The sequence below is a fragment of the Undibacterium sp. Ji49W genome, from assembly GCF_049340205.1.
Lineage (GTDB): Bacteria > Pseudomonadota > Gammaproteobacteria > Burkholderiales > Burkholderiaceae_D > Undibacterium.
The window spans coordinates 345,611-403,281 of the sequence record NZ_JBMPOW010000001.1 but is presented as its reverse complement, the minus strand read 5'-3'; the positions used below and the strand labels follow the sequence as shown (position 1 = coordinate 403,281).

Here is a 57,671-nt window from a genome sequence, read left to right as displayed (position 1 = left end):
ATTGAAGAATTGCAGATTTGATTTGTACTTTAAGCCTTAAAGCAAGACCTCTCAACACAGAGGCACGGAGACACAGAGGGGCACAGAGAAAAACAAGAATATCTTCACTTCCCCGACTACCATTTAATCTCTGTTTACCCTTGCCATCATGGCCAGCGGTTTTTGCCAGATCTGGCTGGCGAGATTTTAACTGTCCGAAGAACGTATCAGCATAGGATGCGTCTCATCCACGCAGTTGCCGTTCCAGTAAGCGTGTTCGAATGGTGTGATGGTGTCGAGGCGTTTTGCCAGAGCCCGGTCTGAAGCCGTGCTTTCGTCTATTTTGACGAAAATAGTATCAAAGGTATTGCTTTTTTTATTGTCCATACTCAGGGATACAAAACGTGTACCCCCGGCGTAACCGCCAAAAGCATTCCTGCCATCTACGATGCCGCATATCGAAATTTCGGTATTGCCGTCACTATTTGTTCTTTGTAAAACAAAAGAAGAACGAATCACCATGGAATCTGGATCTTTCATCATGCTCTTGAGTTGTTTGGTGGTGTTGTCTTCCGCCCAGCCAGCTGGCCCTACCATTTTATTGCGCGCATAGATAATTGCTACCAGTGCCAAAGGCACTGCAATGACGACAAGAATGATCCATTTTATAATTTTCATTATCTTCCGCTGTCCGGTTTGATGATTGAGTGACGTGTCGGCGCATTTTATTACTTCTTTGCCTACGAAGCTAACGTTGTAGGCAAATTATGGTTGACACAATATACAAACATTTAAACCAAATGTGACCATCGATGGGCATGTAAATATAGACGCATAAGCATGTACGCCTAAGGGTGGGCGTCTATGGGTAGATGATACGAGTGCATACATGCCTGTCAGCGCAACTGAACAGTCCAGGAAGCTGGGTAATGAAAGGGGAGTAACTAAGGCACTGTATAGGGGCACTAAGTCAGTTCAGCCAGTATTGCATCAATCTTCATTTTGGCATCGCGAATAACAGCCAGCTTGGCTTCAGTTTCGCCATTCGCCATGAAGGGTCCGCTGAATTGCTGGGTCATTTCCAAGCCATCTGCGCCATACTTTTGTACCTCGCCACTGGCTGACCAATGGCCATCAGGGCGTGGGAATGCAATCACAAAAATATCATAATTCTTGTAACGCATGGTTGGCATTCGCTCTATGGTAGTTTGAAACCTGCTGTTCATGTTACCTCCTCTGGCAATTGCTGCTGAGGCCTGTCCAGATTTTCAGTAACGAAAAACTGCCTGGACCCTGATGCCTCTGTGTGCAGCACCACGCAGACGCACAGCGCTTTTTTCGCTGGTGCGGTATTCCATCCACAGTTGATCATTGTCGGTTGGAGAATAGCGGAGACCAAACCTGGACAAGGCACCCGCCTTTTCCTGCTTATCTGATTGATTGGCAGGCTGGTTGTAATATTCTTTCGTGACACGTGCATACATACCCTGCCCGTTGCTACTTTGCGTACTGGCTGCGTTGTCAGCAAGCTGCGTGTCGGAAGGCAAAGGCGTTGCTGACGATTCACTCGAATCAGGCCGAGCAGATACAGTTTTGGTTTCGGTTTTTGCAGCTACCATCCTGTCATTGCTTGGCATATTCAGTTTGGTATATGTGCTTACAGGTGGTGCTGAAGAATGACCAGGCTGCGTGTCGATTTTCCCTGCACCAGTGGTCTCTTTGATTTCCTGTGCACAGGCATATTGTGCAACCATTAACAGGCTGCAAATGATCAGGGCTATATGATGGGCGTTCATGATCATCTCATCAGGAAAAACGAAGCAGCGAATCACAGTTGGCACTCCATACACAGTGCGTAATGCGGTATAGCGTATGCATAACCTTCCCCTCAGACAATCAAGTGCTTGTTAATTTTCCATCAGGTTCATATGCCCTGGCAATGTGGAGCAGGAACTGCCTTGACAGTGCGCAAGGCAAGAATCAAGCATTATTGTGCCGGTGCTTTCTTGATACTGATGATTATCATGATCTTACCCACACAGGATTGATTTATCTGTGTCTAAGCAATTCTTCCGAATTTGTTCTTTGATTCTACTTAATTCTAATATCTATTAACGTCATACAATGTTATTTCTGTATAGAAACAACGCCAAATCCACCTTGGATTTGTTACCCTTTGTGTCCTGTATCAATTCTGTTGTTTTGCACACAGTCGATTACATTGCATCCTTAATTTGTTTATATCTTTTCGTCTATTTTTTTAACTTCTTCCTCGCCTTGCCCTGGCTTTGCATCCGTGTTTGCATGATAGACGTGCACCTTAAAGAATTAAATCGGACTAAGACGATAGTTACGTAAGACTATGCTGACGAAGTTGCTAAAATGCAGTCCAAATCATGTTGCCAGACAAGCATGTGGCTGCCAGACTGATGCCCATCTTTAAACACAATTCAAACAACACCGGAGCCCATGCATGTCGCGCACTGAACGTCTGCTACAACTGATGCAAATTCTGCGCAGACATCGCTATCCCATCAGTGGTGCAGTGCTGTCGCAAGAACTGGGTATCAGTCTGCGCAGCCTGTATCGCGATATCGCCACCTTGCAAAACCAGGGGGCAAAAATTGCCGGTGAAGCTGGCCTGGGTTATGTCTTGCAGCCCGGCTTCACCTTGCCACCACTGATGTTTACAGAAGAGGAAATCGCGGCGATTGCCCTGGGGTCACGCTGGGTGGCACGACAGGCTGACCATAAACTGGCGCTGGCGGCGCGCGATGCACTGGCAAAAATTGCATCCGTCCTGCCAGCAGAAGCCAGGCAGGAACTGGAAACCAGTGGCTTGCTGATCGGCCCCAGTAGCAGCAACGCAGGCAATGATGAACAATTGCGCCAGGTGCGTCTGGCCATACGCAAACAACATAAACTCGTGCTGGAATACCAGGACGAAACCGGCAAAGCCAGCGAACGCACTATCTGGCCCTGTGCCCTGGCTTTCTTTGACAGCTTGCGCGTCATCGTCGCCTGGTGTGAGTTACGCAATGACTTCAGGCATTTTCGCACTGACCGCATACAGAGCTTGCAGGTAGCAGACCAGACTTATCCACGGTCACGCCAGGCTTTGCTGAAGGAGTGGCGAGTACAGCAGGGAATCAGGCCCGAACGTTAGACTACAAACTGAAAGGCAATTTTTTACAGACTCGCATAGTTTCCGCTCTGACTACTTTCAGTTTTATAATGAGACTTATCAATTGATTTAGCCCACACATTACAAGCAAGAATAATAAGATGAAAGCCAAGACGGACATCATCGCAGACGCATCCAGGTCCGCCAGCAAAGAACAGCGCCGTTTACAGATGGCCGATATTGCCCGTCTGGCCGGCGTATCCACCTCCACGGTATCCCGTGCACTAAGTGGCAGCAGCCTGGTCAATGATGAAACCCGTCAGCGCATTGCCGAACTGGCGCGTTCACTCAAATACTCCATCAATATTGATGCACGTAACCTGCGGCTGAAGCAGACCCGCACCATCGCCGTGGTTGTCCCCTTTGATTCGGAAACCCGCCAGCATCTGTCCGACCCTTTCTTTCTTGGCATACTGGGCAGTCTGGCTGATGCATTGACAGACCGTGGCTTCGACATGCTGTTGTCGCGGATAGATGCAGAACATCTGGACAATGCGGCCCAGATTTTTGATACAGGACGGGTATTGGGCGTGATTTTGATCGGCCAGTGGCGTCACCATGATCAACTGAACCAGTTGGCAGCACGTCACGTGCCCATCGTGGTCTGGGGCGCACAGTTGCCACAGCAATTGTATGTGACGGTAGGTAGCGACAATGTCACCGGTGGCCAGAAGGCGACCGAACATCTGATACAAAGCGGCCGCAAGCGCATTGCTTTTTTCGGTGACACACAATTACCCGAAGTGGCGCAACGCTATGAAGGCTATTGCAAGGCACTGGCGCAATACCGGATACCGCTGGATGACAAGCTGGTGGTACCTGCATCTTTCATAGAAGAAGGCGGCAAACTGGCCGTGGCAGAACTATGCAGCCGTAAAGTGTCTTTCGATGCCCTGTTTGCCTGTAGTGATTTGCTTGCCATGACCAGCATCAACAGCCTGCGCGACTATACTTATCGGGTGCCGGATGACGTGGCCGTAGTGGGCTATGACGATATCGAACTGGCGCGCTACTTCCACCCGCCCCTGAGCACTATACGCCAGCCCATGACACAAGCCGGTCTGGCTCTGGTAGATGCATTGCTGAAGCTGATCGAAGACGGGGACAGTAAAGCACAGTTGCTGCCAACCGAGTTGATGGTAAGAGCCAGCAGCGTTTAAATAACAAGCATTGCCTCGTACCTGGTTAGTTTTTCGGCCGAGCCCCCGGGGTGCAACGCCCGCGATCCTGCGGCAGCGGGCTTACACTGTGATCGCTTCCACCAGCATTTCATCCACCACCCAGTTCTGCAGCCAGGCGCCAATGTTGTTTTCTATCTCAGGATTGCTTTCAGCAGCACGTTCGCAGACATCGGCAAAGCGCTGACCCTGACCCAGTTGCCGCAGGGCTTCAGCCTCTTCCATGGTCAGCGATCTGAAATGCGACTGCAATTGCTTACGCCACACCACCCAGGTAAGCGCCTGCTCTGTATGAACCGGCTCTGGCGGAGTATGGTCTTCATTTAATGCCAGCCAGATGGCAACACTATTACTGTGCATGGCAATGAATTGCAATGAGCTGCTGGTACGAAGACCCACGGTTTCCCAATCACTGATATTAGCGATATCCGTCAGCTTGAGGATGGCATGATCAGGGGCATCAAAAGCGCAACCCAGTGCCCATTCAAACTGTGCCAGTTCAGCCACTTGCGGATGCTCGACAAACTGCTGACGCAACAAAGCGGCAAACTGTTCGCCAAACCAGCGCAGATTGCGATAAGTCGAAGGATGCGCATCAATGTAGGTAGCACAAGCCTGATAAAACAGCGCATCGCCCAGATAGCCATGGGTTTTACTATAGGCTTCTGACAAGGCATCACGAAGGCGCAGGCGATATGCCTGGTAATAAATATCCAGACGGGCATCATGCCCCAGGCCAGGAGTAACAGCCAGGTGCACATGCATGCTGGCCGCATCACGCTGGCCCAGAATAAATTCCTGGAAAGCCGTTTGCAGGGTTTGGATGTCGGCGCTATGGTTCATGATGCGGTTTCTTATGCAGCGCCGGCGACAGGCATTCTGTCAGCGCAAACAGCGGCGCAGATGCTGCGCGCCTGGTCCAGTTCAGCCACCAGTTCTGCCAGTGGCGGGATATTGTCGTCGCGCTCTATCATGCTGGGAACCGCGCCAAAGCGATGTATCGCTTGCGCATACAAATTCCACACGGGATCGGCTACCGGCTGATCATGCGTATCGACAATATGCGTACCATGATCGCTATGCCCGGCCAGATGTATCTGTTGCACACGATGTACCGGGATGCCGCACAAATAATCACCTGCATCAAAACCATGGTTGATGCTGCTGACGTAAATATTGTTCACGTCCAGCAAGATCATGCTGTCTGCCTGTTCGGCAATGGCTGCCACAAATTCCCATTCCGGCATGCTGTCGCTACTGTATTGCAGGTAGCTGGATACATTTTCCAGTACCAGCCTGCACCCCAGTACATCCTGCACGCGGCGCACATTATTCACCACCAGAGCGATAGTTTCTTCGTTGTACGGCAAGGGGAACAGATCATGCATGTTCTTGCCATGTACGCCGGTCCAGCAAATATGATCGGACACCCAAAGCGGTTCTACCCGGCGCATCAGATTCTTCAGGTCACGCAGGTATTCAGCGCTTGGACCTTGCGGGGTACCTATCGACATCGACACGCTATGCATCACCACAGGGTAATCAGCGCGAACGGCATCAAGCATGGCCAGAGGTTTTCCACCTGGCACCATATAATTTTCAGACAGGATTTCAAACCAGTCCACCGCTGGCTTGTCTGCCAGAATGGGCAGGTAGTGATCAGTACGCAGCCCCAGACCAAAGCCGGCAAAAGCAGTCGCACTGGCGGTTGTGGTTGATGTCGTCATGGAGTATCTACAGGTAAAACAGGGAAAGACAATGCGCTGATCAGGTGATCAACGCATTGCGCATTAGGTGAATGCGATCAGGATTTATTTGTCCAGATCAATGATCTTGCCGCCTTTGGCCAGGCACTGGCCTGCTGTCGTACCAACAAAACCATGGCCCTTGCAGGAATTTTGGCCCTTGCAGGCGTTTTCTGCTGTTTTGCAATCGCTGGTACCTTTGCAGCTATTGATGCCAGAGCAATGAATCTTGTCACCTGCACTGACTGTACTGGTAGCAGCAATAGCGTAGCCAGATAAAGCCATAGCAGCGGCAGCAGCGATCAGGGCACCGGTTTGGATAGATTTTTTCATGGTTGTTCTCCGTAAATTTAAGTAATTGAAACAAGTAATTGAAAGTGACTACATCAGGATTAAAGTCCTTCACTTGCCTGGCAAGCCAGCATCAACAAGCAGAACTCCAACATCAGTCGGGCCAATTTCAGATTACTTACACTTCCGGAGAAAATAATTTCAGTTTTTTTATTTCATCAATAGGTCACTGTCATGTGTCGACATTGACTGTCGGCACTTCACCTGATATCCGTCTTTGCCAATCTCTCCCGGCACAAGGCCGCGGCCAGCTCTGCCTGAATCACCATGCAGATCAAATGACGTTCTTCATTGACTTTGGAGTCCAGAGACACCAGCTTTCCTGGCATGCAGGTCTACACACAGCCAGCGACAAATACCAATACATTGCAACATCATGCAAGGCCGGAACGTCAGCCTGACTTGTTGTCAATTGATTTGCCAGTGTTGAAATGATTTAAATTGCAACCGATTGCACAAACCTTTATGTATTTGAAGTATTCCTACAAAGGATAGCGAGAGAAACTCTGATATATCAATTGTGCAATGCAATAATTTCCACTAAAAAGACCCTTTTCGTTGCTACGAAAATACACCACGTCAGCAGAAAAACTCATGAATAATAGACAGCTTCTTCTACAAATATTTGAACATTTTTGCATAGGGCGCAATGCTTTGCGCTGGCAAGGCACGTGTCTGCCTGCTGGATACTTTAAATTTTCCCCTCAAGAAACATTGCAGCATTTTATTGCATCGCATCTTTGCAATCGATTGCAAAGAATTTCCATTTGTCTGATAATTCTCTTCACCTGCACTACAAAAGATCTTCAACAGCGTTTGCCTTGGCAAACCAGGGATCGCAAAAAAGCGCCATAGAGTACGACGGCTGATATCGACCCAAATCGACCCAAATCGGCCCGAACGTCCAAAGAGCGCGGCGAAAATTGTTGGAGGTCTTTTGCAACGACACAGCCCCGTGCCAACCAGCGTGGTGCTGATCATCGGGCAGTAAAGAGACATGGCATGTATGGCGCAATGCTGTACAGCCTCACAAAAATGATGAAAGCGGAGACAGCAATGAAATCATCACCTATCAAATTGACGCGTATGGCCAGCGTCATTTCCCTGGCAGTACTGCAAATGAATAGCGTGTGGGCGCAAGATGCGACGCCTGTACAGGACAAGGAAAAAAATTCCCTGAACCTGAATTCCGTCATCGTGACGGGCACACCAACAGGCACATCGAAGATGAAGGCCAGTGTATCCATCAGTACCCTGGATGCAGACCAGATCGCGCAATCAGCACCGACCAATGCGGCAGAAATCTTGCGTGCCATTCCCGGTGTACGCTCTGAATCCTCCGGTGGCGAAGGCAATGCCAATCTTACAGTGCGCGGTGTACCTATCTCTGCCGGTGGTGCACGTTATGTACAATTCCAGGAAGATGGTTTGCCGCTGCTGCAATTCGGTGACATCGCCTTTGTCACGCCAGACATGTATCTGCGTGCCGACGGCAGTCTCAGTCATCTGGAGGTAGTGCGTGGTGGCACGGCATCCACCATGGCGACCAATTCGCCAGGCGGCATCATCAACTTCATCAGCAAGAACGGCAAGGAAACCGGCGGCAGCATAGGCATCAGCAAAGGTGTCGATTTTAGCCAGACCCGCTTTGACTTTGATTACGGCGCAGCCTTGTCAAACAAGACGCGCTTCTTTATTGCCGGTTTTTACCGCAATGGCGATAGCTCACGCCCTGCCGGTGTCACTGCTGAAGATGGCGGACAACTGCGCGCAAATATTACGCAAGAACTGGATAATGGCTACCTGCGTCTTAGCATCAAACATCTGGATGACAAGACACCGATGAATATGCCGGTACCAGTACGTACCGTGAATGGCAGTATCTCTGAATTGCCTGGCATAGACCCGCGTACTGCCAGTTTTTATTCGCCTTACTGGACATCCGACATTGTTCTGGACAAAAACAACAATAAAATCTCGACCAATGTGAATGATGGCCTGCATGTCGTCAACAATGCCTTTGGCGCCGAAGCATCTCTGAAAATTGCCGATGGCTGGACGCTGGATGAAAAATTCCGCAAGTCCACCAATACCGGCCGCTTCATTTCCATCTTCCCGGCTGACGCCGGTGTCAGCGGCAAGGCCGCAATCAATATGAGCTATGCCACCGGCCCCAACGCCGGCAAGGCATACACTGGCACAGCATTCACTGCCACCGTATTCAATACTTCGATTGATGACCTGGGCAGTACTGTCAATGACATCAAATTGTCCAAGGTATTTGAAACAGGCAGCGGTAAATTCGCTACCACCTTGGGCTGGTATTCGTCCCTGCAAAATCTGGGGGTGACATGGAACTTCAATCAATACCTGATGCAGGCCAGCGGTGACAAACCTGCTCTGCTCAATTCAAATGGCACCATCGCTGGCTCGCCTGGTTTGCTGGCACAGGGCACCGACGTATTTGGCGGCTGCTGCAACCGCAACATCGACGCACAATATAAAACCAATGCCGCCTACGCCAACCTGGGCTGGGAAAGTGGCAACTGGAATCTGGATGGCAGCCTGCGTTATGACAAGCAAGATGCCAGCGGTACCTTCAATCAGGCCGTCAACCAAAGATACCTTGCCGCCAATACCAAATTCATCAACTATGGCGTCAACCATACGTCTTACTCTGCCGGTGCCAATTATCGCGTAACCAAAGATATTGCGGTGTTCGCCCGTATCAGTGAAGGTATCGCCTTCAATGCCGATCGCATCATGTTTGGCAATCCGCTGGACGGCACGACACCAATCAGTACGAATATCGTCAAGCAGACCGAGGCAGGCGTGAAATGGAAAGCAGGTGACTTCAGCAGCTTTGTGACCCTGTTCCAGGCCAAAACCGCCGAATCAAATTTTGAAGCGACAACCCAAAAATTCACTGCCAATAACTATGATGCCAAGGGTGTAGAGATTGAATCCAGTTTCCGCTACGATGCCTTCCGCGTGACTGGCGGCCTGACCTATACCAATGCCAGCATCACTGCTGCCAATGACAAGACGGTCATCGGCAAGACCCCACGCCGCCAGGCCAGCTACACCTACCAGATAGCCCCAACCTACACCATGGGCAATGCAGTCTTCGGTGCCAGTCTGATAGGTACCAGCAAGTCTTACGGGGATGATGCCAATACCCTGATATTGCCTGCCTTCAACGTCCTGAACGCCTTTGTCAACTACAGCATCAACGATCAGATCCAGTTGTCGCTGAGCGTCAATAACCTGACGAATAACATAGGCTACACCGAAGTGGAAGGCGACGGCCATGCGGCAAGGTCCATCAATGGCAGAAGCATCAGAGCATCGTTGAAATATAGTTTTTAGTAGCTACGACGGAGCACGGCTCCATACGTAGAAAAAGCGAGAAGGCAGCATAGCAAACAGTATCAGCTTGGGTTGAGAATTGAAAAAACGCAATCGCACAATCGTACTGGAGTACGACTACGCATTTGTAAAAAAACAATCCACTCAAAATCACGCTGCGCAATAGCTCCGTTCACACTTGCAGAATAGTTTTACTCCCTGGTAGCACTTGGGCTCCCTTTACATCCCCAACATGTAAAGGGAGCCATTTTCTCCTCTCCTGTTTTTCTAAGGTTCAGCCCGTATCATGTCCGTGCCATTCACTACCGATCGTTTTTTAACAAGTCTGCTTGCTGGCATGTCATCCGGGCCGTCGTCTGGCTTAGCGTCTGACTTAGCGCCTGGCATGCGTGAACGCATCAGTAACAGGTTTCAGCAGCACTTCCCTGTTTTGCATCAAGACCTGCATCACCTGTATGCCAACCGGTTCGCTGATGAACATGCGTTTGCGCTGTGGCTGATGGACTTGCTTTCCATAACAGGCAGCAGCATTGCCCAGCGCCCCGCCAGTTTGCTGGAACTGGATCAGCAAAGAAGCGAAGACACCCAATGGTTCACCAAAGAAAACATGCTTGGTTACTGCTGTTACGTCGACCGTTTTGCCGGTGACCTGAAAGGAGTACAACAGCGTATTCCGCACTTGCAGGAACTGGGCGTAACTTATCTGCATCTGTTGCCATTCCTGAAGGCCCGTGCAGGTGAAAATGACGGTGGTTTTGCGGTAGCCGATTTTGATGCAGTAGAACCGCGTTTAGGCACCATGCAGGACCTGGAACAGACTTGCAATGCCTTACGACAGGCCGGTATCAGTCTGTGCTCAGACTTTATCCTTAACCATGTGGCCGATGATCACCCGTGGGCTGTTGCAGCAAAAAATGGGGACGCCCGCTATCGCGATTATTTTTACCATTACCCCAATCGCAATAAACCTGATGCATTTGAAAAAAACCTGGGCCAGGTATTCCCTCAGGTCGCACCGGGTAATTTCAGTTACGTATCCGACATGCAGGCATGGGTATGGACTACTTTTTATCCCTATCAATGGGATCTCAACTACCGTAACCCGGCCGTGTTTGCCGATATGGCTGCCGCCCTGTTGCGCCTGGCTAATCGCGGAGTAGAAGCCTTTCGCCTGGATTCGACTGCATTTCTGTGGAAACGTGCCGGCACCAAATGTATGAACCAGCCAGAAGCACACCAGATATTGCAAGCCTTGCGCAGCCTGGTAGATATCGCAGCACCTGGTGTGCTACTGAAAGCCGAAGCCATTGTTGAAACCGCTGAATTGCCAGCCTATCTGGGTAGCAATAATGAAGCGCAAGCGACACGTGAATGCCACCTCGCCTATCACAGCAGCCTGATGGCCGCATCCTGGGTCGCATTGGCAGAACAGGATACCAGCCTGATACGCCATGTGGTCGCCGCCACACCAGCTCTGCCAGCACAAAGCAGCTGGCTGACTTATGTGCGCTGCCATGATGATATAGGCTGGAATGTATTGCGACCAGAAGCCAGTCTGGAAGCAGAAGACGTACAGCAAAGACTGGCAAGAGTATCGCGCTTTTATAGCGGCGATAACAGTTACGCGCGTGGCCAGAGTTTCCAGGCCAGCGATGCCAATGCCGTACATGGAACAGTTGGCATGGCATCGGCATTAGCCGGCTTTTCCAGCGCACAAAGCATAGAAGAAAAATATCTGGCCCGGCAACGCCTTGTGTTGTTGTACGGCCTCAGTTTTTGCTTCGGTGGCATGCCGCTGATTTATATGGGGGACGAACTGGCGCAGGCAAATGATGAAGCCTATCAGCACATCGCCGCTCAGGCAGCAGACAGTCGCTGGTTGCACCGGCCGGTCTGGGATGAAAATCTGTACCAGCAGCGCCATGACAGCCTCAGCCATACCGGCGCGGTATTCAATGCCATCTGTCATATGCTACAAGTACGCAAGCAATTACCACAACTGGCTGCAACAGCACCACGTCAGTTGCTGACACAGGCATCCCCTGCCGTGCTGGCCTTCATGCGTGGTTCGGCGGTGCAACCTTTGCTGTATCTGGCAAATTTTTCAGAAAACAGCGTCACTATTGATATCAGTGAACTACTGGCAGGCTATGATATTCCTGCGCAGGCATGGGTAAATCAACTGGACCGGCTGGATGCTGGCGCGACAGTCACCTTGACGGCCTATGCGCAATTGTGGCTGACGCAAAAGAATAATTCAGGAGCACAGGCATGACAAACAAACCCATCGTCATCTTTGGCGAAACCCTGATCGACGATTTTCCAGATCAGCCTGTCATTGGTGGTGCACCTTTCAATGTCGCCCGCACGCTGGGTTATTTTGATTGCGACCCGCTGATGATTTCACGCGTGGGTGATGATGCAACGGCAGCACTGATACGCGCCGACATGCAACGCTTCAAACTGCTGACATCAGGCTTGCAGACTGACCTGCAACATCCTACGGGCCGCGTCAAAGTCACCCAGGAAGATAGCAGCGACAAGACCAGGCATCATTTTGAAATTTTGAGTAACCAGGCTTACGACTATATTGACGCACAGATGGCGACCCAGGCCATGCAAGCAGGCTGTCCATTGCACAATCAGGGCATCTTCTATTTTGGCACCCTGGCACAAAGAAACCCGACGTCGCGTGCTGCGCTTTACAAGCTGCTGCAACAAACCAGCGCCATCAAATACCTGGACCTGAATTTGCGTGCCATGCAATACAGTCTGGCGAGCATAGAACAGTCACTGGAATATGCTGACATAGTCAAGCTGAATGAAGAAGAATTACAGATACTGGCAGAAATTTATCTGAACCAGATCAAACCGGATGCGCCTCATCAGTCTATTGAGGCCGAACTGGAAGAACATGCAACAGCACTCATCAAGCTGTTCGGGTTGCAAGCCGTACTCACCACCTTGGGTGAACGTGGTTATGTGTATGTAGACAAGGCCGGTCATTGCCTGCGTAGTGCAGCAGAACCCATCAAGGTTCAGGTCGCCGATACCGTTGGCGCTGGCGACGCTTTTTCTGCCATTTTCCTGCTGGGAATGCAGCGCAACTGGCCACTGGCCATCACCTTGCAACGTGCCCATGAATTTGCGGCAGCCATTTGTAGCGTACGTGGTGCGGTGGCCAGTGATCTGGGATTTTACGCGCAATGGCAACAACGCTGGGATACAGAAACCACAGCCATCAACAATCCCGGCGGAGTCAGCAAATGAATTCAGGCGCCTCAGGCATACAGCAAAGCACAGGCAAACCACGCCTGTCATTCTGGCAAATCATCAACATGAACTTTGGCTTTTTTGGCATACAGTTCAGTTTTGGTCTGCAACAAAGCAGTATGAGCCCCATTTATGCCTATCTGGGCGCAGATGAAGCCAGCCTGCCTTACTTATGGCTGGCCGGACCAGTCACCGGCTTGCTGGTACAACCACTGATCGGTGCCATGAGTGACCGTACCGTCAGCCGCTGGGGGCGACGCACGCCCTATTTTTTGATCGGTGCCATCCTCTGCAGTCTGGGTCTTTTACTGATGCCCTTCAGCCCTACGCTATGGATGGCGGCAGGTTTGTTGTGGATACTTGATGCTGCCAACAATGTGACCATGGAACCCTATCGCGCCTTTGTCAGCGACAAGCTGGATTCCAGCCAGCACTCAGTCGGCTTCCTGACGCAAAGTGCTTTCACCGGTCTGGGGCAAACTCTGGCTTACCTGACGCCATCGATACTGGTCGTCGCTGGCATGAACAGCAATAGTGTCAACAGCCACCATATTCCGCATATCGTCATTGCAGCGTTTATTATCGGTGCCATATTTTCGATTGCATCCATCTTATGGACCTTGAAAACCTCACCAGAAATTTCTTTGACGCCAGATCAACTGACGCAGATCAAAAAACAAGCCACAGGCTGGCGTGCCACCCTGGCTGAAATAGGACAAGCCATCAAGGAAATGCCACCCACCATGCGGCAACTGGCCCTGGTTAAACTGTTCCAGTGGTATGCGATGTTTTGCTACTGGCAATACATCATGCTGTCGCTGGGCCGTACCATATTTGGCACCAGTGACCCCAGTTCAGCGGGCTTCCGGGATGCAGGATTATTGAATGGGCAGATAGGTGCATTCTATAACTTCGTCGCCTTCATCGCTGCCTTTGCCCTGGTACCGTTCACCCGCCGCTTTGGCCCCAAGATCAGCCATGCAGTCTGCCTGACGCTGGCCGGCCTGTGCATGATCAGCATACCAGCAATCCATAACCCATCGCTGCTGTTTATCCCCATGCTGGGTGTGGGCCTGGCCTGGGCCAGCATCATGGGCAATCCTTATATCATGCTGGCGGGCAGCATACCGGCAGAGCGCACTGGCGTATACATGGGTATCTTCAATATGTTTATTGTCATTCCCATGATCATACAAATCTTTACGCTGCCGCTGTACTATCACGCCTGGCTGGGTGGTAACCCTGAAAACGTCATACGACTGGCTGGTGTTCTGCTGATTTGTGCAGCAATGGCCGTGAGCATCGTCAAACTGTCAACGAAGCCACTATCCAATACGGATTAAACCAGACCAGGATTACCAGTTACACCTATCAATCGTGGTGTATTCAGCTTGCGCGGGCTGATTTTTTTGTGGGTGCGCAGCCATCGTGCCACGACATCCCATACTGGTTCACCTTTGGCTCCTTCGGCCACTGGTGCCCAGCCTGCTACCTTATAGACTTTGCTGTCAACCAGAGGCTGGCCGTTCAGGCGCATGTCCTGTATGCGCTTGCCCATGGCAGCAGCCGGTTCTATGGCATAAGTCAGGCCACCAACGCGCACCATGTCACCACCTTGCTGGTAATATGGATCCGGATTGAAGAGATTATCGGCCACATCTTCCAGCACGGTCTTGATGGCAGTACCCGTCATTTCTGTCATGGTGGTATATGAATAGGTGGTGGCGGTCTGATCCATCACATGTTCCATGGTGATGGCGCTGTCTGGCAATAGCGATGTGCCCCAGCGAAAGCCAGGGGAAAACGCGATTTCTGCGCCCTTGACTTCCATCAGTGCATCGACGATCAATTGATCGAAACTGCCATTGAAATTGCCACGACGGTACAAAGTGCCCTCCGTCACTGCCAGTTTTTCACCCAGCTTTGCCGCATAGGGTGCACGTACTTTTTGTATCAGCGCCTGCATCTCAGCATCCGCTGGCAGGAAGTTGGCAAACACTGGCAACAAGCGATACTGAAAGCCCTGTATGCGCCCTTCTTTCACATCAAAATCCAATACCCCAAGGAACTTGCTATTGCTACCCGCATTCGTCACCAGGGTCTTGCCACCACCGTTTTCAACGACGACAGGTGCGGGCATGCCATCATGGGTATGTCCGCCCAGGATGGCGTCGATACCACGCACACGCGAGGCCATCTTCAAATCCACATCCATGCCGTTATGCGACAAAACCACGACAACTTTTGCTCCCTTGGCACGTGCTGCATCAACGGTCTTTTGCATGTTTTCTTCCTGTATGCCAAAGCTCCATTCCGGGACCATATAGCGCGGGTTGGCGATGGGGGTATACGGAAAGGCTTGCCCAATGATGGCAACCGGCACCCCATTCATCTCTTTCATGACAAAAGCCTCAAACACTGGATCGCCAAAGTCAGTGGTCTGGATATTTTGCGCAACAAAATCAAGCTTGCCCTTGAAATCATTCTCGACAATATGCTTGACGCGCTTATCGCCCAGAGTCATTTCCCAGTGCGCCGTCATGACATTCACACCCATCTGCAAACAGGCATCCACCATATCCTGCCCCTGCGTCCACAATGCCGTCGCCGACCCCTGCCAGGTATCACCGCCATCGAGCAAGAGTGCGCCAGGACGATTACCCTTGATGCGCTTGATCAATGTGGTCAAATGCGCAAAACCACCGACTTTGCCATAGGTCGCCGCTGCCTGCTCAAAGTTCAGACAGCTAAACGCATGTGCCTCAGGTGTATTGGCTTTGATACCGAACTGTTTCAGCAAATGTTCACCCACCAGATGCGGGCTCTTGCCAAATGCCGTGCCTATGCCCAGATTGACGCTGGGTTCACGAAAATACAGCGGCAACAACTGTGCATGACAATCAGTAAAGTGCATGAGATGAACATTGCCAAAACGCGGCAGGTCATACAGTTTGTCCGCAGCAGGATTGGCCAGCGCCGCATGCGCATCAATCTGCATGCCACCCGCTGCGGCGATGGCCATTACCTGTAAAAAATCACGACGATTCAGACCCATGATGTTTTGCTTTCTGTTTTAGGTGTATAGCTTTGATGCAGGCGTTATCCCAACAGACTACTGTTGGGATTAACGTTGCTTTTGTTCTTGAAGTTGCTGTTGCTTTTGAAGTTGCTGTTGCTTTTGAAGTTGCTGTTGCTTTTGAAGTTGCTGTTGCTTTTGACGTTAATCCGCTTGGGCCCTGTGTCCCTAAAGAGAGACACATCGCCTTGCAAGGCGATGTCGTTACGCAGGCGGATTGCATGCAATCCGAATTCCCTGCTACACCGATGTAATTTGTGCGTCACAAAAAATGGAAAAAGAAGATCCGATGTCTGAGCGAAGCGAGTTGCGGATCTTCCCATTTTTTGTGATGCACAAATTATGCTGAAGCGCAGCGCAAGCACCCGTAGGGCGAGTCTGCGGTCGCCTTTCTTTGATTCCTTTCTTTGGCGAAGCAAAGAAAGAAATTCGGCCGCCGGGCCGAAACCCGGCCTGTATCCACGGAGGTTAATCGTTTTAATTAACACACGGTGGGCAACGAACGCCACTGGGCTCCAGCCTTCGCTGGAGCGACGAAATTATGACTACAGTTGATCGACAGAATCCCATCCCCATCCCAACTTTCTCCTTGAATGGGAAGGAGCGCCCCTCTACTTATTCACCGGCGACTCAACATCCAGCAACAAAGCCATCACATCCTTCAACTGCGCCTCAGTCAACACCCCGTTATGCCCAAAACGCGGCATCTTGGAACAGGCGTTATAAGCTTGCGCATTATAAATTTTGCCCCAGGTATATTTCACTATATCTGAACTGGTACCGCGCAGTTTTCCGTATTGGTATAACGATGGCCCGATATTACCGAAAGAAATTTCAGTCTTGCTCATCTGATGGCAGGCATAGCAATTACCGCCATTCACAGAACCCACGGCATCGGACGATTGCATGCCACGGCCATTCTGGGCGATTTTTTCACCGTTCTTCCAGTCGCCCATATACTGGCCATCTGCCGGATATTTAACGGCAGCCAGTTGCGCCTGTTCCAGTTTTTTTGCTGGTTTGGGTTTCAAACCCTGTGGATTGGCACTGCATAATGCCTGGGCTTCATCCTGCTGCACCATGCGTTCCATGGTGGCTGGGCCCTTGGCTTTGAAGTCAGCCTTCATCATGTCCAGGGCAGCCTTGGCATAATCGGGTTCGGCAGCAAGAACCTGTGTCGTGCAACAGGTGGCGACCAGCAAGACACTGACGTGGTGCAAGCGTAAAATTTTCATGCGTATCCCCTTGGCGTCTAGCGTTTTAAGGCAGGTGCATTCATGACCGCGCCATCGGCAGACTTTGCCAGAAACATGGTCAATGCAGTAATGGTGTCTGAAGCATAGTCAGGCACGGGGAAGCGTTGCTGGCGGAAGCAATCATTCAACCTGTGCTGCATGCTGCGGACTTCGCCTTGCGAAACGCGGTAAGCAGGCCAGGTAGAATAAGCGGCCTGAGCATTGGTCTTGTTATTCAGGTTCGGCAAGTCTTGCAGGCGTATGCGCTGCCCATCACTAGAATGGCAGGATGCACAGGAAAAATCATGCGAGCCGGCCCGGTAATAAAAAATCTTTTTACCAATTTCATAAGCCTGTTTTTCTGCTGGATGTTTGGTACTGATGGCCAGCTTCATGCCACGCGATTCTGCCGTCAGAAAAGCAACCAGCGCTTCGATGTCGGAAGGATTACCGGCAGAACCGAAGGGAGTCTTGCGGGCCTGCTCAGGCGTCAAGCCTTGCAGATTGATACGACAGTGCATGAGACGCTGCTCAAGATCCATGACCTTGTTGGTGTCCTTGAAATAGCGCGGCAATTCTGCATAGGCACCCTTGGTCACACCCGGCCCCTTACCCAGATCACATTGCTCCAGTGATTGCTGGTTTGGCCCCAGTTTTTTTTGCCAGAGTTCCTGGCCGCGCATTTCCCATAATTCTGCCGGGTTGCCATCGGCCAGCATTTGCCTGTATTTGGCGATTTCATCGCTTGATGATGGATTTGCAGTCTGGGCCTGCACAGATGACAGGGCAGACAGTGTCAACATGAGGCAAACCGACATACATGACACTGATTTGAGAGCAAGACGTGACATGGGGTTTCCTTATCAGGCTATGGCTGCTTCATCGGTACGCTGGTCACCTTTGCTGTCTATCCAGGTGACCGACACTTTATCTCCCTTAACGCCACCTTTGAACTTGAAGGACAGAAAAGGATCCTTGGAAACTGAAGGACCAAACTGCGCATCCAGCACCAGCTTGTCTTTCCATTTGGCTTGCAAGGTCTTGATGAAATGTGCAGGTACGACCTTACCTTCCAGATCTTTACGCTGACCGGTTTCCATATCGTGACGCATCAATACTTTTACTTCGACAACGTCGCCAGTAACTGCCGCCCGAATACGCATTGGATCGCCCATGATGTCTCCCTTTTTTAACTAACTACACTTCATTTTAAATGAATACCTGATCAAGACCTGAAAGCTCACCACAGAGGCACAGAGACACAGAGAAAAGCAAGAGGAAATCATTCATACAGTTTGAGTAGTGCGTACCATGTTACTCATGGCAGGCCGCCCCCCGGCTTACGATAATTGAATGCGTGATTAACAATCCGGGTGTTGGGCTGATAAATCGTAGCCCAACCTACATTCCGGTCTCACTCTTCAGGTTTCTCCGTGCGCTTCTGTGTCTCTGTGCCTCCATGTTGAGAGGTCTTATAATTTAACCGCCGCAACCACCTAAAGTAACTTTGATTTCTTTAGACGCTACCAGCCATTTACCATCTGCTTTCACCAGCGCATGCACATTCGATGTTTCACCTACCTTGACACGGGTGCTGACGGAGGCTTCTGTGCCTTCTGGAATATTGAAGGCCGCTGACATGGCATTCGGGTTTTTTTCTATCAGAATCGCAATGTATTCTGTATTGGCAGCTTTGCTGCTGACGCTGACGGGCACAACCGCACCATTTTCGGCGATATCTGGCGCACCGATCACGATGTCGGCGCTGACAGTTGGGCTACCTGCACCCAGTGCAGCAAACGCATCCTGCAGGCTCTTGGCTTCAAACGCCTTGGCTTGCCACTCTGCGGCAAACACATCGGATGGCTTCAGCAAGCCAGCGGCAAAAGCCAGGCCGAATATGGTGGAAATGCGTAAAAAATCACGGCGTTGCTGACCGTCATCATTGATCTTGATTGCCTGCTTCATTACTGTCTCCTGAGTGAGCATTTGCCTGATGATGCGATTTATTAATTCTATTAGATATAGCTTAACGCGAATTCGTTCCATCGATATGACATGCCTGCAAAAAATTAGCGCTGGATTATTGACGTAAAATCCAGTTCAGCATGGTTTTGATTTCGCTATCCTTGACCTGGCCTTGTGGTGGCATGGGAATATCACCCCAGGCACCACTGCCACCGGCCTTGATTTTTTTGGTCAAACTGGTTTCGGCATTGGTATCGCTCTTGTATTTTGCAGCGATCTGGGCAAAGCCAGGGCCGACAACTTTATCCTTGATGCCATGGCAGGCCACACAGGCATATTGCTTGGCGAGTTTAAAACCTTCATCAACAGCAGGCTGGCTGACTTTGATGGCAGCAGCCTTGTTCAGGTCCACGCCCCGCACGGCACCGACAGTACGATTTTGTTCAACAGGATTGCCATTGGCACTGCGCGCAAAAACCGGCAATTCAGAGGTGATTTTTACTTCCTTGATGCAGTCTTTCATGCAGGCGGCATTTTTTACGTCGGGCTTGCCCGTGGTTTGCCATAAGCCATGCTGCTGACTCATACCCAGTCGATTCGGCATGCGCTTCTGTACTTCGGCGATATTGTCATCTGACATCACGAAGTCATCAGCAACGACGCCGCCCAGGTTCAGAATATAAGCAGTCACCGCATACACTTCATCCGTCGTCAGGGTCTTGGGTGCATTCCAGGGCATGGCGCGGTTGATGTAATCCCATAGCGTCGACACCGTCGCCACTTTCATCAGGGTAGTACGCTGTGGCTGGCTATTGCCAGTCAAGGCAGCAACCCGTCCATTCTTGACGTCTTCTTTTGTGGTGCCACCGACGATGGGGGTGAACACCTGATTAGACTCACCAAAGGTGCCGTGACAGGATGCGCATTTGCCATCCCAGACTTGCTGGCCCTGATCTACACTGCCGCGCCCTTTAGGCAAACCCTTGAAGTCGGGGCGCACATCGATGTCCCAGGCAGCGACTTCCCTGGGAGTCGCTGCGCGGCCTATATTGTTATAGTCCGCGGCAGTGGCAACCAATACCGTCCCGGTCAGTACAAGCGCGCCCATGAGCTTAGTCAGTGTATTCATCTTAAGCGACCTGTACATTGCTGACCTCGCCGTCTTCATTGATCTTCCACGACTGGATGGCATTGTTGTGATAAATCGATTTGGTACCGCGCACTTCGCGCAACTGTGCGATTTTGGGCTGGACATAACCAGTTTCATCTATGGCACGCGATTGCAGGATGGCCGGTGCACCATCCCAGTTCCAGTCGATATTGAAGCGCGTCAGGCATTTGCCGAGTATCGGGCCTTCCAGCCTGGCGGTGCGCCAACTGCGACCACCATCGGCAGAGACATCCACACGCTTGACCTTGCCACGCCCTGACCAGGCCAGGCCGGTGATGTTATGAAAACCTTTTTCCAGCAGCATTTGCCCGCCGGAAGGTGTGGTGATGACCGACTTGCATTCCTGCACCGAGGTGTATTGCCGGTGCAGGCCGCTGGGTTGCAGATCTATGTAATGGATGGCTTCATCCTTGGTTGCCCAGGGCTGGTCACCAACTTCGATACGACGCAACCATTTGACCCAGGATACGCCTTGCACACCTGGTACCACCAGACGCAATGGATAGCCATTTTCTGGCCGCAACATTTCGCCATTCATGCCATATGCGACGATGACATCATCCATGGCACGGGCAATATCAATCGTGCGTGTCATGGCAGAACCATCGCCACCTTCGGCCAGTACAAATTTGGCTTTCTTGCGATCGATACCGCAATCGTCCAGCAACACTGACAGCGGTACGCCGGTAAACTCGCAGCAACTCAGCATGCCATGCGTGTACTGTACGGTGGGTACGGCAACATTGCCCCATTCGGTCGCGCTGTTGGCGCCGCATTCGATGAAATGCATGCGCGATACCGAGGGCAGGCGCATCAGGTCGTCCATGGTGTACACCTTGGCTTCGCGCACCAGGCCATTGATCATGAAGCGATGCTGGGCCGGGTCGATATCTATCCAACCCTGATGATGACGTTCAAAATGCAGTCCACTGGGAGTGATGATGCCAAAGAAGCCTTGCAGTGGCGCAAAAGAAACCGAAGCCTGCGGCACGCGCGTCAAACCGGGCGATTGCCGTCGCTGTAAATTCGCTTCAAATCTGGAGGGCTGGCCATAGCCCTGCATGACAACCGGATTGCCCAGGGTCTTGGCGTGATCCTGCAAATTCAGTATCAGCGGGTCACCATCACCTTCGGGCACGCTGCCCGGCCTGGCCATTGCCACGCCAGATGCCAGTGCCGCAGTGGCTGCTGCAAAACTCTTGCGCAAAAAGCCACGCCGCTCATCATTCAAGCCATGTTCACTGATAGCCTGACGCAAGGGCGCATCGAGAAAATTCTCAGGCGCACGGCGCAACTGGCCAGATTTCTTAACTTGGATAGACATGATACTGAAACTTTCCAATGAGATACTTCGTTCATTCGGGTCAGCATGCTTTACCAATGCAACCAGCCGTATGCTTTTTATGCACAGTTTTAGCGATCTGCATTTGATCAAGCTCAAATAATACTATTTGCGCATATAATCAAATAAGGAACGGAAAAATGCAAACACTATTTTTGGCGCAACGCACAAAATTTTTGGTTTTTGACTTGTTTGAGGAAGTTTGACGCTAGAACTCATTTCATCAATAGGGATGAGTGCGAGCAAGGCGATTCGGGATGCAGTGCAAGGCGTGACGCGCAGCTAAGGCTGGTGCCTTAGCAAGCGGCACAACGCTGCAATGCGCCCGAATCGCCAGCTCCCGAAGGGTTTGCCTCATAACGCGTGCTGGACTGCGTTGGACTCGTTGTCAATAGACCCGCTATTGACTGCCTCGTCCGCCTTGCCAGCCCGCTTTATGAGACAAACGCATCTCACCCCTATTGATGAAATGAGTTCTAGCAAACTGCGGCTATGTAACAGCAAGCAGGCAAGCAAATCCGTAACCGCAAGCTACTCTTCTGCCACTATCATTACGCAACACCGTCAACTTATTCAACCAATTACTGCATGACATATCGCCCAGGTAGTCCCGCCACATTCAGCATTGCCCTACTTATCCTCGCAGGGTGGACTATCGTCGCCATGCAGCTGGGCCAGTCAATTTTTGCCACACAAAAATCCTTGCTGCTACCGCAATTTGGAGCGGCAACCGGTGATTTATGGACCACGCATGAATGGTGGCGTTTGCTGGTATCGCAATTTTTGCATGTGCATTTCCTGCATATGCTGTTCAATGCCATGTGCATCGTCGTCATCGGCAACGCGATAGAAAAACGGTATGGATGGCGCATCTTTCTTGCCATCTATATGGCAGGTGGCATCACCGGTCAGATAGCCAGCGTATGGTACTACCCCACGCTGGTCACTGATGGTGCTTCACAGGCGTTGATGGCGCTATGTGGTGCCGCACTTGTATTGCGGGCAAACCCTCGTGTCACACTATTCAGCGCAGTCATCATCGCCATACAGGCCGCACTTGATCTGTATGTAGCGTCAGGCATCAAGGCAGGCCACGGGTATGGTTTTGTAATGGGTGTGTTGCTGGGCTTGGGCAGCTTTATTGTTATGCGCAAGCAAGCTCGCTGAGGATGACTGAGGTAAATATCTATACGGGAAAACGTCACCAGTATCAGAAATTATGCGTCAACGTCAGTCTGACCGAACGTGGTTCAACCGGGTGAAAATGGATGTCGCTGGCACCATCCACATTTTCACGTGACAGTCGCGACTGGTAATAGTAATCAATGTCGCTGGCCTGTTTATTGAACAGATTAAACACATCCATGGTCAGCTTGGTTCTGGCATTGATCTTGTAACCCACACGTGCATAGGCCAGCGTGGTGGAAGAAGAGCGCACGCTATTGTCTTCGATCAATGGGCGTGGGCCGAAATAACGCAATTCAAAGCCACCATACCAGCGCCCCATATCGGTCATCGTCACACCGAAAGAAGCTACCCTGTCGATAGAGCCAGGAATGTAATTGCCCACCACATCGTTCTGCGTATAACGTGCGCGCGATGCCGCAAGGTCAAGATCAAACAACAACCAGGGGGCGGCGATGTAATGGTTGTTCCATTCTATGCCGGTACGACGACTGGCCCTGCTGGGTTCGGTTTCACCGGCATCACCAACAAACAGTAATTCAGAAGCGATATCCAGACGCCATAACGCCAGCGAACTTTGCAGGCCAGGAATGATTTCTGTACGCATGCCAAGTTCTGCGCCTTTGGTTTTTACCAGAGGCGTAACAGGTGTTGATACTCCACCATCTGGCAAGCGCGTTTGCGTGGTGCCACGTGCATCATTGCTGTGGAAGCCCGTACCATAGTTGATGAAATACTCAGTCTTGTTCCAGGGGCCGAAGATCAGTGACAACTTGGGCGATACGATATGATCACTGGCCTTGCCAGAATTGCCATCTATGCTGCTGTTGACATCAAAGCGATACGTATCGTAACGCAGGCCGGTAATACTACGAAACTTGGGTAACCACTGGATGGAATTTTCTGCATAAAAACCAGCGCTGGCTTCTTTGACGTTGTCTTGTCGTATCGTCGATATGCGTTGCTGTGCAACGGTGTTGTAAATACCAACCGGCGACAGTTTATCGTAACGTAGTTGCACGCCTATCTTGTTGTGCATCTCCAGATCCGCGATACTCAGCGGCCAGCTCTGGCTGATGTTCAGCCCCAGTATCTGACGTTTTTCGCTTTGGCTGAACTGGTCACCCATATCTGGATTATTCAGGAAGTAAGTAAAATTGCTGAACAGGTCCAGGCTGGATTGCACTGCATAGGCATCCATTTCAAACACGCCATCCTGACTACGTTTTTTCATTGCATATGACAGGCTGTAACGTGAACTCTGCCCCCCATCTGTGGGGTCAATCGCACCGAACCTGCTGATCCGTCCCGATTCAACTGCACGCAGCGGTATCTGGTCGGTAGAATTCCAGCGATTCTTATACGCCATTGCAGTCAGGCTGTAACCATCATCGTGCGTGCCCTGGCTATAGCGCAAGACAGCACTGTATTTACGCACGTTTTCCGGATTCACCCAGGGGCCGTCATTACGGTTCACTTCCAGGCCATACAGCAAATTGCCATTCGCCACAGCCATGGAATTTGCCAGTACAGCACGCTGATAAGCATAAGGCCCCAAAGTCAGGCTGGCGATACCCGCCCCCAATTTGTCAGCCAGACGCAGGTGCGCCGCACCGGCAGAAGCAAAATCACCTTCATCGGCGAAATACGTACCCTTCTTGTAATCGATACGCTGCACCAGTTCGGGCATCAGAAAGTTCAGGTCAGAATACCCCTGACCATGGGCATGCGAACGCATATTCACCGGCATGCCATCCACAAACGTCGCAAAGTCAGTGCCATGATCAAGATTAAAACCACGCAAGAAATACTGATTGGCCTTGCCGTCACCACTATGCTGGGTGACGATCATGCCGGGTACAAATTCCAGCAACTCTCCTGTGCGCAATGCAGGCCGGTTACTGACCAGATTCGATGTCACCGACCCCTGGCTGGCAGCATTACTGGTACCAAGGGCATTATCGTAATTACCCAGCACTTGCACTGTGGCTATTGTTTCTGGTTTGTCTGATTTATCTGTCTGCACAGCCTGTGTCTGTTCTTGTGCCTGTACTGCATCAAACGTATGTATCAGCAAAAGACCGAAGCATGCCCGTAGTGCGCGGTTCATTTTCGTTTTTTGCATTATGGCTCCGTTAATATTTTTATACTAATTTTATCTTTTGAAGCTTATTTATCTGAGGAAATAAAAATTTCTCATCCTTTTTATATTCCACGAGCAATAACCAGACCTGCTTGCTAACCTGTATGGATTCTTGAAATTCACTCACTCCTGCAATATGGGAATCAAGCTGATTTTTATTCTTATCAAGTCTTATTACGTGAAAAACAAGAAATCGGATTCACGATTTTTAAATGTTCATGCCCTGATTGCGTACGTAAAGTACGGTTCGATGGCATGAAGCTTCAGAACCCATTTCATCAATAAGAGTGAAATGAGTGCGGGAAAAAAGTCGTCTGCAAACTGGCGCTTGAAGAACGGCGACTACCTGATGCGTGGGTCGCGATGACAAACATTGATCACTGAAACCTGGCGATGCGCAGAAAGCTTGCTTTCACATTTTTATAAATAACTGAAACCAATGCGGTTTATATCCCGTAGAAGATTATGCGATCTCGCACTTATCTTAAAAGGAAATGATCATGCGCAAATTTAACTACGCTCTGCTCTTCGTAGCTGCCATCTCTACAAGCTCTATCGCTGGAGCTGCTGATGTAACAGTCGGCGGCCAAAGCATGCTCCCAACAAAAGACATCGTCGATAACGCTGTCAACTCTGCGGATCACACAACACTGGTTGCCGCAGTCAAAGCGGCCGGACTGGTAGACACACTGAAAAGTAAAGGCCCATTCACCGTGTTTGCACCAACCAATGCCGCCTTTTCCAAACTGCCGGCTGGTACTGTCGACACCCTGGTGAAACCGGAAAACAAAGCCACACTGACCAAGATCCTGACGTATCACGTCGTACCTGGCAAACATGATTTCATGAGCCTTTCTGCGCAAATCAAAAAACAGGGTGGCCCCATAGAACTGGCAACAGCCAGTGGCGGAAAATTATGGTTCATGATGAATGGTCCGCACAATATCAGCGTCAAGGATGAAAGCGGCAACGTCGCCAGCATCAGCACTTATGATGTCTATCAATCGAATGGTGTCATCAACGTGATTGATACAGTCTTAATGCCTAAATAATGGCGATGCAGGACATTATTCCTGCAAAGCATCAAACGCTCTGAAAAGAAAATGATCCGGGAACCTAGCCTGCAAGGTTCCCGGTCTTTTTATGGCCTTTGAAAAAATATGACGGCAAAGACATAGCGCATGTCTACAAATTCATCAAGAAACTGGCACAAGGATTGCATAACAAGATAGCATGAGAATATGCGGCCAAGCCGGGAAAAAACCGATCCGGATTCCGCCTTCTTCATGCCCTTTCAGGAGTGCCCCGTGAGCGACTCGCACTTTGATGCCCCCATCTTCATCGAAGATGGCCCGTATATAGACTTGCTGCCTTTCAACACCTATCCATTTCTTTATAATGAGGGTGGCCATGGCAGGCAATTGCGATTGCCTTTCGGTCAGGAAATCAGTCTGGCAGTGGATAATCCTGATCTGTCCCTAGGTACCAAATACGAGGGCATCAGTCATCAAACCAAGACCATACCCAACGATGGTCATCCTTACGAAATTACCGGGTTCAATTTCAACACGACGGAAGTCGAATACGAAACGCTACTTGCAAGCAAAGAAAGCGTACAGGCCTTTGGCATGACGCTGCTTCGCAGTGGCGAATGCCTGCGTTTTGAGTATGAAGGTTTAATCATGGCCCAATATACCTATGGCAAATGGGCTGGCTATCAGTCACCTTACCTGGGAGGCGCACGTCGCCGTGAACTGCTGACGTATAATCCGACCGATCTGGAATTCCATGATTTTCCGCATGTGTTTTTCTCCCAGGATGAGCGTCCCCTGGTCATCAGCGTGGCACGCTGGCGCCCCTATGTGCAGGAAATTTACCTGGCTGATTTATGGGTGCAGCCAGGCGATGCCATCGTCCTGCCCCCTAAAACACGACCAGCCAGGCCGGACGACGATCTTCCGGAACCAGAAAAACGACGCATCATCATCGACCTGCATGGCAACCGCAATTCTGCCCTGGCTTGCTGGCGTGACGACAAACCAGCGCTGACCACCACCACGATACTGGGCAATGCCAACACCATGCAAACCCGCGCCTCCAGAACCCATTTCATAAATAGGGGTGAGATGCGTTTGCCTCATAACGTGGGCTGGCAAGGCGGACGAGGCAGTCAATAGCGGGTCTATTGACAACGAGTTCAACGCAGTCCAGCACGCGTTATGAGGCAAACCCTTCGGGAGCTGGCGATTCGGGCGCATTGCTGCGTTGCGCCGCTTGCTAAGGCACCAGCCTTAGCTGCGCGACGACGCCTTGCACTGCATCCCGAATCGCCTTGCTCGCACTCATCCCTATTTATGAAATGAGTTCTGATTATCATGAAGAAACACATCCGACCTGACATGGGCATGCCGGAATCAGACCGGCAGAATAATGTTCAAGAGGTCTTACTTGTCCACTTCCCGGGTCAGCATTTCCCATGAAGGCTGGGATGTCCCGTCCGTGGTCGCGGTAACTTTACTGCCAGCAAATGTAAGCGTGGTGGAAGCAGCCTTGCTGAACTCGATAGACTTCATCTTGCAAATGGCTTTTTTGGAGGCAGGGTCTGTACAGTAGGCAGCGGCATTATCCTTGATCGTGGAAGCAAAGTACTTGATCTTGAACATATCGTCTGTGGTTTGAAAACTGTCTGCCTTGATATTGAATTTGACGTCACAACCGCAGGCTGTTTTCAGACTTGTCGTTGCTGCCTTGACCGCAGGTTCCACGTCATTGCTCATCATGTCACGTTCTGCCTTGCCAGCCAGAGCAGTCAGTGGCAACAGCAAAAAAATACCAGCCAGCTTTGAAATTTTCATGAATATATCCTTAGTGAGGTAAGCAGCCTGCACCTCACACATAATGAAGCTACAGGCCTGATTGCGAAGTCAATGAAACAATCGACATGCATTCTAAGCAAACATGCTCTCTGTCAGATATAAAATTTGTAACAATTTTTTAGTTTTCGCAGGCCCGCTTTTTTCATTGGACATGCGCTGTGTAATATGAAATCAGCAAGACATGCAGAGTAAAAGTCACGCCACTCACCAAATAAATGCATAGGCAATCGTTGTAAGCCTTGCTTACAATTTCTCTCAACATAGGCATCAGCATCATTTGATGCCGCATGGATAAAAACGGGGATGGATGAAGTCAGAACCTGAACAATACTTTATGCAAGCCCTTGCAGGCGGCGACGTCTGCGTTGCCGCCACCACTCGAACAGGGTAATCAGACTGATGACCAGCAAAACAATCCAGCAAATCACTGCAAGAATGCCGCCCCATTCTGGATTTCCCCAAAAAAACACCCAGAAAAACAAAGGAAAACCCACGAACACGCTGGCAACAGCGGTAATGATGGTCTGGGGGTTTTCACGGACGAATAAGAGAATGAAGGGCAAAAAGAAGACGATGACAATTTCGAGCAAATCCAGCATGCCAAAACCCAGCGTTCCCTCCTGGATACGGTTCCAGCCCTGCTGTGCAAGTTTGTATGGATACAGATAACCATCTACATAGACGCTATCCTTGTCTATTTCTTTAACGGGAGCTTTCGCTGTTACCGGCTTTTCTGCGCTTTCTGTCACAGGCTCTTTCGCAGATTCGCATTTGGACAAGGGCAGGACAAAACAGATCAACAACAATAACGAGACGACTTTCCTGATCAGGCTGAGATTACGCATAGCCGTCATCCGGCTTGAAACCGCAACGCTGCGCTATGACAGCCGACGACAGCAGACGAAAATCACGCCAGAATTGCTGCATCGTCTTCATATCAGGGACGGCTCAGGGACGGCTCAGGGACGAATATAGGCATAACCCTGCTGCTGACGCTTGATCAGTTGCGACACACCCGCCTCAACATAACCCAGGTTATCCAGCATGTCAGACTTGGAGATTTTTTGTGCACGCATGGTGTTTTCGCAGATCATGACCTGCGCCCCCAGTTTAAGCACTTCTTCAATACGACTTGCTGCCGGGGATTCAAATTTGAACATATCAATGCCAGGGCCATACGCGACGATTTCCACATCGATATTGTCTTTGCCTATATCTTTGATGACATTTTTGACATTATTCAAGGTCAAATCCCATTTCTTGCTGTCACCATCGCTGACCTGGAAAACAACTTTGGATTTCTTGACGGCTTGCGCCTTGGTATCCTGCTGTGCCAGAACACTGGCATGCATCATGCCATTCAACACCAGCGCCACTGCCAGCAAACGTCCATAGTGGGAAATCAGTCTCATGATTACTCCTGTTTCAAATTATCGCAAATTGTTGGATAACGATACCAGATTTATGCGCCCATTGACGATGATATTTTGATGTCAACATTTCGCTGAAAAAACATTCATTCTTGAAAAGTATGTTAAAAATGATTGCATGACCATGCATGACTGGATTAAAGTTGGTCTTTCCATAAGAAAATAATCTGGGCATGTATATGAAAAAAATTTTCTCGATTACAGCCTGTGCGCTAGGACTGAGCGCCGCCTCTGCCTATGCGCAAAGCAGCTATACCCTGAACGTCAGTGAAGGCACATCTGGTGGTCTGGATTCAGCACAGGTGATAGAAAAATATACCGGCCTGGCTGAAGTGATGAGTAAGGCTCTGGGGAAAAAAGTCGTGGTGGTCGTCACGCGAGAATTTGCCCAACTGGAAGAAGGCATGAAATCCGGCAAGATGGATTTTGTAATCGCCCGCCCCAGTGATTATCCGGCACGCGGTGTGCGTGATTACAAATACCAGTTGATTTCAACTTCTAAACCGGATGGCAATTGCCTGTTGATCGTGCCCAAGGCATCGCCACTCAAAAATATCAATGATGTCAGAGGAAAACGCATCACATTGCCGGAAAAAATTTCCTACATGTCGAAGTTCTGCTCTGCCGAACTGATACACAATGGCTTCAAACTGGAGACAGAAAAAATCCAGTACGCCAAAGAACAGGGGGCCGTCATCTTCTATCTGGATAACCAGTTGGCTGACGTGGGCGGCATTGCCTCCTATTCCGGAGTAGCAAAAAATCTGGAAAAATCTGGCCATCGCGTTATACATACCAGCCAGAGTCAACCTTACCAGCCCTTGATTGCCCATCCAAAGTTCACAGCCGCGCAAATTCAGGCCTTAAAGAAAGAGCTGGATCATCTGGACGAAACTGAACCTGGCAAAGCCATCCTGAAGCCGATAGGCATCAAGGAATTTGATACCAAAGCCAGTGAACAAAGCCTGATCGATTTGCTGAAATGGCTGGGTCAATAAGCTATACGTTCAATCATGCAATATCTGCCTTCAGAATCAGCGCTGCTTCGGAATCAGCGCTTTGTATAGGTCGTATTCACATACGAAAGCAACCAGCCCAAAGCTTCCTGCCTCAGTTTCAGATGCAGGCATGTCAACAGCGATTGCTCGTAAGCGGCCCGTTCACAAACCTGTCCTGCTGATGCCGCCGATCCGGATTGTCCGGATGGCATCAGCAGAATGGCTGCGATAAAAAAGCTGCAACACCAGATCAAAGCACGCAACATCTTACCCCCATACCGTTCTTATGCTGCCCGGCCAGCAGGAAAAACTGCACTTACCTGCATGAGCCGGTTCCAGCGCCAGCGCAATACTATGGCGGTGACTATGGCTACAGAAACGCAGATGACCCAGGCGGGGCACTGTGGAAATTGTACATATATTGTGATCAGAACCAACCCCAGCAACGCAGGCATGGCAAAGGCCAGCAACAAGGCAGATTCATAACGTGATTTCATGACGGCGTAGTTTTTAAGAGTCATGACACTCAGGGGCAGCAGGCAAAAACATCCTATCCAGACCGATCCCATCAGCAATGGACTGGCAGGCGAAAAATACACCGTCAAGCCGACGATGACCGCCGTCACCAGCCACAACCCCAATGACTGCCGTAACAGGAAACCTGCCAGCACGCCTGTCTGGCGTTTCACGTCAGGCAAGTTGACAGCCAGGCAAAGCAAACCTTGCTCTACCCTGCGTTGATATACGGCGGTACGCACTATGGATGTATAGATAAACGGCAACATGATAAAAGATACAATTGCTGCAAAATACGCCAGCCAGACATCCTCGCCATTGAATTTGGCAGAGTGATTCAGAAAGAAAATGAAGTAAATACTCATGCCGATACTCATCACCAGCACAGATAAAAAACTGGTCAGCCAAAATACCTGTGATCCCATGGAAAATGACATCAACTGACTCACCGTTTCTGGCAAACGACTTACCCTGTGCATGCAACGACGCAACAGAAAATTATAGGGATTCATGAAATTCATCGAGTACCGGCTCATCTGCACTTCTTCGCCACTCATGACTTTTTGCATTAAGGAAAAACTCTGTTCTCTTTTAAAATGCTGGTCACCATGTATGGAAAAAACCCAATGCAAAATCGCAATAGTCATACCCAGACCTGCCAGCAACATCAGTACAGGCTGACTCCATATGCCAGTATCCGGCAGGGTCATTTTTGCATTCAGCCACATTGGTAATTGACTCATGAGAACCAGCAGAATAATCCCCCATTTGCTGCGTATGCTAGCGACATACGCCAGCAAACCAAACACGCCCAGCATCCAGGTCTGGAAAAAATGACCCTTCGAATTAAAATGCACCGTCAGGGATAACAATGCAGGCAACAACAGAACTGGAATCGCCACTGCCAACTGCATATGGCGTTTTAACTGAGGCACAAGTCGTGCATTGGCTGGCGTGTATTGCATCGCGACACTGAGTGTGAGTAACAGAAACCAGGCGACCAATAACATACCAAGCGCCATCGCCACGCCAAGGCCCAGCGCCCGTAAAACCGGCATCCCACCTTCTACCTTTCCGCCAAAAGACAGCACAAGCACCGCCGGCAGCAAGGCGATCAGTACCAATAAAAAATATATTACTTTCAAACCCCCGGTATTGATACGCGCATAGACTGGCTGCTTCCAAATGGAAATAATTGTTTTCATGATGTACCTTTTACGGCTGACTGCAGGATGTGATTTTTTCGCATGATTATTCGAAACATCTTTATCGCGTCATTTCTATGAACAGATCTTCCAGGCCCAGTTTTTCCAGACGCATATCCTGGCGCCCCTGTAGCAGCTCCAGCTGCTGCGGTTCAAACTGGGCCAGTATGCTGTCTTCACCCTGTGTGCCGGTATTGCGGCACGCGCTCAGGGTCCGTTTTGGCGTGAGTTGCGCCAGTACCTGGCTTTTTCCGGTGACGCGCACGGTACTGTCCATCATGTCATCCAGTGCCTGCTGATGCACGATACGGCCATGATTAAGAAATGCCACATTCATCGCCACCCGTTCCAGGTCAGATAGAATGTGGGTAGAAAATACAATAGTGGTTTGTTTCTCTATCACGCTGTCTATCAGTTCACGCAAAAAGTCGCGACGGCCGGCCGGGTCAAGGCTGGATACCGGTTCATCCAGTATCAGTAATTCCGGCTCATGTGCCAGGGCACGAATAATTGACAACCTTTGCTTCTGCCCTACCGACAGTTTGTTGATGACCTTGTCGAAAGGCAGTTCCCAGCTCTGCATCAGGCTATTCACTTTGTCTTCATTCCAGTGCGGATATAACTGACGGAAATAATCCAGCATCTGTCTGGCATTCAGCCATTCAAACAGATCACTGCGTTGCGGTACATAACCTATCCTGGATCTGGTTGCCTGGCTGAGTTGTCCGGCATTGTCACCAAATAGCTGCGAGCTGCCGCTATCAGCATCGCGCAAGCCCAGCAGGCACTCAATCAGGGTAGATTTACCGGCGCCATTGCGACCCAGCAAACCGACAATGCTGCCCGGCTCTATGTGCCAGTCAAGTTCTTTCAAAACAGATTGCCCGCTAAAGGATTTGTTCAAGCCGAGGATTTGTATGGGGTGAGACATTGATTGCGACCCGGTTTGTATTGTCTGCGCATGCATGCTTATTTTCCTTTAAGAATACTGGTCAGCAGTGCAATGACTGCCTTTGGTTCCAATTCCAGCTGACTGGCTTCGACAGCTATACGCTCCAGGCCGGGGCGCAATAATTCCAGTCTGGATTCAAGATCAGAATTACCATTCGACTGGGCCGCCACTTCCATACCCAGGCCACGGCGACGCACCAGCAAACCCTCCGCCTCCAGCATGCTGTAGGCCTTGGAGACGGTCATGGGATTGACGCCCAACTCGCTGGCTACCTCACGTACTGATGGCATGGCATCACCAGCAAGCACCTGCCCGCCGGCCAGCAAACGACGCAGTTGCTCTATCAGTTGCCGGTAAATAGGCTCACTGGTCCCGGTCACCACCCGAAATATCTCTGCACTTAGTTGACGCGGATTGTCTGGCACCGTCATGTCTCATGCTCCATGGTCTGGCCTTTCATTATTTTTAAACGACGTGCTTGCACCCTTCCGGGAACAAAGCTGTGATGACGCCCGTTGAATACGGTAAGCCTGAATACGCCAACCACCACGTGTATTAATATAGTAATACACTAAATTATCAATTTCAAGCTGAATTTTTCTTTATCAGAACTTACGCAAAACTGTCTCAGCAAGGTGTGACAACGAAGACAGTCTCTAGTACCGAATCTTGCTAAATGCGGGAGCCGCAACGCAGCCGGGGCTGTTTTGCATAATTCCTATTTATATGTTGTGTATGACCCAGGGTCAGGGTTTATCATCTTTTCTCACGAGCAAAAGCCGAGGCATGGCTTAAATGCAGCCATGGCAAATAGCCTGAAAAGACAAACCATGCAGGAACAGTCACATGAAATTAAAAATAGGTGAATTGGCAAAACGGGCGGGGCTGACCGTACGTGCCCTGCATCACTATGACAAGATAGGTTTGCTGTCTCCCACAATACGTGCCGACAATACTTACCGTCTGTACGATGAGGATGACGTGCTGCGCCTGTACCGTATCCAGGCCCTGCGCCGCCTGCAACTCTCGCTGGATGAAATCCGGACCATACTTGATGACCCGCATGTCAGCATGAGTGACATCATCCGGCAGCAGATCAGCCTGATGGAAAAACAGGCACACAACGCACTGACTTTGCGCGATCACTTGCTGCATCTGTCTGATCATCTCGCCAACCAGCAATTGCCTGCTGTTGACGACTGGCTGACAGCGCTTGAAATGACCGTGAATAGCGAAAAATATTTCACACCCACAGAGTTGCAAGCCTTGCGCCGCCAGCCCAAAACGGTGGGTGCTGTTGATAAATCTGCGCTTATCCTGGCCTTGCACGATTTGATGGAAAAGCAGGTTTCACCGCAAGATGCACTGGCACAATCACTGAGCCAGCGCTGGTTGCAATGCATGCAGGATGAAAGTGGCGGCGATGCCGCGATACTCATCAGGTTTTATCAGATGCAAAGCGCAGAACCAGCCTTACAGTTATTTTCTGGTCTGGATCAAACCACGCTTGACTACATGGTACGTGCTCTGGCCTGTGCCAGCCTGCCGGTTTATACCGCTTATTGCCAGTCCGATGAAATGGAGATATTGCGCCAGCATTGTCTGACAGATGCAGCTGCCTGGCCACCGCTGATCGCTGCCTTGCATCTGGAATGTACTACTGGTACCCGGGTCAGCAACCCCAAAGTACAAAAGCTGGCCATAGCCTGGCAAACCCTGTCGCTGAAAAAAGCTGGTGCCAGGGCCGGTCTGCAAAAGAAGATCCAGCAGGCATTTGCTGAACAGGCAGAATTACGTATGGGAATAGACAATCGCCTGTTTGCTTATATACAGTCGGCTTTGCGCAATCTGAATGCCAGCCAGACCGGATTGGCAGCGACGCGATAAAATACATGCTTCAGTTTTTCACCGACTATCATCATGAACGAATCCAGACAACAAACCGGCACTGTCCATGCCGCCAGAATTTTGCTGGAGCGACGTCTGCTTGGTGAACAAGGCCCGGCGTTGCCGGTATCGTGTCGCCCAACGACGCTGCAAGCTGCATTTGACATACAGTGCGCCGTTAGCGATTTGATCAGCGATTTGCATCATCAGGACATTGCCGGCTGGAAGTGTGGCATGCCGGCTGACGACAAATGGGTGTTGGCACCCATCTATGCCAATGACGTGCATGAAGCATCTGCACAAACTCACATGGTCTGGAGTGACGATCGTGACGATCGTGACGATCGCTACAATCAGCAAGTGAAGATAGAGCCGGAACTGGCATTCATCCTGGCACAGGATTTACCCGCTAGAGCCACACCTTATACCGCAGCGGAAGTCGACGCCGCCATAGATGAGACACGACTGGCACTGGAACTGATTCATACACGCTACGCCAATGCAGATCAACTGGGCTTCTGCGACCATCTGGCGGATTGCCTGTTCAATCAGGGTCTGGTGCTGGGGCCGCGTGTCGATCATCAACTGGCAGGTCAAACCCAGAGTATGCCCATCAGTATAAAGGTGGCCAGCGAAGCCGCCATGATTCTGGATGGACAGCATCCGGCTGGCCAGCCGCGTCTGCCGCTGTACTGGCTGGCAGAATTCCTGCGCAGTCAGGGCATGGGTCTGCGAGCCGGGCAAGCCATCATCACAGGTTCGTATGCGGGCAGCCCGCAAGTGCCATTGAATACTGATATCAGCGTGCAGTTTGGCAATCTGGGTTTAATGCAGCTACGTTTTGCGAAGGCGCATTTTGAAGGAAGATAAACCGGCACCGCGTGGTTTGCCTGAAGTCACCGGGCATTTCCGCCCGCGCATCACTCTGCAAACCCTGCACAGAGGTGATGGCTTGCTGGGCATGAAACCCAGTGGCGATTTTGGCCCGCGTGGTGGCAGTGTCACCGTCGTGGAAATCGACTGGCTGTATCACACCGATACCGGCCAGCGCTGGGAAACAGCGGCCCCTACCGCCTTGCTGAACCGCCGTCCGCATTCCACCCAGTTATTGCACGATGCAGAAAACAAAGCCATCAGCCTGTTACGTGATCTTGGGGCAGAAGCCGATGCACTGGACAAGGTCTGGGACATCGGCCTGCAACCACTGCCTGCGATAAGTCTGCAATGGCGCAACCAGGCAGTAGCCGACAATTTTGGCCCTCTGTGGAGCCTGGTGCAGGAAGGCTTCTTTTCTGATTTCTGGGCCGACAGGTTGCCTGAGATGCAGGCACTGGGCTGGCATGTCGTGGTGCGCCCCGGTTTCGCGCATGAAAGTGTGCCGGTCGATGCCTGGCATTTGATCATCGATGAAAACACCGGTGCCATCACCGGCAAGCAGGTGGCGTCACCCATGCGTAACCGCACCGAAGTCATCACACCACTGGGCTTGCCGGCACGCGAGGGTTCTTGGATGCTGAGCCTGGGCATAGAAATCGAAGGCGAGGTACTGGATCTGGTGCCCATGCTGGCCCATCTGCTACAACGCGATGCCCGCTGGCTGAATGCCAGGCAGATAAGGCAGATAGACGACATGGCCATCATACAATTGCGCGCCCCCGGCGGTAAGCGCATTGATGCCACGGCTGCGCCCTTGAAAGCCATCGTCATCCACATGCTGGATTTGCTGACCGACAGGCCGCAGACGGAAGGGCCAGTGCAATTATCCGCCTGGGACAATTACCGGCTGGAAGCCCTGCGTGTCAGCCTGCTCGACAGCCAGCCTGCCCGTGCCGGCCCTTACGGTGGCTGGCAGTTACAGGGCGACGTCGGCTTGCGTAATCTGGCGCAGCGGCTGAAAAAAACCGGCAGCCCGCGTGCCGTGGCAGCACCTGCTGGCCTGGGTGTGACTTTGCGCCCCTACCAGTTGCATGGCGTGGCCTGGCTGCAATATCTGCGCGAGCAACATCTGGCAGGCATACTGGCGGATGACATGGGCCTGGGCAAAACCGCCCAGGTATTGGCCCATCTGCTGATAGAAAAACAGGAAGGCCGGCTCGATATCCCCGCCCTGATAGTCTTGCCGACTTCACTGATCTTCAACTGGCAGGCCGAAGCGCAGCGCATGGCCCCGGCCTTGCGCGTGCTGACCCTGCAAGGGCCTGAACGCAGCGACCTGTTTGCCGACATCCGCCAGGCGGATGTGGTGCTGACCACCTACCCTTTGTTATGGCGTGATCTGGATGTACTGGCAGCACAGGAATTTCATTTCCTCATACTGGATGAAGCACAAACCGTCAAGAATGCCGCCAGCCGCAGCGCCGATGCCGTGCGCCGCATTCAGGCCAGACACAGGCTGTGCATGACGGGCACGCCTCTGGAAAATAACCTGGGTGAATTGTGGACCCAGTTTGATTTTTTAATGCCTGGCTTTCTGGGTGACATACGCAGTTTTTCGCGCCTGTGGCGTAAGCCCATCGAAGTCAATGGCGAGACCCTGCGGGCGCAATTGCTGGCGCAACGTGTACGCCCTTTCATCCTGCGGCGACGCAAGGATGATGTAGCAACAGAATTACCACCCCGCACCGAAGTCATCAAGCGCCTGCGTTTGCAAGGAAAACAGCGTGAACTATATGAAAGCGTGCGCGTCGCTGCCGATGAACAGATAAGGCGCGTGCTGCAACGCAAGGGTTTTGATGGCGCGCAGATCACCATCCTTGATGCCCTGCTGAAGCTGCGCCAGGTTTGCTGCGACCCGCAGTTGCTAAAAGGCCAAAAAAACGGTCAGAACCTGCCACCTGACATGGAAAGAGCCAAGCTCGACATGCTGGCCGACATGCTGCCGGCGCTGGTGGCAGAGGGCCGTCGCATTCTGGTGTTTTCGCAATTCACGGAAATGCTGGAACTGATTGCCACCATGCTGACTGAACTTGATCTTGGCTATCTGATGCTGACCGGCAAAACCGCAACAGCCAGCCGTGGTACGGTAGTCGCGCAGTTTCAGGACAGGCAGGTTCCCATCATGCTGATCAGCCTCAAAGCCGGCGGCGTGGGCCTGAATCTGACAGCTGCCGACACCGTCATTCATATGGACCCATGGTGGAACCCGGCGGTCGAAGAGCAGGCCAATGCCCGCGCCCACCGCATAGGGCAAGACCAGGCAGTATTCATCTACAAATTGCTGGTTGAAGGCAGCATAGAAGAACGCATTCTCGGTCTACAGGCACGCAAGGCTGCATTGGCAGAAGGGGTGCTTGGCAGCGATACGGCATTTTCACAAAAATTCAGTGCAGAAGATTTGCAGGCCCTGCTGGCCCCATTGAGTGCAACCCTTGGTAGCCACACATAAGGCAAACTGGTATAAATCAGTGATCGAGAGCAACCCAAAGATAAATTTTTGTCTAATTTGCAAATTTTGTCTTTTTCTCAGTTGACAAAAAAACATAGTTGCCACATCTTACTAGCTTCGAAGTTCAGACGCATGTTAATCTTGAAATTACCTCAAGGCAATATCAGGCCAGCCTCTGATTTTCCCTTATTTTTCTTGATATCGCCATATAGCCCGCCATCGCCTGCCGATGACAGCAAGTATGGATGCCAGTAAAACTGTATTTCAATCTGTATTTCAATCTGTATCGCAGTCTGTATCACGGTCCGTATCGCAACAATTGCAAAGCAAGTTGATCAGGCACCGTTGCAAGCGGTGCTGCTTAAGACAAGACGATGCTGCAAGACTAGTTTCATTTTGCAGCAGATTCATGTGGCCAGGGTCGCATGCCACGGCATAAGCCGTGACCAGACCTGCTGCCCGTGACTGATGTTGCAAAGACAGCTTACCCATGACAACTACGCGACGAAATCGCTACATTGGTATTGTGACAGTGCTGTATTTACTGCTGGCACTGGCATGGATATTCTTGTCTGACAATTTGCTGTCCGGCCTTGCTGATGTCGACAATAATATCGCCAATGAGGTCAACAATATGACCTGGCTCTCCAATGCCAAAGGCATATTCTTTGTGGTCACGACCAGTGCCCTGCTGTTTCTGGCCCTGCTTGCAGTTCCCGGCAGGGACGAACAGCATCAGGCATGGCCGGGCCATGCCTTGCTGGAAGATTATCAGCAGCAAATGCCGTCACGTACCCTGGTTTACCTGCTGGCCATCATTCTTCCTTTATCCGTACTGATACTGCGTGATGCAATAGCTCCACGTTTTGACAACCGACCCATGCTCATCATGTTTGTATTGCCTATCGTGCTCAGTGCACTGATTGGCGGCCTGGGACCGGGCTTGCTGACCACACTGATAGCAACGATGGGCCTGGTTTATTTCGTCATTCCACCGCTGCACAGTTTTGAAATCAAAGCCGGGCTGGATATATTGCAACTGAGTTTTCTGGTGGTCAGCGGCATCGCCTTCAGCCTGCTGAGTGAAGCCTTGCGCAAGTCATTGCTCAAAGTGCAGAGCAATCGCAACCTGCTTGATGCCATCGTGTACGGTACTTCGGACGCGGTGTTCGTCAAGGATGTTGATGGCCACTATGTTCTCGTGAATGAAGCCGGCGCAAAGTTTGTCGGGAAAACGCACGCAGAAATCATTGGAAAGAATGACCATCATCTGTTTCCAAAACCTTCGGCTGACAGCATCCAGGCAAAAGACCGGGCCATCATGAGCAGTGGCGACACCCAGACCTATGATGAATACATAGCCACACATGACGGGCGCGCGCTGGTCTTCATGATTACCAAAGGTCCCATGCGTGACAAGAAGGGGAAAATCATCGGCCTGTTTGGCATTGCCCGCGACGTGACCGAACGTAAGGAAGCTGAGGCAGCACTCAGGGAAAGTGAAGCCGCCATGCGCGTGGCGCAAAGGCTGGCAGTTGTCGGTAGCTGGGAATGGGATGTGCGCACCGATGTCCACACCTGGTCGGAAGAAGTCTATGAAATTTATGGTCGCGATCCCAGACTGCCTGCTGCCGTCTACCCCGAAGTACAGAAATATTTCACACCCGAAAGCTGGGCCCGCCTGGCCAATGCAGTCGAACAGGCACTGCAGACCAATACAGCCTATACCTGTGATGCCGAAGTAGTCAGGTCAGACGGTAGCCATCGCTGGATTATTGCCCGTGGTGAAGCCTTGCAGGATGCACAGGGCAAGCTGATCAGGCTGCATGGCAGCGTGCAGGATATTACCGAGCGTAAAATCGTCGCCATGCAATTACAGGCCAGCGAAGAACGCCTGCAAATGGCGATTGAAGCCACCAGCGAAGGTTTGTGGGACTGGGATGTCCCCAGTGGCAAAGTGTATCGGTCACGCCATTATTACGACATGACAGGCTATGAAGAGGATGCCGATACACGTGACTTTGATTTTTTCAAGCGACTGGTACATCCGGATGATTTGCCTAATACCTTGCAACAGATCGAGGCGCACCGACAAGGCCGCACACCGGATATCGATTTTGAATATCGCATGCTGACCAAGTCCGGTGCCATCAAATGGATGCGCGCCAAAGGCCGCGCCGTCAAACGTGATGCCGATGGCAACCCACTCAGGGTCGTTGGAACGCTGTCGGATATCGACGAAAAAAAACGCACTGCCGCTGAGTTGCTGGAAAGAGAACAAAGGCTGGAGCGTGTCATGCAAGGCTCGGATCTGGGATATTGGGACTGGGACCTGTTGACCAACACCTTTCAGGTCAGCGCGCGCTGGGAAACCATGCTGGGTTACCAGCCCGGCGAAATGAATGTAAGCCCCGAACGCTGGGTTGACCATGTGCATCCCGAAGACCTGGTGCAGTCAAAGCAATCGCTGGACCGGCACCGGCATGGCATCACCGCAGCCCATGAACTGGAACTGCGCCTGCGTACCAAAACGGGCGAATGGCGCTGGATACTGACACGCGGCGCGATTGTTTCCAGGGCTGCGGATGGCACACCGCTGATCATGTCCGGCACCCATACCGATATCACCGATAAAAAAACCATGGAACTGGCGCAGCGTGAAGCCGCAACCGTATTCAGCAACAGCTATGAAGGCATCATGGTAGTCAATCCGGAAGGCTACATTACCAAGATCAATCCGGCATTCACCCGCATAACGGGCTATGCCGAACAAGACATCTGCGACCAGTCCACCAAGCTGCTGTCGTCGGGCCGTCATAGTGACAGCTTTTATGCAGAAATGTGGAATGCCGTCCGCACCAGCGATTTCTGGCGTGGTGAAATATGGAACAAGCGCAAGAATGGAGAAATTTATCCTGAGTTGCTATCCATTTCCTCCGTACGCGACGCCAGGGGCGAGATACAGCATTACATAGGCATATTTACCGATATCAGTGAATTGAAAACCCATGAAGCAGAACTGGAACGTATCGCCAATTATGATCCGTTAACAGGTGCACCCAACCGGCGTCTGCTGGCAGACCGTCTGGATCAGGCCGTCAATCGTGCCAAGCGCACCGGCAAGACCGTGGCGGTCTGCTATCTTGACCTGGACGGTTTCAAGAGCGTCAATGATCATTACGGCCACGCTGCCGGTGATACGCTGCTGATCAGCGTCACCGAAAACCTCAAGCATGTACTGCGTGCAGACGATACCCTGGCGCGTCTGGGTGGTGATGAATTTGCCCTGCTGCTGTCAGATATTTCATCGGCAGAAGAAAGCGTCACCATACTCGATCGCATCCTTGCCAGCGTCAGCCAGCCCATACAATTGAATGAAGTGGCCGTCACCATTTCTGCCAGCATAGGCGTCAGCCTGTACCCAGATGACAATGTAGATGCCGATACCCTGTTACGGCATGCCGACCATGCCATGTATCTGGCAAAAGAAGCAGGCAAGAATCGCTATCACCTGTTCGATCCCGAAAATGACCGCAAGGCCCAACAGCGCCGGCAAATTCTGGAACGTCTGCAAATTGCCCTGGAACAGGAAGAATTCGTCCTCTACTACCAGCCCAAAGTGGATCTGATAACCGGTGACGTCATCGGTGCGGAAGCATTGATACGCTGGCAGCATCCGGAACGCGGCATTCTGTCACCTATGGAATTTTTGCCGCATATCTATGGCAGCAAGCTGGAAAAACGGGTGGGTGAATGGGTCATCAAAGCCGCCTTGCAACAGGCCTATCACTGGCAATTGCGCGGGATGCAGGTGTGCGTCAGTGCCAATATCAGCGCCCATCATCTGCTGGAAGATGGTTTCTGCGACTACCTGCAATCGGCACTAAGGCTGCATCCGTATTTCAACGCTGCCAATTTTGAACTGGAGGTGCTGGAGTCTGCCGCCATCGCCGATATGGAACAGGCAGTCGCCATCCTGAACCGCTGTCGTTCAATGGGCATACACTTTGCCCTGGATGATTTTGGCACCGGCTATTCTTCATTGACCTATCTGCGCAAACTGCCGATTGACACCCTCAAGATAGACCAGAGTTTTGTACGCGACATGCTCAATGATGTCGAAGACCTGGATATTGTCGAAGGCGTGATACGACTGGCAGGTGCATTTGACCGTCAGGTCATCGCCGAAGGTGTGGAAACCATGGAACACGGGGCCAAACTGCTGGAACTGGGCTGCCGGCTGGCACAGGGTTACGGCATTGCCAGGCCCATGCCAGCCGACCAGTTCATTGACTGGTCAGCCCGCTGGAAGGCAGAAGGCCGCTGGCGCGACTTGCGCCCCAGAGTCAGCCTCAGCCTGCAAGCCCGGCACTAAATTCCATGCGTGATTACTTTTTGCGAAAAACTAGGTCCCAGACGCCATGACCAAGGCGCAAGCCGCGATTTTCAAACTTGGTGACCGGACGGTATTCAGGGCGTGGCGCATAGCCGTCAGCCGTATTTTCCAGTGCCGGTTCGGCGCCTAATACTTCCAGCATCTGCACCGCATATTCTTCCCAGTCTGTCGCACAATGCAGATAGCCGCCCGGGGCCAGGCGCGAAGCCAGCAAGGTTACCAGCGGCCCCTGTATCAGGCGGCGTTTATTGTGGCGCGCCTTGTGCCATGGGTCAGGGAAAAACACGTGTATGCCATGTAGCGAAGCCGGGGCAATCATGTGCGTCAAGACTTCAAATGCGTCATGTTGGATGATGCGCTGATTCTGCAAACCCATTTCATCGGTCAGCTTCAATAAACTGCCAACGCCCGGTGTATGGACCTCTACCCCGATGAAGTTTTTTTCCGGCATACCTGCAGAAATCTTCGCGCTGGTTTCACCCATGCCAAAACCGATTTCAAATACCGTCGGTGCCTGGCGGTCAAATGCCGCATCCACATCCAGTTGCGCTTTTTGATAAGGGATGCAAAAACGCGGTGCCAGGGTTTCTATGGCCCTGGCCTGGGCATCGGACAAACGTCCGGCGCGGGTCACAAAACTACGGATACGGCGCTCGGTAGGGTCATAAAACAGCGGTTTCACACCGTCAGCAGATTTGGAATCAGACATACAGGAAATCAATAAGAATGGAAGATGGTTCAGGCAGGTGAGCAATAGCCGCGCCGCAAACGTGGCAGCAAATCTCACTCTTCACGCTAGACTTTCGCAGTCCGGCACTACCTGTATTATTTTGCAGCTACTTATAGCAGCCAGGAGCCATGAGGCCAGGGCCGTATTTTAACAGATGATGCCCAGCCCGGCATCCCGGCTTTGCTTGCCATAAATATAATCGAGAGCATTGGCCAAGAAAAATCCATGAGAAATCACATACAACTCAACGTGTAAGGCCTGCCTTGTAAGCATGCCGTATGGAAAGACCAGCAAGCCTTGCAGTTTGCCAGTTTGCTTTTTAGATACGGATTTCAGGCACGAATAAAAGAAAAAACTTATCTCGCTTGCAAATGAGAATGAGTCTCATTTATAATAAGTATAGGCATCACGGATCCCGGCTGCTTATTACTACATCATCAATGACATTGATCACTGACATGCCATGCAGGGAACAAGCCAGGATCAGGATTACACACAATCTGCACCAGCCAGTCGCCGCTAGCCAGTGCCTAATACTATTTATTAGGAAAACTATGCTACGCAAGACGCACATCGCACTGGCATTGGGTATGGCATGGGGCTTTGGCTCCAACGTCGCCCAGGCTCAACAGACACCGATACCAGCCAGCGACGCTACGCAACTGAAAGAAATCACCGTCAGTTCCACCCGCACAGAAAGACGTGTGGATGCGGTGCCGAATACCGTGACCGTCATCCCCGCCAGCAAAATCGAACAAGATGGTGCGCGTGATATCAAAGACCTGTTCCGCAATGAACTTGATGTCACCGTGCGTGCGGCGCCAACCCGCTTCACCGCAGCCGGTGCCGCGACTGGTCGCGCCGGTAACGAAGGCATCAACATTCGCGGACTGGAAGGCAATCAGGTCTTGATGATGGTGGACGGTGCGCGTATCCCTGCCGCCTTTTCTTTTGGCGCATTTGCTACCGGTCGTGGCGATTTCCTTGAACTGGATGGCATCAAGACAGTAGAAGTATTGCGTGGCCCGACATCGACCCAGTTTGGGAGTGACGGTCTGGCGGGTGCAGTCAGCTTCCGCACGCTGGACCCGTCTGACCTGCTGAAAGTGGGCAAATCATTCGGCGGTTTCGCCCGTTCCAGCTATGCCAGTGTTGACCATTCATGGGCCAACACCGTAGGTCTGGCAGGTGACACCGGCACCTGGCAGGGCATGTTGCTGGGTAGTTACCGCAGGGGCCACGAGATAGAAAACAAGGCTGACAATGACGCCAAAAACGTCACGCGCACCACAGCAAATCCTGTTGATTATGATAACCAGTACCTGCTGGGTAAAGCGTTCCTGAAACTGAGTCCTACCCAGCAACTGGGTGCCAGCCTGGAATTGCAAAAACGCAATCAGGATACCGAAGTGTATTCGGCGCGCGCCGTACCGCCGCTGGCGTCCACCAGCACGCTGGACCTCGATACCCGCGACAAGATAGAGCGCAACAAGCTGACACTGGAGCATCGCTACAGGAACACCAATGCTGAGTGGCTACAGAATGCTGAAACCCGCCTGTACTGGCAAGATGCCAAAGTCAGCCAGTATTCGGCCGAAGACCGCAACACGGCAGCAGACCGTACCCGTGACAATCACTACCAGACCAAAGTGCTGGGTTTGTCCAGCGTCATGGAAAGCAATCTCAGCGGCATCGTGGAACAACGCCTGAGCTATGGTTTCGACTGGAGCCGCTCAGAAATTTCCGGCGTGCGTGATGGCACCGTTGCGCCGTTTGGCGAAACCTTCCCGGCCAAGCCTTTCCCGGACACCACTTACACCATCGCTGGCGCTTTCATACAAAGTGAAATCGAAAGCGGCAAGCTCAGCATCATCCCTGGGCTGCGTTTCGATCATTACAAACTTACTCCTTCTGCAGCAGGCTATACCGGCGGCGCCGTCAGCACCCTGTCTGACCAGGCAGTCACACCACGCCTGGGTCTGGTATGGCAACTGGATAGCGCTTTTGCTCCCTATGCCCAGCTGGCAAGGGGCTTCCGCGCACCGACTCCAGATCAGGTGAATAACGGCTTTACCAACCTGGCATCGGGCTATACCAGTGTCGGCAATGCCAGTCTGAAGGCAGAACGTGCCCGCAGCTTTGAACTGGGTTTCCGTGGCAAGGCTGGCGGTCTGCGTTATTCGATGGCCGCATTCGACAACAACTATCAGGACTTCATCAGCCAGCAGGTGGTGCGGGGTACGGGCACTGCGGTTGACCCGCTGGTTTTCCAGTACATCAATCTGTCCAAGGCAAAAATACGTGGTGCTGAAGCCCGTGCCGAATGGCAGATCGATAGTCAGTGGCAAGCCAATGCCGGCGTCGCCTACACCAAAGGCGACAGCGAAGTCGCAGGCGTGACAACACCGCTCGATACCATCAACCCCCTGAAATTTGTGGCAGGTGTGCGCTATGACACCAGTAGCTGGGGTGCACGTGCACAATTCCAGCATCACCAGGCCAAACAGGCTGACCGCATTGCAGCAGCCGCCACACCACAGTTTGCCCCTGCCTCATACCGCTTGCTGGATATCGGCCTGTACTGGAAGCCTCTGGTCAATCTGACCGTCAACGCCAACCTGAACAACGTGTTCGACAGCAAATACTGGCGCTGGTCTGATGTCCGTGGCCTGGCAGACAACAGCAGCATCAAAGACGCTTACACCGCGCCTGGCCGGAATGCCCAGGTATCCGTTCGTTACGATTTTTAAGGGAGTTAGCCATGTCTGATCAATACCAAGCCATACGCGAACAGTTCACGGCCTTGCGCCATGAAAAGAAAGCACGCCACCGTGACATCGCCGAAACACTCAACATCAGCGAAGGGGAGCTGATCGCTGCCCACGTCGGCGTGTCACCAACAGAACGCGCTTGCATACTGCATGCCACCGGCCTGCGTGCCGAATGGTCCAGCATCATCGAATCCCTGGAAGCACTGGGGGAAGTCATGGCGCTGACACGCAATATCTCTTGCGTGCATGAAAAAACCGGCGTGTACCAAAAAGCCAGCCACAGCAACCATATGGGCTTGGTTCTGGGCGGTGATATCGATCTGCGGATTTTTTATCAGCACTGGGCACACGGCTATGCCGTACGTGAAATCACCGGTGATGCTGCACAGGCAACTGAACCAGGCGAAGCTGGCCAAACTGGCCAACCGACTCAACAACTGAGCCTGCAATTTTTTGATGCCAGCGGCCTGGCCATCCACAAAGTGTTCATCAAACCGCAAAGCGATGTCAATGCGTATGAAGCACTGGTGGCACGCTTTGCCAGCACGGAACAGATCACCGGCATACAAACCAGCGCAGCACCAGAAAAATTGCTGGAACTGGCCGATGCAACAATAGACGTGGCTGGTTTTCGCCAGGCCTGGTCGTCCCTGCGTGATACCCATGATTTTTTTGGTCTGCTCAGAAAATTTGCGGTAACACGTACCCAGGCCCTGCGCCTGGCCGAACCCCAGTTCGTACAGAAAGTGGAAGTCAGCAGTTGCCAGGACTTGCTGCAGGCCGCCGCTACCGAAGGCGTGCCCATCATGGTGTTTACCGGCAATGCTGGCATGATACAGATTCATTCAGGCCCGGTTCACAAGATCGCCGTTATGGGCCCGTGGGTGAACGTACTTGACCCTCGCTTTAACCTGCATCTGCGTGAAGACCATATCGCCAGCGCCTGGGTGGTGAAGAAACCGACGACCGATGGCCTGGTCACATCACTGGAATTATTTGATGCTGATGGCGAAACCATTGCCATGTTCTTTGGCGAGCGCAAACCCGGCAAACCGGAACTGTGTGAATGGCGTGCGCTGATCGATCAACTCTTGCAGGAAACCGAATCATGCGCCGCCTGATACCGCAGGATGCAGCGTGGGCAGAAAACCTGCCTACCGCCCTCACCTCCAATATCACCGCGACTACTACATCTGGAGCCCGCCGCCAGTCAATCAGGCAACTGGGTGGACTGGCAGCAGGCCTGTTGGCCGCGGGGTCACTCGCACCCTTCGCCGCACTGGCCCGTGCTGCTGCACCAACATCGGCACCAGCATCAGCAGCACGTCGCATAGTCTGCGTCGGCGGTGCGCTGACGGAAATCATTTATGGCTTGAATGCAGCCAGCGAACTGGTGGCGGTTGATACCACATCCAATTATCCGGACAGCGTATTGAAACTGCCGAATGTCGGCTATGCCCGCGCGCTTTCTGCCGAAGGTGTGCTGGCGCTTGCACCTACCCAGGTCATCGCCAGCGAAGATGCCGGGCCACCAGCCGTGCTGCGGCAGTTGACGGCAGCCGGAGTGCCGGTCGCCATCGTGGCCGCCAATCATCAGTTTGAGGGTGTGCTGGAACGCATCAAACGTATCGGTGAACTGACCGGACACGAAACCCAGGCCACGGCAATGATGCGCAAGCTGCAGCAAGACTGGGCACGGGCACGCACGCCTATAGAACAGCGTGAAACCCAGGGCAAGGCCAAGCCGGTAAAAGTTGTCTTCATTCTGGCCCATGCACCCAACCAGGTCATGGTGGCTGGCAAGGAAACAGCGGCCCATGCCATGCTGGAATATGCAGGTGTGAGCAATGCCATCGCCACATCCACCGGTTTCAAAGGATATAAACCTTTGACGCCAGAAGCCATGATCGCCGCCCAGCCTGACATCATACTGGTGACAGAACAGGGTGTAAAAGCTGCCGGCGGCAGTGACGCCATCTTGAAGTTTCCGGGTGTCGAGCAAACGCCTGCTGGCCGCAACCGTCGCGTCATTGCCATGGAAGCGATGCTGTTGCTCGGTTTTGGACCACGTCTGCCAGATGCACTCAGCATGCTTGACAGCGCCATCAGCAAAGCAGTACGAGCGTGAGTAATATGAGTAGCATAAATACCCTGACAGTCCAGGCACGCCGGATCACAGGTACTTACCTGCCAGGCATCGCTACCGTCCTCGCAGTGCTGCTGGCACTGGCCTTGCTGCTGACTGTGCAATACGGTGCAGTGCGTGTCAGCCTGCAAGACTGGTTGAACCTGTTCCAGCTTGCCGGCGACCAACCCATGACAGGGGGCACCTATGTGCTGTGGCATATCCGTTTGCCGCGCGCCCTGTTTGCGATACTGGTCGGTGCTGCACTGGGTCTGTCAGGGGCCATCACCCAGGGTCTGTTCCGCAATCCGCTGGCGGACCCGAATCTGCTCGGCGTCACGGCTGGTGCCGCTTCTGCCGCAGCTCTGACCATCGTAGTTTTTTCTGGCCTGCATTTGCCCATTCCACAATCCTGGCGCATCTGGCTATTGCCGGTTGCCGCCTTCGGCGGTGCATTGCTGGTATGTTTTGTGCTGGACCGGGTGGCGCGCTGGATTTCACCTGGCTCCATCGTGGGGCTGCTGCTTACCGGCATTGCGTTGAATGCCATGGCGTCTGCCGTCATTGGTTTGTGTACCTATCTGGCCAATGACGAACAACTGCGCAACCTGTCATTCTGGACCCTGGGGTCATTGTCAGGTGGTAGTTGGCTGGCAGTCGGTCTGTTGCTGTTGTTGCTGCTGCCTGCCTGGTGGCGCGTGCGCAGCATGATCTCTTCCATGAATGCACTGGCACTGGGTGAAGCTGCTGCTGCCCACGTGGGTGTCAATGTGCGCCATTTGCGCACCCATGTCATCGTCCTGGTGGCAATACTGACCGGTTTTTCAGTGGCCTGGTGCGGCATGATCGCATTCATCAGTCTGATCGCACCGCATCTGGTGCGTACCCTTGGCGGCCCCGATCAAAGACAGGTGATACCGCGCTCCATGCTGATGGGTGGCCTGCTGTTGCTGTTGTCAGATACGGTAGCACGCACCATCGCCATACCGGCTGAAATCCCGGTCGGCATATTTACGGCACTGCTGGGCAGCCCCTTTTTCCTGATCCTGTTGCGCAATGCGCGTGGCCGTCTGGCCTGAATCTGACCTGATCCTGAACTGATCCTGACCTGCACATTGAAAAATACCATGCTGACGACAACTATCCATCAGGAAGAACACAAACAACTGCTGCAACTTGACGCCGTTTCCACACGTCTGGGCAAACAGGCGTTCGGCCCTTTCACTATCCATATCCAGAGCGCAGAAAAAATCGCCATACTCGGCCCCAGTGGCGCTGGCAAATCCACGCTGCTGAAACTGATGTCGCGCGAACTGTCGGCAGCAGAAGGACATATCCGCTTTCAATCACGCCCACTGGCTAGCTGGAGTCTGCAAGAACTCAGCCGTCTGCGTGCCGTCCTGCCGCAAGGCAGTGATGTTGCTTTCGCGCTGGAAACCGACCTGGTCATCAGCCTGGGCCGCGTCAGCCGCACCCATGACCGTGAGCTACCGCAGATAGTGCGTGAAGCGGCATCCATGGCACATGCCGGCCATTTGCTGAAACGCCGCTTTGACAGCCTGTCCGGCGGTGAACAGGCCAGGATACAGCTGGCCCGGATTTTTGCCCAACTGTGGGACCAGAAAAATGGCTTGATACTGGTCGATGAACCACTGGCAGCACTTGACCCCGGCCTGCAATTTGATCTGCTTGACAGTCTGGAAGACTATGCAACACAACGCCAGCATGCCGTAATCGCCATCCTGCATGACATCAATCATGCACTGCAAGCCTTCGACCGCCTGCTACTGATCAAGAATGGTCAACTGACAGGTGATCTGCCCAGCAACGCTGATGCAGTACCGGCACTGGAAGCTTTATACGATATCGCCCTTAGTTGCCTGCGCAATGCGGAAGGTGACTTGCTGGTAACGCCCCTGCGTACATCAACCCGCGCCCGGAAAAGCACGACCGACACCCATGCAGGACACCTGAACATATCTGCTGGAAAAACAGGGAACAGCCATGCATAAAATGTCATTAGCGACCAGCCTGATCCTATTGACGATAGCGGGCTTGCTGACATCCTGCGCCAGCACAGACCCGGCAGCATTTCAAGCTGCCCATCAGAAAAAAATCCTTCTGCTGGGTGAAGTACATGACAACCCGGATGGTCATCGCCAGCGCTTTGAAGACTTGCAAAAACTGGTGCGTGCAGGCTGGCGTCCCGCCATCGCCATGGAACAGTTTGACCGCGAAAATCAGGCCCAACTCAGCCTGGCCCAGGCTGAATGTAAAGATGCCGATTGCATCATCGGCAAGGTTGGTGGCAAACGCTGGGAATGGCCTTACTACCGCCCCGTCATTCAGTTGGCGCTTGACTATCAGCTCCCCTTGCTGGCCGCAAACCTGTCACGCACAGATGCCGCCCGCATCATGCGCGAAAGCTACGCCGCTGTACTTGATGCCGTCACCATACAGACTTACCAGCTGGACCGCGATTTACCTTTGGCGCTGGTAGAAGGTCAACGTGCCGCCATGGAAACCGGCCACTGCGGAAAAATGCCGGCTGAGATGGTGCCAGGCATGGTCAGGGCGCAGGTGGCACGTGATGTATGGATGGCGAAAGTGCTGGCAGAGCATACCAGCACCGGCGTCGTGCTACTGGCTGGCAACGGGCATGTGCGCCGCGACCTTGGCGTGCCGCACTGGCTGGCCATCAGGCAGTTACCGGACACACAGGTGCACGGTTATGTAGAGGCAGTCAGTGACGGCAGCAAGCAATCAACACCCGACAATAGCTATGACGTAACGCACATCGTCCCGCCGCATGCGCGTCCCGATCCTTGCAAGACGATTACCGAACCACAAAAGACCTCTTCTTAAACGCATAGAACGGTCCAACGGAGAACACATGAAACACCTTAATCAATCCAATTCTTGCCAGCACCTGGGTCTGGCTTCCAGCAAAGTAGGTGAAGTCATGATCTGCCCCGAATGCGGCGTGGTTCATCTTTCCCTGAACCATGTATCGCTGCGCCTGGACGTCGAAGCATTTCGCGTTCTCGCCTATATGCTGGCCGAAGCGCAACTGAATATAGAAGGCTTTGATGGCCGTCTGCAAAAACAGCAGGAACCGGCAAATATCGCGGCCTTTGCAAACCCACCCGGAAAAAAAATGCATTGACATTTTTTGACATGATCCGGCATTTCCCAAATAGGACTTATCAGGAGAATACCTATGTGTGATCAGGAAAAATCTTCAGCAGAGCACCAGCACCAGTTGATGGTGGCAACCAACTCAGACACTGCCCAGTCCCAGGGTTCCAGACGCAGGCGCCTGTGGGATCTGCCGCATGAATGCCATTGCCCGGTCATAGGCGTATGCCTGCCACTGGCAACACTGAGGCGCATCGTCAACAAGAGCCTTAACGGCAAGACTGTTGCAGATGACTATGAAATCCATGTTGGCGCCATATCCGATTGCGGTCGCCGCAATCGCCTGTCTGAAGCACTACAGCAGGAACTGGAGCAACGCTATGCGCGCACCATACAACTGTTTCGTACTGCCAAGACCACGGCAGCCGTCACTCGCCTGTGGCTGGATGCAATAGACCAGGGCGATGTGGCTGGCGCCTTCTGGGCAGCGCTGACGCATCCGCGCTGTGACAGCAACTTGCAGGATGGCCTGTGCCGCGACATGCATATGTTGCAGCACCAGGCTGGTGCCAGTGTGCGTATTGATGTCAGCCGCTTCAATGCCCTGCTGGAACAAAATAAATTGCTGACCCGTGAACTGGGACGTGTACAGGAAAGACATACCCGTGCCGTTGCCGAAAAAACCGGTGAAATAGAAAAACAGAATGCCCAATTGATACAGTTACGCGCCGAAAACATAGGCAAGGACAGCAGCATCCTGTTCCTCAGCAATGATTTGAACACGCTGAAGGCAGGCGTTCCCGAGCTGGATACACGCCAGCGCCTGCAAAAGAAAATCGAGCAGATGGCGGACCGTCAGACAGAACTGGAAAACCAGGTACGTGACCTGAAACAAAAACTGAGCAGCGTCAGTAAAATTGCAGAAGTCGCTGACAACCAGGCCGGCACTGACGATGTGGTCAGCAAGACACCGGAAAACAATACCTTCCCCATCACGCTGCATCTGCAACAAAAAACCGTGCTGTGTGTGGGTGGACGGAGTGGCAATGTGCCCACTTACCGTGATCTGGTAGAACGCATAGGCGGACGTTTTGCCCACCATGACGGTGGCCTGGAAGACAATCAAAGCTTGCTCGACGCCAGCCTGGCAGCTGCGGATCTGGTCATCTGCCAGACCGGTTGCATCAGCCATACTGCCTACTGGCGCGTCAAGGATTTTTGCAAGCGTACCGGCAAGCGCTGTGTCTTCGTGGAAAACCCCAGCGTTTCTTCGCTGGCACGCGGACTGGAGCAGTTTTCCAGCGAAGGCAAGCTTGAAACTACCATCCCTGCTGTAACAGGCAAAAACCTGGAAACCGTTAAATAAATTAGGCCGAAAAAGCACGCAGCCCAATAAACACCCTAGCCCAAAACCACAGCATAGGACAGATCAATGATCTGTCTGTATTCATACTAAAACAAGCCAAAAGAGACTGTCACTGATTGACATCGGTGACAGTCTCTTTTCATTTGGTCTTTTAATTTGGTCTTTTCTTCATGGCGGCTCCCATAGAAAAACCCCTCCTGTATCAGGAGGGGTTCAGGTATTTGCCAGAACTCTGGTCAGTCATTTACTTTAATGAGCAGTTTCCATCAGAACTTCACATTCGCTGTCAGGCTGACGGCGCGTGGTGTACCTGGAGTGTAACGATAGCCACTCTTGTTGATGGCTGCCACATAGGTTTTGTCTGCGATATTACTGACGTTCAATTGCAGGTCCAGGTTTTTGCTGACTGCATAGCTGGCCATGGCATCGAATACCCAGTAGGCTTCCGTCGAGGCTGGTGTGCCGACTGCGCCATCTGTGCCACGCAACAGTGCATCCACAAAACGTGCGCCGCCACCCAGTTTCAGGCCCATGGGCAACTGGTAAGAAGTCCAGGCTGTGAAGCTTTGTTTTGGTGTGTACGATAAGTTGTTGATACCGCTGGCCGTCACCAGTGGGCCGCTTTCAACACTGGTATCCATTCTGGCGTAGCCTGCGCTGACCAGCCAGTTACGGTTGATGGCACCTGTCACGCCCAGCTCAATACCCTGCACACGCTTTTTACCAGTCTGGTAGTACAGCAAGTCAGCCAGGTTTTGTACGACTTCATTCGATACTTCGGTACGATAGATCGCGGCTGTGAATGACAGTTTTTGTTCCAGGAAATCCCACTTGGTGCCGATTTCGGCATTTTTGGTTTCTTGTGGGTCAAACTTCGGATTGGCAGCGCTGCTTGCCGATGCGCTCAATGCAAAGTTGGAACCACCCGGTGGTTGCTTGGATGTCGAAAAAGAAGCATAGATGCTGCTATCCTTGGTCGGCTTGTAAAGAGCACCCAGCTTGATATTAACCAGATTACCAGCCATGTTCAGGTTGGTCGGCACCAGCGTACCTACTGGCAGAGTCGGATTGCTGGTCGCAGTGGACAGGCTGGCTGCCGAATAGTCTGTGCTGTAATGATCAACACGTACACCGGCATTGGCCTGCCATTCCGGGCTGAACTTGATGGTGTCAAATACATAGGCGCTGACGGTGCTGGTTGCACCACGTGTGAAGACGCTGTTACGCACCGGATTCAAACCCGTCACCTTGTCGTTAGGATTAGGATTGTAAAAATTGGCTGCTGGCAAAGTACCCAGGCCATCATTACCCCAGGTATTCTGTTTTTCATTGGTCAGTTCCACACCACCCAGCAGGCTATGCTTGAGACCGCCCAGTTCTACATCGGCCACCAGATTGGTCTGGTTGGTCAGGATTTCATTTTGCTGGTCTTTCAGGGTGCGTGTACCACGCGCCAGTGTCCAGGTGGACAGGTCGGTCGTAGATGGAGTCAGCAGATTCGCGGTCGAACCCATGAAGGAAGTCAACAGATAATGCTGCGTGGTTTTACCATAGCGGGCTGTATTGATCAGTTTTACCTTGTCGTTGAAATCGTGTTCGGCACGCAAGGTCAGCATGTCTGCGGTGACCTTGTCGAAGTCATTGACCGAGCCATAAAAATTCTTTGGATCGACTTTCGGTGCCGTCGACAGGAAAGGACGTTTCGGGTCCGGGCTGCTGTAGCCAGGCAAACCGATGGTAGGCACGCCACCATCCGGCACATTGTCTTGCTGCACATGCAGGTAGTTCAGGTAAAAACGGGTTGGTGAGTTCAAGCCAAATGCAAACGATGGCGCGACACCCCAGCGTTTATTATTGACTACGTTACGGCCCAGGACACCGCTATCCTGATCCACCAGATTCAGGCGGAAAGCAGAACCCTTGTCAGCGCTGATAACCCTGTTCAGGTCAGCAGAAACACGCTTCTGGCTGCCACTACCTACCGTGGCAGAACCAAAGATTGCATCTTCCATGTTGGCTTGCTTGCTGACCAGGTTGACCGAACCTGTAGGCGCACCGCGACCGCCGTCAGTACCGGCCGGGCCTTTCAGTACGTCGATCTGTTCGATATTGAACAGATCGCGGGAAATGGAACCCAGATCACGCACACCATCTACGTAAATACTGCTGGATGCATCAAAGCCGCGCATGTAAATGGCGTCACCCGTGCTGGTGCTGCCGTTTTCACCCAGAAAGAATGCACCCACACCCGGCGTATTGCGCAAGGCATCTGTCAGCGTCAATGCACCTTGCTGATCAATCAGCTCACGCTTGATGACGGTGATGGTCTGTGTCGTATCTACCAGCGGTTGCGTATATTTGGGGGAAGAAGCCTTGTCTGCCTTGAAATCATTCTCTGTCTTTGCCGTCACTTTGACATCAGGCAAAGCAGGATCAGCCGCCTGGGCAGCGATAGGCAGCAGGAAAGCAGCGGCTGCTGCTGTCACCGTATGATTAAAACGCGCGTGATGATGCTTGCGGCTCTTGATATAGGCCATGACATTTCCTCAGGAAAAATTAAAAATAACTACCGCTGGCTTTTCTTTGAGGGAATGGCTGAGGTGAGATGTTAAAAAAACGATGCTGAATTGTAACAAGTCAGAAACAATATGTAAACGAGAATCGTTCTTATTATCATTTATTGCGCGTAAATATGAGCAGATGAGGTCGCATCTGTGCCTCCCTCACGCTTTCAGATGAGTTCTATGCTTTGCAAATTCAGGTAACTGCTTTCACGTATGGTTGTCACAAAGTCGCTGAGGTAGGCCTTGTCAGACAAATCCGGCAGACAGGCTGCATACAGCCTGCCGGTCAGCCCCTCGGCGGTAATGCGCTTGGGCAGTACGTAATCACGGTTCACATAATTCTGTGCGGCCCATACTGGTAAAGTGGCAATGCCGCGCTTGCTGGCCACCAGTTGCAGCATGGCGACGGTCAACTCGGTCGTGCGGCGGGCGGTATCGATACCGGCTGGCTTCAGTACCTGGCGCACCACATCCAGCATGTCATCTGGAACCGGGTAGGTGATCAGTGTATCGGTCGCAAAATCCTGCGCCACCAGATAATCGCGTTTGGCCAGCGCATGATCTTTGGCAACCAGCGCCACAATCTCGAAACGAAACAGCGGGTGGTAAGCCACGCTTTCATCATTATCCATTTCGGACACGATGGCCACATCTGCCTTGTGGCTATACAACAAGCCCACAGGGTCAGCCTGAAAACCGGAAACGATATCCAGTTCCACCTCTGGCCAGCGCTGGCGGAATAAATCCATGGCCGGCATCAGCCAGTCAAAACAGGTATGGCATTCGACCGCTATGCGCAATTGCCCGGCCACACCCTGCGCCAGCCGCGCCAGGTCGCGTTCGCAATTGGCCACCTGCGGCAAAACACTGTCCGCCAACTGTAGCAAACGCTCACCTGCCGGAGTAAAGCGTATTGGCGTTGTCTTGCGTTCAAACAGCGGCATGCCATGATGCTCTTCCAGCAGTTTGATCTGATGCGACAGCGCCGACTGGGTGACATTCAACAAAACAGCCGCCCGCAACAAATTGCCGGACTCACGCAGCGCAAGCAGGGTTTTCAGGTGACGCAGTTCTATTATGGATTGCATTATGAATGAAATTCAAGTTAATTCTTAAAATATGTCGTTTGAATCATAGTCAATTCTAACCCATCATAGATTAACTAAGATAGGAGAATGAAATGACAACTACAGCACACACCCTGGGCTTCCCCCGTATCGGCGCCCAAAGAGAATTGAAATTCGCTCAGGAAGCCTTCTGGCGCGGCGATATTACCGAAGCCACCCTGCGCGACACCGGCAGCGAATTGCGCGCCCGCCATTGGGCCTTGCAAAAAAAGGCGGGCCTGGATTTTGTCAGCGTCGGTGATTTTGCCTGGTATGACCAGGTATTGAATACCCTGGCCTTGCTGGGTGCCCTGCCCGGTCGCTTTGGCTTCAATGCCAAAGAATTGTCCCTGTCCGATTACTATGTGGCTGCTCGTGGTAATCCCCAGCATTTTGCGATGGAGATGACCAAGTGGTTCGATACCAATTACCATTATCTGGTGCCCGAATGGACCGCAGACACCAGCTTCAATGGCGGCGTGGACTGGCTGTTTGAAGAACTGGCTGAAGCCCAGGCACAAGGCCATACCAGCAAAGTTACTCTGGTCGGGCCTTTGACTTTACTCTACCTGGGCAAGATTAAAAGCGGCCTGACGCACAAACTGGATCTGCTGCCAAAAATCATCCCGGCATATCAACGCCTGCTGGCACGTTTGCAAGAACAGGGGCTGGACTGGGTACAAATTGACGAACCGATACTGACCCTTGATCTGGATACTGCATGGCTGGATGCCTTTGTTTTTGCTTACCATGCACTGGTTCAGCAATCTCCAAAAATCCTGCTGGCAACTTATTTTGAAACCGTGCAGGACCGTGTTGCATTGCTGCAATCGCTGCCGGTGGCAGGCGTCCATCTGGATCTGGTACGCGCCCCGCAACAACTGGACAGCCTGCTACAAAACTGGCCACAAGGTCGTGTGTTATCGGCTGGGGTGATAGACGGGCGCAATATCTGGCGTGCCGATCTGTCTGCGCTGGCAGTGAGTTTACAGGCAGCACAGGAAAAACTGGGGGATCAGTTGTGGCT

General features: G+C 52.0%; 48 protein-coding genes (2 of these 48 running past the window's edge). 25 read left to right on the top strand and 23 right to left on the bottom strand.

Going from position 1 to position 57,671, the window contains the following annotated elements:
- A protein-coding gene (gene recQ / locus ACO0LK_RS01750) for a DNA helicase RecQ (protein ID WP_422971829.1) crosses the window boundary here: on the top strand, positions 1-21 show its 3' end. The gene continues 1,836 nt to the left of window position 1, outside the view; the window shows 21 of its 1,857 coding nt (coding positions 1,837-1,857); its start codon lies beyond the left edge, outside the window; its stop codon occupies positions 19-21.
- Positions 22-186: 165 nt separating this feature from the next.
- Here recQ and ACO0LK_RS01745 read toward each other — a convergent pair whose 3' ends face one another.
- From ACO0LK_RS01745 to ACO0LK_RS01735, 3 genes are all read right to left on the bottom strand, one after another.
- On the bottom strand, positions 187-657 hold the full coding sequence (locus tag ACO0LK_RS01745) for a hypothetical protein (protein WP_422971569.1): 471 nt from the start codon (positions 655-657) through the stop codon (positions 187-189).
- Between the two features lie 287 nt (positions 658-944).
- Positions 945-1,205: a hypothetical protein gene (locus ACO0LK_RS01740; protein ID WP_422971567.1), complete on the bottom strand. Its 261-nt coding sequence runs from the start codon at positions 1,203-1,205 to the stop codon at positions 945-947.
- A 42-nt stretch (positions 1,206-1,247) separates the two neighbouring features.
- A complete protein-coding gene (locus tag ACO0LK_RS01735; RefSeq protein ID WP_422971565.1) occupies positions 1,248-1,775 on the bottom strand; it encodes a hypothetical protein in 528 nt (175 codons plus the stop codon).
- A gap of 677 nt (positions 1,776-2,452) precedes the next feature.
- Between ACO0LK_RS01735 and ACO0LK_RS01730 the strand changes: the two genes are divergently transcribed.
- Positions 2,453-3,145 carry a helix-turn-helix transcriptional regulator gene (locus ACO0LK_RS01730; protein WP_422971563.1) on the top strand — a complete coding sequence of 231 codons (693 nt, stop codon included), beginning with the start codon at positions 2,453-2,455 and terminating at the stop codon, positions 3,143-3,145.
- A gap of 119 nt (positions 3,146-3,264) precedes the next feature.
- Entirely contained in the window at positions 3,265-4,323 is a 1,059-nt protein-coding gene (locus ACO0LK_RS01725) for a LacI family DNA-binding transcriptional regulator (protein WP_422971561.1), read from the top strand.
- Positions 4,324-4,404: 81 nt separating this feature from the next.
- Here the strand turns inward: ACO0LK_RS01725 and ACO0LK_RS01720 are convergent, their stop codons facing one another.
- The 3 genes from ACO0LK_RS01720 to ACO0LK_RS01710 form a co-directional block, all read right to left on the bottom strand.
- The gene (locus tag ACO0LK_RS01720) at positions 4,405-5,184 is read right to left on the bottom strand and encodes a putative DNA-binding domain-containing protein (protein ID WP_422971559.1); all 780 of its coding nucleotides are present in this window, start codon (positions 5,182-5,184) and stop codon (positions 4,405-4,407) included.
- An 11-nt stretch (positions 5,185-5,195) separates the two neighbouring features.
- Positions 5,196-6,068 carry a DUF692 domain-containing protein gene (locus ACO0LK_RS01715; protein ID WP_422971557.1) on the bottom strand — a complete coding sequence of 291 codons (873 nt, stop codon included), beginning with the start codon at positions 6,066-6,068 and terminating at the stop codon, positions 5,196-5,198.
- Between the two features lie 84 nt (positions 6,069-6,152).
- Positions 6,153-6,419: a hypothetical protein gene (locus ACO0LK_RS01710; protein ID WP_422971555.1), complete on the bottom strand. Its 267-nt coding sequence runs from the start codon at positions 6,417-6,419 to the stop codon at positions 6,153-6,155.
- Positions 6,420-7,493: 1,074 nt separating this feature from the next.
- Between ACO0LK_RS01710 and ACO0LK_RS01705 the strand changes: the two genes are divergently transcribed.
- The 4 genes from ACO0LK_RS01705 (at position 7,494) to ACO0LK_RS01690 (ending at position 14,422) form a co-directional block, all read left to right on the top strand.
- Complete coding sequence (locus ACO0LK_RS01705) at positions 7,494-9,806, top strand: TonB-dependent receptor (protein ID WP_422971553.1); 2,313 nt, start codon at positions 7,494-7,496, stop codon at positions 9,804-9,806.
- Between the two features lie 385 nt (positions 9,807-10,191).
- Positions 10,192-12,081, top strand: coding sequence for an alpha-amylase family glycosyl hydrolase (locus tag ACO0LK_RS01700; RefSeq protein WP_422971551.1), 1,890 nt, complete (start codon positions 10,192-10,194; stop codon positions 12,079-12,081).
- On the top strand, positions 12,078-13,076 hold the full coding sequence (locus tag ACO0LK_RS01695) for a PfkB family carbohydrate kinase (RefSeq protein ID WP_422971549.1): 999 nt from the start codon (positions 12,078-12,080) through the stop codon (positions 13,074-13,076). Before ACO0LK_RS01700 ends, ACO0LK_RS01695 begins: the two co-directional genes overlap by 4 nt.
- Positions 13,073-14,422: an MFS transporter gene (locus tag ACO0LK_RS01690; protein ID WP_422971547.1), complete on the top strand. Its 1,350-nt coding sequence runs from the start codon at positions 13,073-13,075 to the stop codon at positions 14,420-14,422. Before ACO0LK_RS01695 ends, ACO0LK_RS01690 begins: the two co-directional genes overlap by 4 nt.
- Here ACO0LK_RS01690 and soxB read toward each other — a convergent pair.
- Positions 14,419-16,134, bottom strand: a complete 1,716-nt coding sequence (gene soxB, locus ACO0LK_RS01685) for a thiosulfohydrolase SoxB (protein WP_422971545.1) — start codon at positions 16,132-16,134, stop codon at positions 14,419-14,421. The genes ACO0LK_RS01690 and soxB overlap by 4 nt on opposite strands.
- Positions 16,135-16,169: 35 nt before the next feature.
- Here soxB and ACO0LK_RS01680 point away from each other — a divergent pair, with 35 nt between their 5' ends.
- Entirely contained in the window at positions 16,170-16,409 is a 240-nt protein-coding gene (locus ACO0LK_RS01680; RefSeq protein WP_422971543.1) for a hypothetical protein, read from the top strand.
- 357 nt (positions 16,410-16,766) lie between these two features.
- Here ACO0LK_RS01680 and soxX read toward each other — a convergent pair whose 3' ends face one another.
- The 6 genes from soxX to soxC all read right to left on the bottom strand — a co-directional run bounded on the left by soxX (position 16,767) and on the right by soxC (position 21,853).
- A complete protein-coding gene (soxX, locus tag ACO0LK_RS01675) occupies positions 16,767-17,390 on the bottom strand; it encodes a sulfur oxidation c-type cytochrome SoxX (protein WP_422971541.1) in 624 nt (207 codons plus the stop codon).
- A 17-nt stretch (positions 17,391-17,407) separates the two neighbouring features.
- Positions 17,408-18,241, bottom strand: coding sequence for a sulfur oxidation c-type cytochrome SoxA (gene soxA, locus ACO0LK_RS01670; RefSeq protein ID WP_422971539.1), 834 nt, complete (start codon positions 18,239-18,241; stop codon positions 17,408-17,410).
- A 12-nt stretch (positions 18,242-18,253) separates the two neighbouring features.
- Positions 18,254-18,565: a thiosulfate oxidation carrier complex protein SoxZ gene (soxZ, locus tag ACO0LK_RS01665; protein ID WP_186947119.1), complete on the bottom strand. Its 312-nt coding sequence runs from the start codon at positions 18,563-18,565 to the stop codon at positions 18,254-18,256.
- A gap of 304 nt (positions 18,566-18,869) precedes the next feature.
- Positions 18,870-19,358: a thiosulfate oxidation carrier protein SoxY gene (gene soxY, locus ACO0LK_RS01660; RefSeq protein WP_422971537.1), complete on the bottom strand. Its 489-nt coding sequence runs from the start codon at positions 19,356-19,358 to the stop codon at positions 18,870-18,872.
- Positions 19,359-19,473: 115 nt separating this feature from the next.
- Complete coding sequence (locus ACO0LK_RS01655) at positions 19,474-20,487, bottom strand: c-type cytochrome (protein WP_422971535.1); 1,014 nt, start codon at positions 20,485-20,487, stop codon at positions 19,474-19,476.
- 1 nt (position 20,488) lies between these two features.
- Positions 20,489-21,853, bottom strand: a complete 1,365-nt coding sequence (gene soxC / locus ACO0LK_RS01650) for a sulfite dehydrogenase (protein ID WP_422971533.1) — start codon at positions 21,851-21,853, stop codon at positions 20,489-20,491.
- 606 nt (positions 21,854-22,459) lie between these two features.
- Between soxC and ACO0LK_RS01645 the strand changes: the two genes are divergently transcribed.
- A complete protein-coding gene (locus ACO0LK_RS01645) occupies positions 22,460-23,038 on the top strand; it encodes a rhomboid family intramembrane serine protease (protein ID WP_422971531.1) in 579 nt (192 codons plus the stop codon).
- A gap of 43 nt (positions 23,039-23,081) precedes the next feature.
- On the opposite strand, the gene ACO0LK_RS01640 is transcribed toward ACO0LK_RS01645, so the two are convergent.
- The gene (locus ACO0LK_RS01640; RefSeq protein WP_422971529.1) at positions 23,082-25,181 is read right to left on the bottom strand and encodes a TonB-dependent receptor; all 2,100 of its coding nucleotides are present in this window, start codon (positions 25,179-25,181) and stop codon (positions 23,082-23,084) included.
- 518 nt (positions 25,182-25,699) lie between these two features.
- Here ACO0LK_RS01640 and ACO0LK_RS01635 point away from each other — a divergent pair.
- Positions 25,700-26,251 carry a fasciclin domain-containing protein gene (locus ACO0LK_RS01635; protein WP_422971527.1) on the top strand — a complete coding sequence of 184 codons (552 nt, stop codon included), beginning with the start codon at positions 25,700-25,702 and terminating at the stop codon, positions 26,249-26,251.
- Between the two features lie 255 nt (positions 26,252-26,506).
- Positions 26,507-27,376: a hypothetical protein gene (locus ACO0LK_RS01630; RefSeq protein ID WP_422971525.1), complete on the top strand. Its 870-nt coding sequence runs from the start codon at positions 26,507-26,509 to the stop codon at positions 27,374-27,376.
- 267 nt (positions 27,377-27,643) lie between these two features.
- Here ACO0LK_RS01630 and ACO0LK_RS01625 read toward each other — a convergent pair whose 3' ends face one another.
- The 3 genes from ACO0LK_RS01625 to ACO0LK_RS01615 all read right to left on the bottom strand — a co-directional run bounded on the left by ACO0LK_RS01625 (position 27,644) and on the right by ACO0LK_RS01615 (position 29,487).
- Positions 27,644-28,054, bottom strand: coding sequence for a hypothetical protein (locus tag ACO0LK_RS01625; RefSeq protein WP_422971523.1), 411 nt, complete (start codon positions 28,052-28,054; stop codon positions 27,644-27,646).
- A 353-nt stretch (positions 28,055-28,407) separates the two neighbouring features.
- Positions 28,408-28,920 (bottom strand): hypothetical protein, encoded by a 513-nt coding sequence (locus ACO0LK_RS01620; RefSeq protein ID WP_422971521.1) that lies wholly within the window; start codon positions 28,918-28,920, stop codon positions 28,408-28,410.
- 114 nt (positions 28,921-29,034) lie between these two features.
- Positions 29,035-29,487, bottom strand: coding sequence for a DsrE family protein (locus tag ACO0LK_RS01615; RefSeq protein WP_422971519.1), 453 nt, complete (start codon positions 29,485-29,487; stop codon positions 29,035-29,037).
- A 197-nt stretch (positions 29,488-29,684) separates the two neighbouring features.
- Here ACO0LK_RS01615 and ACO0LK_RS01610 point away from each other — a divergent pair, with 197 nt between their 5' ends.
- Positions 29,685-30,503: a phosphate/phosphite/phosphonate ABC transporter substrate-binding protein gene (locus ACO0LK_RS01610; protein WP_422971517.1), complete on the top strand. Its 819-nt coding sequence runs from the start codon at positions 29,685-29,687 to the stop codon at positions 30,501-30,503.
- A gap of 284 nt (positions 30,504-30,787) precedes the next feature.
- Here the strand turns inward: ACO0LK_RS01610 and ACO0LK_RS01605 are convergent, their stop codons facing one another.
- From ACO0LK_RS01605 to ACO0LK_RS01595, 3 genes are all read right to left on the bottom strand, one after another.
- On the bottom strand, positions 30,788-32,224 hold the full coding sequence (locus ACO0LK_RS01605; protein ID WP_422971515.1) for a hypothetical protein: 1,437 nt from the start codon (positions 32,222-32,224) through the stop codon (positions 30,788-30,790).
- Positions 32,225-32,285: 61 nt separating this feature from the next.
- Complete coding sequence (locus ACO0LK_RS01600; RefSeq protein WP_422971513.1) at positions 32,286-33,191, bottom strand: ABC transporter ATP-binding protein; 906 nt, start codon at positions 33,189-33,191, stop codon at positions 32,286-32,288.
- Between the two features lie 2 nt (positions 33,192-33,193).
- The gene (locus ACO0LK_RS01595; RefSeq protein ID WP_422971511.1) at positions 33,194-33,607 is read right to left on the bottom strand and encodes a GntR family transcriptional regulator; all 414 of its coding nucleotides are present in this window, start codon (positions 33,605-33,607) and stop codon (positions 33,194-33,196) included.
- Between the two features lie 415 nt (positions 33,608-34,022).
- On the opposite strand from ACO0LK_RS01595, the gene ACO0LK_RS01590 reads away from it, so the two are divergent.
- The 4 genes from ACO0LK_RS01590 to ACO0LK_RS01575 all read left to right on the top strand — a co-directional run bounded on the left by ACO0LK_RS01590 (position 34,023) and on the right by ACO0LK_RS01575 (position 42,823).
- Complete coding sequence (locus ACO0LK_RS01590; RefSeq protein WP_422971509.1) at positions 34,023-35,063, top strand: MerR family transcriptional regulator; 1,041 nt, start codon at positions 34,023-34,025, stop codon at positions 35,061-35,063.
- A gap of 33 nt (positions 35,064-35,096) precedes the next feature.
- Positions 35,097-35,933, top strand: a complete 837-nt coding sequence (locus ACO0LK_RS01585; protein WP_422971507.1) for a hydratase — start codon at positions 35,097-35,099, stop codon at positions 35,931-35,933.
- Positions 35,920-38,448, top strand: coding sequence for a DEAD/DEAH box helicase (locus ACO0LK_RS01580; RefSeq protein ID WP_422971505.1), 2,529 nt, complete (start codon positions 35,920-35,922; stop codon positions 38,446-38,448). The genes ACO0LK_RS01585 and ACO0LK_RS01580 overlap by 14 nt, the downstream gene beginning before the upstream one ends.
- Positions 38,449-38,938: 490 nt before the next feature.
- Positions 38,939-42,823: a PAS domain S-box protein gene (locus ACO0LK_RS01575; protein WP_422971503.1), complete on the top strand. Its 3,885-nt coding sequence runs from the start codon at positions 38,939-38,941 to the stop codon at positions 42,821-42,823.
- A gap of 13 nt (positions 42,824-42,836) precedes the next feature.
- Here the strand turns inward: ACO0LK_RS01575 and trmB are convergent, their stop codons facing one another.
- Positions 42,837-43,553, bottom strand: coding sequence for a tRNA (guanosine(46)-N7)-methyltransferase TrmB (gene trmB, locus ACO0LK_RS01570; RefSeq protein ID WP_422971501.1), 717 nt, complete (start codon positions 43,551-43,553; stop codon positions 42,837-42,839).
- A gap of 575 nt (positions 43,554-44,128) precedes the next feature.
- Here trmB and ACO0LK_RS01565 point away from each other — a divergent pair.
- Genes ACO0LK_RS01565 through ACO0LK_RS01530 form a run of 8 tightly spaced genes read left to right on the top strand, consistent with a single transcriptional unit; the run spans position 44,129 to position 52,974 of the window.
- Positions 44,129-46,324 carry a TonB-dependent hemoglobin/transferrin/lactoferrin family receptor gene (locus tag ACO0LK_RS01565; RefSeq protein WP_422971499.1) on the top strand — a complete coding sequence of 732 codons (2,196 nt, stop codon included), beginning with the start codon at positions 44,129-44,131 and terminating at the stop codon, positions 46,322-46,324.
- Between the two features lie 11 nt (positions 46,325-46,335).
- Positions 46,336-47,466 carry a hemin-degrading factor gene (locus ACO0LK_RS01560; RefSeq protein WP_422971497.1) on the top strand — a complete coding sequence of 377 codons (1,131 nt, stop codon included), beginning with the start codon at positions 46,336-46,338 and terminating at the stop codon, positions 47,464-47,466.
- Positions 47,454-48,473: a heme/hemin ABC transporter substrate-binding protein gene (locus ACO0LK_RS01555; RefSeq protein WP_422971495.1), complete on the top strand. Its 1,020-nt coding sequence runs from the start codon at positions 47,454-47,456 to the stop codon at positions 48,471-48,473. Before ACO0LK_RS01560 ends, ACO0LK_RS01555 begins: the two co-directional genes overlap by 13 nt.
- A 5-nt stretch (positions 48,474-48,478) precedes the next feature.
- Positions 48,479-49,549, top strand: a complete 1,071-nt coding sequence (locus tag ACO0LK_RS01550) for a FecCD family ABC transporter permease (protein ID WP_422971493.1) — start codon at positions 48,479-48,481, stop codon at positions 49,547-49,549.
- A 48-nt stretch (positions 49,550-49,597) separates the two neighbouring features.
- Positions 49,598-50,482 carry an ATP-binding cassette domain-containing protein gene (locus tag ACO0LK_RS01545; protein ID WP_422971491.1) on the top strand — a complete coding sequence of 295 codons (885 nt, stop codon included), beginning with the start codon at positions 49,598-49,600 and terminating at the stop codon, positions 50,480-50,482.
- The gene (locus tag ACO0LK_RS01540; protein ID WP_422971489.1) at positions 50,475-51,335 is read left to right on the top strand and encodes a ChaN family lipoprotein; all 861 of its coding nucleotides are present in this window, start codon (positions 50,475-50,477) and stop codon (positions 51,333-51,335) included. Before ACO0LK_RS01545 ends, ACO0LK_RS01540 begins: the two co-directional genes overlap by 8 nt.
- A gap of 28 nt (positions 51,336-51,363) precedes the next feature.
- Complete coding sequence (locus ACO0LK_RS01535; protein ID WP_422971487.1) at positions 51,364-51,636, top strand: hypothetical protein; 273 nt, start codon at positions 51,364-51,366, stop codon at positions 51,634-51,636.
- A 54-nt stretch (positions 51,637-51,690) separates the two neighbouring features.
- The gene (locus tag ACO0LK_RS01530; protein ID WP_422971485.1) at positions 51,691-52,974 is read left to right on the top strand and encodes a DUF2325 domain-containing protein; all 1,284 of its coding nucleotides are present in this window, start codon (positions 51,691-51,693) and stop codon (positions 52,972-52,974) included.
- A 266-nt stretch (positions 52,975-53,240) separates the two neighbouring features.
- Here ACO0LK_RS01530 and ACO0LK_RS01525 read toward each other — a convergent pair whose 3' ends face one another.
- Both ACO0LK_RS01525 and ACO0LK_RS01520 read right to left on the bottom strand, forming a co-directional pair.
- On the bottom strand, positions 53,241-55,511 hold the full coding sequence (locus tag ACO0LK_RS01525) for a catecholate siderophore receptor Fiu (RefSeq protein ID WP_422971483.1): 2,271 nt from the start codon (positions 55,509-55,511) through the stop codon (positions 53,241-53,243).
- A gap of 194 nt (positions 55,512-55,705) precedes the next feature.
- Positions 55,706-56,626, bottom strand: a complete 921-nt coding sequence (locus ACO0LK_RS01520) for a LysR substrate-binding domain-containing protein (RefSeq protein WP_422971481.1) — start codon at positions 56,624-56,626, stop codon at positions 55,706-55,708.
- Between the two features lie 92 nt (positions 56,627-56,718).
- Between ACO0LK_RS01520 and metE the strand changes: the two genes are divergently transcribed.
- Positions 56,719-57,671, top strand: partial view of a 5-methyltetrahydropteroyltriglutamate--homocysteine S-methyltransferase gene (metE, locus tag ACO0LK_RS01515; RefSeq protein ID WP_422971479.1) — the start only. Its footprint extends 1,351 nt past the window's final position; the window shows 953 of its 2,304 coding nt (coding positions 1-953); its start codon is at positions 56,719-56,721; the stop codon falls past the right edge of the window.

Coding starts and splice junctions, on each gene's coding strand:
- ACO0LK_RS01745 (WP_422971569.1), bottom strand. CDS start 657: ATGAAAATTATAAAATGGATCATTCTTGTCGTCATTGCAGTGCCTTTG.
- ACO0LK_RS01740 (WP_422971567.1), bottom strand. CDS start 1,205: ATGAACAGCAGGTTTCAAACTACCATAGAGCGAATGCCAACCATGCGT.
- ACO0LK_RS01735 (WP_422971565.1), bottom strand. CDS start 1,775: ATGAACGCCCATCATATAGCCCTGATCATTTGCAGCCTGTTAATGGTT.
- ACO0LK_RS01730 (WP_422971563.1), top strand. CDS start 2,453: ATGTCGCGCACTGAACGTCTGCTACAACTGATGCAAATTCTGCGCAGA.
- ACO0LK_RS01725 (WP_422971561.1), top strand. CDS start 3,265: ATGAAAGCCAAGACGGACATCATCGCAGACGCATCCAGGTCCGCCAGC.
- ACO0LK_RS01720 (WP_422971559.1), bottom strand. CDS start 5,184: ATGAACCATAGCGCCGACATCCAAACCCTGCAAACGGCTTTCCAGGAA.
- ACO0LK_RS01715 (WP_422971557.1), bottom strand. CDS start 6,068: ATGACGACATCAACCACAACCGCCAGTGCGACTGCTTTTGCCGGCTTT.
- ACO0LK_RS01710 (WP_422971555.1), bottom strand. CDS start 6,419: ATGAAAAAATCTATCCAAACCGGTGCCCTGATCGCTGCTGCCGCTGCT.
- ACO0LK_RS01705 (WP_422971553.1), top strand. CDS start 7,494: ATGAAATCATCACCTATCAAATTGACGCGTATGGCCAGCGTCATTTCC.
- ACO0LK_RS01700 (WP_422971551.1), top strand. CDS start 10,192: ATGCGTGAACGCATCAGTAACAGGTTTCAGCAGCACTTCCCTGTTTTG.
- ACO0LK_RS01695 (WP_422971549.1), top strand. CDS start 12,078: ATGACAAACAAACCCATCGTCATCTTTGGCGAAACCCTGATCGACGAT.
- ACO0LK_RS01690 (WP_422971547.1), top strand. CDS start 13,073: ATGAATTCAGGCGCCTCAGGCATACAGCAAAGCACAGGCAAACCACGC.
- soxB (WP_422971545.1), bottom strand. CDS start 16,134: ATGGGTCTGAATCGTCGTGATTTTTTACAGGTAATGGCCATCGCCGCA.
- ACO0LK_RS01680 (WP_422971543.1), top strand. CDS start 16,170: ATGCAGGCGTTATCCCAACAGACTACTGTTGGGATTAACGTTGCTTTT.
- soxX (WP_422971541.1), bottom strand. CDS start 17,390: ATGAAAATTTTACGCTTGCACCACGTCAGTGTCTTGCTGGTCGCCACC.
- soxA (WP_422971539.1), bottom strand. CDS start 18,241: ATGTCACGTCTTGCTCTCAAATCAGTGTCATGTATGTCGGTTTGCCTC.
- soxZ (WP_186947119.1), bottom strand. CDS start 18,565: ATGGGCGATCCAATGCGTATTCGGGCGGCAGTTACTGGCGACGTTGTC.
- soxY (WP_422971537.1), bottom strand. CDS start 19,358: ATGAAGCAGGCAATCAAGATCAATGATGACGGTCAGCAACGCCGTGAT.
- ACO0LK_RS01655 (WP_422971535.1), bottom strand. CDS start 20,487: ATGAATACACTGACTAAGCTCATGGGCGCGCTTGTACTGACCGGGACG.
- soxC (WP_422971533.1), bottom strand. CDS start 21,853: ATGTCTATCCAAGTTAAGAAATCTGGCCAGTTGCGCCGTGCGCCTGAG.
- ACO0LK_RS01645 (WP_422971531.1), top strand. CDS start 22,460: ATGACATATCGCCCAGGTAGTCCCGCCACATTCAGCATTGCCCTACTT.
- ACO0LK_RS01640 (WP_422971529.1), bottom strand. CDS start 25,181: ATGCAAAAAACGAAAATGAACCGCGCACTACGGGCATGCTTCGGTCTT.
- ACO0LK_RS01635 (WP_422971527.1), top strand. CDS start 25,700: ATGCGCAAATTTAACTACGCTCTGCTCTTCGTAGCTGCCATCTCTACA.
- ACO0LK_RS01625 (WP_422971523.1), bottom strand. CDS start 28,054: ATGAAAATTTCAAAGCTGGCTGGTATTTTTTTGCTGTTGCCACTGACT.
- ACO0LK_RS01620 (WP_422971521.1), bottom strand. CDS start 28,920: ATGCGTAATCTCAGCCTGATCAGGAAAGTCGTCTCGTTATTGTTGTTG.
- ACO0LK_RS01615 (WP_422971519.1), bottom strand. CDS start 29,487: ATGAGACTGATTTCCCACTATGGACGTTTGCTGGCAGTGGCGCTGGTG.
- ACO0LK_RS01610 (WP_422971517.1), top strand. CDS start 29,685: ATGAAAAAAATTTTCTCGATTACAGCCTGTGCGCTAGGACTGAGCGCC.
- ACO0LK_RS01605 (WP_422971515.1), bottom strand. CDS start 32,224: ATGAAAACAATTATTTCCATTTGGAAGCAGCCAGTCTATGCGCGTATC.
- ACO0LK_RS01600 (WP_422971513.1), bottom strand. CDS start 33,191: ATGCATGCGCAGACAATACAAACCGGGTCGCAATCAATGTCTCACCCC.
- ACO0LK_RS01595 (WP_422971511.1), bottom strand. CDS start 33,607: ATGACGGTGCCAGACAATCCGCGTCAACTAAGTGCAGAGATATTTCGG.
- ACO0LK_RS01590 (WP_422971509.1), top strand. CDS start 34,023: ATGAAATTAAAAATAGGTGAATTGGCAAAACGGGCGGGGCTGACCGTA.
- ACO0LK_RS01585 (WP_422971507.1), top strand. CDS start 35,097: ATGAACGAATCCAGACAACAAACCGGCACTGTCCATGCCGCCAGAATT.
- ACO0LK_RS01575 (WP_422971503.1), top strand. CDS start 38,939: ATGACAACTACGCGACGAAATCGCTACATTGGTATTGTGACAGTGCTG.
- trmB (WP_422971501.1), bottom strand. CDS start 43,553: ATGTCTGATTCCAAATCTGCTGACGGTGTGAAACCGCTGTTTTATGAC.
- ACO0LK_RS01565 (WP_422971499.1), top strand. CDS start 44,129: ATGCTACGCAAGACGCACATCGCACTGGCATTGGGTATGGCATGGGGC.
- ACO0LK_RS01560 (WP_422971497.1), top strand. CDS start 46,336: ATGTCTGATCAATACCAAGCCATACGCGAACAGTTCACGGCCTTGCGC.
- ACO0LK_RS01555 (WP_422971495.1), top strand. CDS start 47,454: ATGCGCCGCCTGATACCGCAGGATGCAGCGTGGGCAGAAAACCTGCCT.
- ACO0LK_RS01550 (WP_422971493.1), top strand. CDS start 48,479: ATGAGTAGCATAAATACCCTGACAGTCCAGGCACGCCGGATCACAGGT.
- ACO0LK_RS01545 (WP_422971491.1), top strand. CDS start 49,598: ATGCTGACGACAACTATCCATCAGGAAGAACACAAACAACTGCTGCAA.
- ACO0LK_RS01540 (WP_422971489.1), top strand. CDS start 50,475: ATGCATAAAATGTCATTAGCGACCAGCCTGATCCTATTGACGATAGCG.
- ACO0LK_RS01535 (WP_422971487.1), top strand. CDS start 51,364: ATGAAACACCTTAATCAATCCAATTCTTGCCAGCACCTGGGTCTGGCT.
- ACO0LK_RS01530 (WP_422971485.1), top strand. CDS start 51,691: ATGTGTGATCAGGAAAAATCTTCAGCAGAGCACCAGCACCAGTTGATG.
- ACO0LK_RS01525 (WP_422971483.1), bottom strand. CDS start 55,511: ATGGCCTATATCAAGAGCCGCAAGCATCATCACGCGCGTTTTAATCAT.
- ACO0LK_RS01520 (WP_422971481.1), bottom strand. CDS start 56,626: ATGCAATCCATAATAGAACTGCGTCACCTGAAAACCCTGCTTGCGCTG.